This window comes from Pseudomonas parafulva NBRC 16636 = DSM 17004 (assembly GCF_000730645.1).
GTDB classification, from domain to species: Bacteria; Pseudomonadota; Gammaproteobacteria; order Pseudomonadales; family Pseudomonadaceae; genus Aquipseudomonas; species Aquipseudomonas parafulva.
The window spans coordinates 1-42271 of sequence record NZ_BBIU01000044.1 but is presented as its reverse complement, the minus strand read 5'-3'; the positions used below and the strand labels follow the sequence as shown (position 1 = coordinate 42271).

Annotated in this window: 38 protein-coding genes and 1 pseudogene; 7 read left to right on the top strand and 32 right to left on the bottom strand. The window is 61.1% G+C overall.

Annotated elements, in window-relative coordinates; all coding sequences use genetic code 11:
- Positions 1-96 precede the first annotated feature (96 nt).
- From PPA02S_RS21785 to PPA02S_RS22910, 12 genes are all read right to left on the bottom strand, one after another.
- Positions 97-879, bottom strand: a complete 783-nt coding sequence (locus tag PPA02S_RS21785; protein ID WP_028633635.1) for a TatD family hydrolase — start codon at positions 877-879, stop codon at positions 97-99.
- Between the two features lie 28 nt (positions 880-907).
- Positions 908-1894 carry a DNA polymerase III subunit delta' gene (locus PPA02S_RS21780; protein WP_028633634.1) on the bottom strand — a complete coding sequence of 329 codons (987 nt, stop codon included), beginning with the start codon at positions 1892-1894 and terminating at the stop codon, positions 908-910.
- Entirely contained in the window at positions 1887-2519 is a 633-nt protein-coding gene (tmk, locus tag PPA02S_RS21775) for a dTMP kinase (protein WP_028633633.1), read from the bottom strand. The genes PPA02S_RS21780 and tmk overlap by 8 nt, the downstream gene beginning before the upstream one ends.
- A 9-nt stretch (positions 2520-2528) precedes the next feature.
- On the bottom strand, positions 2529-3716 hold the full coding sequence (gene mltG, locus PPA02S_RS21770) for an endolytic transglycosylase MltG (RefSeq protein ID WP_028633632.1): 1188 nt from the start codon (positions 3714-3716) through the stop codon (positions 2529-2531).
- 4 nt (positions 3717-3720) lie between these two features.
- Entirely contained in the window at positions 3721-4536 is an 816-nt protein-coding gene (pabC, locus tag PPA02S_RS21765; protein WP_028633631.1) for an aminodeoxychorismate lyase, read from the bottom strand.
- Positions 4536-5780, bottom strand: coding sequence for a beta-ketoacyl-ACP synthase II (gene fabF / locus PPA02S_RS21760; protein WP_028633630.1), 1245 nt, complete (start codon positions 5778-5780; stop codon positions 4536-4538). The genes pabC and fabF overlap by 1 nt, the downstream gene beginning before the upstream one ends.
- A 190-nt stretch (positions 5781-5970) precedes the next feature.
- Positions 5971-6207, bottom strand: coding sequence for an acyl carrier protein (acpP, locus tag PPA02S_RS21755; protein WP_028633629.1), 237 nt, complete (start codon positions 6205-6207; stop codon positions 5971-5973).
- Between the two features lie 202 nt (positions 6208-6409).
- Positions 6410-7150: a 3-oxoacyl-ACP reductase FabG gene (gene fabG / locus PPA02S_RS21750; protein WP_028633628.1), complete on the bottom strand. Its 741-nt coding sequence runs from the start codon at positions 7148-7150 to the stop codon at positions 6410-6412.
- A gap of 15 nt (positions 7151-7165) precedes the next feature.
- Complete coding sequence (fabD, locus tag PPA02S_RS21745; protein WP_028633627.1) at positions 7166-8104, bottom strand: ACP S-malonyltransferase; 939 nt, start codon at positions 8102-8104, stop codon at positions 7166-7168.
- 150 nt (positions 8105-8254) lie between these two features.
- The gene (plsX, locus tag PPA02S_RS21740; protein WP_080667850.1) at positions 8255-9265 is read right to left on the bottom strand and encodes a phosphate acyltransferase PlsX; all 1011 of its coding nucleotides are present in this window, start codon (positions 9263-9265) and stop codon (positions 8255-8257) included.
- 3 nt (positions 9266-9268) lie between these two features.
- The gene (gene rpmF / locus PPA02S_RS21735) at positions 9269-9451 is read right to left on the bottom strand and encodes a 50S ribosomal protein L32 (protein WP_028633625.1); all 183 of its coding nucleotides are present in this window, start codon (positions 9449-9451) and stop codon (positions 9269-9271) included.
- Positions 9452-9464: 13 nt separating this feature from the next.
- Positions 9465-9992: a YceD family protein gene (locus PPA02S_RS22910; RefSeq protein ID WP_080667849.1), complete on the bottom strand. Its 528-nt coding sequence runs from the start codon at positions 9990-9992 to the stop codon at positions 9465-9467.
- A 95-nt stretch (positions 9993-10087) separates the two neighbouring features.
- Between PPA02S_RS22910 and PPA02S_RS21725 the strand changes: the two genes are divergently transcribed.
- On the top strand, positions 10088-10666 hold the full coding sequence (locus PPA02S_RS21725) for a Maf family protein (RefSeq protein WP_028633624.1): 579 nt from the start codon (positions 10088-10090) through the stop codon (positions 10664-10666).
- Positions 10667-10757: 91 nt separating this feature from the next.
- Here the strand turns inward: PPA02S_RS21725 and PPA02S_RS21720 are convergent, their stop codons facing one another.
- Genes PPA02S_RS21720 through rluC form a run of 3 tightly spaced genes read right to left on the bottom strand, consistent with a single transcriptional unit; the run spans position 10758 to position 13374 of the window.
- Positions 10758-11747, bottom strand: coding sequence for a S49 family peptidase (locus tag PPA02S_RS21720; RefSeq protein ID WP_028633623.1), 990 nt, complete (start codon positions 11745-11747; stop codon positions 10758-10760).
- Positions 11748-11753: 6 nt separating this feature from the next.
- Complete coding sequence (locus PPA02S_RS21715; RefSeq protein ID WP_028633622.1) at positions 11754-12428, bottom strand: HAD family hydrolase; 675 nt, start codon at positions 12426-12428, stop codon at positions 11754-11756.
- Positions 12418-13374, bottom strand: a complete 957-nt coding sequence (gene rluC, locus PPA02S_RS21710) for a 23S rRNA pseudouridine(955/2504/2580) synthase RluC (protein WP_028633621.1) — start codon at positions 13372-13374, stop codon at positions 12418-12420. The genes PPA02S_RS21715 and rluC overlap by 11 nt, the downstream gene beginning before the upstream one ends.
- Before the next feature lie 797 nt (positions 13375-14171).
- Between rluC and rne the strand changes: the two genes are divergently transcribed.
- Complete coding sequence (rne, locus tag PPA02S_RS21705; protein ID WP_028633620.1) at positions 14172-17402, top strand: ribonuclease E; 3231 nt, start codon at positions 14172-14174, stop codon at positions 17400-17402.
- 120 nt (positions 17403-17522) lie between these two features.
- On the opposite strand, the gene murB is transcribed toward rne, so the two are convergent.
- The 8 genes from murB to PPA02S_RS21665 form a co-directional block, all read right to left on the bottom strand.
- Positions 17523-18542, bottom strand: a complete 1020-nt coding sequence (gene murB, locus PPA02S_RS21700) for a UDP-N-acetylmuramate dehydrogenase (protein WP_028633619.1) — start codon at positions 18540-18542, stop codon at positions 17523-17525.
- On the bottom strand, positions 18539-19003 hold the full coding sequence (locus tag PPA02S_RS21695) for a low molecular weight protein-tyrosine-phosphatase (RefSeq protein ID WP_028633618.1): 465 nt from the start codon (positions 19001-19003) through the stop codon (positions 18539-18541). Before PPA02S_RS21695 ends, murB begins: the two co-directional genes overlap by 4 nt.
- Entirely contained in the window at positions 19003-19767 is a 765-nt protein-coding gene (gene kdsB / locus PPA02S_RS21690; RefSeq protein ID WP_028633617.1) for a 3-deoxy-manno-octulosonate cytidylyltransferase, read from the bottom strand. Before kdsB ends, PPA02S_RS21695 begins: the two co-directional genes overlap by 1 nt.
- Positions 19764-19949 carry a Trm112 family protein gene (locus PPA02S_RS21685; protein ID WP_028633616.1) on the bottom strand — a complete coding sequence of 62 codons (186 nt, stop codon included), beginning with the start codon at positions 19947-19949 and terminating at the stop codon, positions 19764-19766. Before PPA02S_RS21685 ends, kdsB begins: the two co-directional genes overlap by 4 nt.
- A 44-nt stretch (positions 19950-19993) precedes the next feature.
- Entirely contained in the window at positions 19994-20995 is a 1002-nt protein-coding gene (gene lpxK / locus PPA02S_RS21680) for a tetraacyldisaccharide 4'-kinase (protein WP_028633615.1), read from the bottom strand.
- Positions 20995-21429 (bottom strand): flagellar polar localization protein PocB, encoded by a 435-nt coding sequence (pocB, locus tag PPA02S_RS21675; RefSeq protein ID WP_028633614.1) that lies wholly within the window; start codon positions 21427-21429, stop codon positions 20995-20997. Before pocB ends, lpxK begins: the two co-directional genes overlap by 1 nt.
- On the bottom strand, positions 21426-22061 hold the full coding sequence (gene pocA / locus PPA02S_RS21670; protein ID WP_028633613.1) for a flagellar polar localization protein PocA: 636 nt from the start codon (positions 22059-22061) through the stop codon (positions 21426-21428). Before pocA ends, pocB begins: the two co-directional genes overlap by 4 nt.
- Positions 22062-22224: 163 nt before the next feature.
- Complete coding sequence (locus PPA02S_RS21665; RefSeq protein WP_028633612.1) at positions 22225-24441, bottom strand: DNA internalization-related competence protein ComEC/Rec2; 2217 nt, start codon at positions 24439-24441, stop codon at positions 22225-22227.
- Between the two features lie 141 nt (positions 24442-24582).
- Between PPA02S_RS21665 and PPA02S_RS22900 the strand changes: the two genes are divergently transcribed.
- Positions 24583-25209: a DUF2062 domain-containing protein gene (locus PPA02S_RS22900; RefSeq protein WP_154660069.1), complete on the top strand. Its 627-nt coding sequence runs from the start codon at positions 24583-24585 to the stop codon at positions 25207-25209.
- On the opposite strand, the gene PPA02S_RS21660 is transcribed toward PPA02S_RS22900, so the two are convergent.
- The 3 genes from PPA02S_RS21660 to PPA02S_RS21650 all read right to left on the bottom strand — a co-directional run bounded on the left by PPA02S_RS21660 (position 25093) and on the right by PPA02S_RS21650 (position 27566).
- Positions 25093-25872, bottom strand: coding sequence for an ABC transporter permease (locus tag PPA02S_RS21660; RefSeq protein WP_028633611.1), 780 nt, complete (start codon positions 25870-25872; stop codon positions 25093-25095). The two genes, PPA02S_RS22900 and PPA02S_RS21660, sit on opposite strands and share 117 nt — an antisense overlap.
- On the bottom strand, positions 25869-26801 hold the full coding sequence (locus PPA02S_RS21655; protein ID WP_028633610.1) for an ABC transporter ATP-binding protein: 933 nt from the start codon (positions 26799-26801) through the stop codon (positions 25869-25871). Before PPA02S_RS21655 ends, PPA02S_RS21660 begins: the two co-directional genes overlap by 4 nt.
- Positions 26802-26942: 141 nt before the next feature.
- The gene (locus PPA02S_RS21650; RefSeq protein WP_028633609.1) at positions 26943-27566 is read right to left on the bottom strand and encodes a glutathione S-transferase; all 624 of its coding nucleotides are present in this window, start codon (positions 27564-27566) and stop codon (positions 26943-26945) included.
- A gap of 170 nt (positions 27567-27736) precedes the next feature.
- Here PPA02S_RS21650 and PPA02S_RS21645 point away from each other — a divergent pair, with 170 nt between their 5' ends.
- The gene (locus PPA02S_RS21645; RefSeq protein ID WP_028633608.1) at positions 27737-30181 is read left to right on the top strand and encodes an acyl-CoA dehydrogenase; all 2445 of its coding nucleotides are present in this window, start codon (positions 27737-27739) and stop codon (positions 30179-30181) included.
- A 61-nt stretch (positions 30182-30242) separates the two neighbouring features.
- Here PPA02S_RS21645 and PPA02S_RS21640 read toward each other — a convergent pair whose 3' ends face one another.
- Positions 30243-31811, bottom strand: a complete 1569-nt coding sequence (locus tag PPA02S_RS21640; RefSeq protein WP_028633607.1) for a hypothetical protein — start codon at positions 31809-31811, stop codon at positions 30243-30245.
- Between the two features lie 163 nt (positions 31812-31974).
- Here PPA02S_RS21640 and PPA02S_RS21635 point away from each other — a divergent pair, with 163 nt between their 5' ends.
- The 3 genes from PPA02S_RS21635 to PPA02S_RS21625 all read left to right on the top strand — a co-directional run bounded on the left by PPA02S_RS21635 (position 31975) and on the right by PPA02S_RS21625 (position 33914).
- Positions 31975-32391 (top strand): PA2817 family protein, encoded by a 417-nt coding sequence (locus tag PPA02S_RS21635; RefSeq protein WP_028633606.1) that lies wholly within the window; start codon positions 31975-31977, stop codon positions 32389-32391.
- 71 nt (positions 32392-32462) lie between these two features.
- Positions 32463-33110 carry a fimbrial protein gene (locus PPA02S_RS21630; RefSeq protein ID WP_050577096.1) on the top strand — a complete coding sequence of 216 codons (648 nt, stop codon included), beginning with the start codon at positions 32463-32465 and terminating at the stop codon, positions 33108-33110.
- A gap of 57 nt (positions 33111-33167) precedes the next feature.
- Complete coding sequence (locus PPA02S_RS21625) at positions 33168-33914, top strand: fimbrial biogenesis chaperone (protein WP_080667848.1); 747 nt, start codon at positions 33168-33170, stop codon at positions 33912-33914.
- Between the two features lie 12 nt (positions 33915-33926).
- Here the strand turns inward: PPA02S_RS21625 and PPA02S_RS21620 are convergent, their stop codons facing one another.
- The 5 genes and pseudogenes from PPA02S_RS21620 to PPA02S_RS23120 all read right to left on the bottom strand — a co-directional run.
- Positions 33927-35372, bottom strand: a complete 1446-nt coding sequence (locus PPA02S_RS21620; protein WP_050577095.1) for a hypothetical protein — start codon at positions 35370-35372, stop codon at positions 33927-33929.
- Between the two features lie 62 nt (positions 35373-35434).
- Positions 35435-37624, bottom strand: a complete 2190-nt coding sequence (locus PPA02S_RS21615) for an autotransporter outer membrane beta-barrel domain-containing protein (RefSeq protein WP_028633604.1) — start codon at positions 37622-37624, stop codon at positions 35435-35437.
- 123 nt (positions 37625-37747) lie between these two features.
- Entirely contained in the window at positions 37748-39694 is a 1947-nt protein-coding gene (locus tag PPA02S_RS21610) for a hypothetical protein (protein WP_028633603.1), read from the bottom strand.
- A gap of 130 nt (positions 39695-39824) precedes the next feature.
- On the bottom strand, positions 39825-41588 hold the full coding sequence (locus PPA02S_RS21605) for an RHS repeat domain-containing protein (RefSeq protein ID WP_161629587.1): 1764 nt from the start codon (positions 41586-41588) through the stop codon (positions 39825-39827).
- Positions 41521-42271, bottom strand: a pseudogene (locus PPA02S_RS23120) (hypothetical protein); the annotation flags it as partial. The pseudogene PPA02S_RS23120 and the gene PPA02S_RS21605, both read right to left, overlap by 68 nt.

Below are 42271 nucleotides of genomic sequence, written 5' to 3'. Positions count from 1 at the left end.
GGACTATCGCGCACTTAGAAGCAACAGCACAGCAACAGCAACAGCAACAGCAACAGCAACAGCAACAGCAACAGCAACGAAAGTTAATCGACTGCTTCAGGCGACCCTTGCCAGTGGGAACAGGCGTTTGAAGTTGGTGGTTGTCTGTTCGGCCAACTGCTCGTAACTGGCACCCCGCAGCGAAGCTACATACTCTGCAACTTCACGCACATATTGCGGGAGGTTCGGTTTGCCACGATGGGGAATTGGCGCAAGGTACGGCGCATCGGTTTCCACCAGAAGGCGATCAGCAGGCACCTGCCTGGCCACTTCCCGCAACGCGTCGGCATTGCGGAAGGTGACGATGCCCGACAACGAGATGTAATAGCCAAGGTCCAGCGCTGCCTTGGCCATTTCCCAATCTTCAGTAAAGCAGTGCAGCACGCCCGCCTGAGGCAAGCCTGCTTCGCGTAAAAGCGCCAGCGTATCAGCCCGTGCCGCCCGGGTATGCACAATCACCGGCTTGCCCGTCTGCCGCGAGGCTTCCAAGTGCAAGCGGAAAGACGCCTGCTGAAGCTCGGCAGCTTCAGGCTCGTAGTGGTAATCCAGCCCGGTTTCACCGATTGCCACCACATGAGGATGCGACAACTCATGCATCAACCACTCCAGCGCAGGCGTTTCGCCCGGCGCCAGGTCCAATGGATGGACGCCTACCGAGCAGTCCACATCAGCGTACCGCTCAGTGAGCGCTTTCACCGCGCCGGCATTTTCGGCGCTCACGCCGATGCACAGAAAATGGCCTACGCCCCGACCACGTGCCGCCTCCAACGCCGCATCGAGCGAGCCCTGGTGAGCAGTGAGGTCCAGACGGTCCAGATGGCAATGGGAATCTACTAGCATGGGCTACGCACACAAAAATGAATGAAAATCAGCGGGCACTTGGCAACTGCAACCAGTGGGCCAGCAGCGATTCGAGCAACAGAGCACGGTTCAGGTTGGCCTTGCCAAGCACCTTCTGGCGCTGCTCCAAAGTCCATGTCTGAACCTCAAGCACCTTGGCCGGCCTACTTTTCTGGGCAAGGTATTGCACCACCTTGCGCATGTCGGGCAACCCTAGCCCATCCTCATCCTGGGTCAATTGGTAGCGCAAGATCAGGTGCGCCCAATCGCAGAACCAGTCGAACAACAGCAGCAGCGGCACGCCGGTCCACGCCTCCGCCAGTTGGCTGGGGGAAGCCTGCTGTTTAAGCAACTTCTTCACCCCATCGGCAACCAGCGCGCGCTGTTCTCGAACGCCCTGCGCCTGCAGGCTGACTGCAAGCAGTGGCGAACCTGCGGCCAGTGCCAACAGCTCCGCGCGCTCACTTTCACCGCTGCCTGGCAAGGCTCCGGCCAGCCAAGCCTGGCTCTGGGCCTGGCTGGGCTGCGGGCACGCTACCTGCTGGCACCGGCTTTTGATGGTAGGCAGAAGGCGGCTCGGTTGGTGCGTCACCAGCAGCAGGACGGTATCGCCCGAGGGCTCCTCCAGGCTTTTGAGCAAGGCGTTCGAGGCGTTGACGTTCATGGCCTCGACCGGCTCAATCAGGACTACCTTGCGACCACCCAGTTGCGCCGTCTGCACCACGAAGGCGACCAACTCGCGCACCTGGTCAACCTTGATCGGTTTGTCGAGCTCTTCGGGCTCCAGGATGAAATTATCCGGGTGGCTACCGGCCTTGAGCAAATGGCACGACTTGCAGGTGCCGCACGCCTCCGTACCCTGAGGCTGCTGACACAGCAACCGTGCCATCAGGCGCTCGGCCAACGCCCGTTTGCCGGTGCCTTGCGGGCCGTGCAGCAAGTAAGCATGGGCGTGCTGGGCGCGACCGGCAAGTTGCTCCCACAGCGCCTGTTGCCAAGGGTAGCCATCAGCCACGGCAGCGTTCCACGATACCAGGCACCAGCCCGTCGATGGCCCGCTGGACCGCGTCAAGCGACTGCGCGGCATCCAGACGGCTATAACGGTGGGGCTCTCGCTCGGCCCGTTGCAGATAAGCATGGCGCACTGCTTCGAAGAAGGCTTGCCCTTCCTGCTCGAAACGGTCCAAGCGGCCGCGGGCCGCGGCTCGGGCCAAGCCAACTTCGACCGGCAAGTCGAAGATCAGGGTCAAATCAGGACGTAAGTCCCCTTGCACGAACTGCTCGAGGGTGGCAATACGCGCAACCGACAAGCCGCGACCACCGCCTTGGTAAGCGTAGGTGGCATCTGTAAAGCGGTCACACAGTACAACCGCACCCCGCGCCAGCGCTGGCCGTATCACCTGCGCCAGGTGCTGGGCACGGGCGGCGAATACCAGCAGGAGCTCGGTGTCGGCAGCCATCGCCTCGTCACTGGGGGCCAGCAGCAGCTCCCTTACCTTTTCGGCCAATGGCGTGCCGCCGGGCTCACGGGTCAACACCACATCCAGCCCCTGCTCGCGCAGGCGCGCAGCGAGGTAGTCACGGTTAGTGCTCTTGCCTGCGCCTTCGGGGCCTTCCAGAGTAATAAACAAGCCAGTCACGGGCAGTCCTTAATGTTTTACTTCAGGCGTCGTCGGCGCGGTGGCCGGCGCGTCGCTGGCGCTGCCATTGCCGGCCGGCTCAGCGGGTGGCGACGGCTCAGCGGGCTGGCCGGTGCTGTCTGCCTGAGGCTGGGCGGCGGCTTCGCCACCCGGCTGGGTTGTCTGAGGTGCGGGGCTGGAGCGGTAGTCCGCCCGCCGCTTTATCTGGAACTCGCGCACGGCGGAGTTATGGTCGTCCAGATCATCGGAAAACACATGGCTGCCATCACCGCGCGCAACGAAATACAGGCTGGTGCCATCTGCCGGGTTAAGCGCGGCATGGATGGCTTCACGGCCCACCATGGCGATAGGCGTGGGTGGCAGCCCGGTGATGGTATAGGTGTTGTAGGGCGTGGGCTCACGCAGGTCGGCGCGGGTGATTCTGCCGTTGTAGCGTTCGCCCATGCCGTAGATCACCGTGGGGTCGGTCTGCAACATCATGCCCAGGCGCAGACGCCGTACGAACACGCCGGCAATCTGCCCACGCTCCTGGGGAATACCGGTTTCCTTTTCCACCAGCGATGCCATGATCAGCGCCTGGTAGGGATCACGGTATGGCAGGTCACGCGTACGCTCGGCCCACTCTTTAGCCAAGACTTCTTCCAGGCGCATGTAGGCCTGCTGCAGCAGCTCGACATCGGTCATGCCGCGCACGAACCGGTAGGTATCGGGGAAGAAGCGCCCCTCAGGGAACACCCCGGTGTGACCCAGCTTGTCCATGACCTCGGCATCCGAGAGCCCGTCCAGGGTCTGCTTGATCTTCTCGTGCCTGGCGACAGCCGTGCGCACCTGCCGGAATGTCCAACCCTCCACCAAGGTGAGGTTGTACTGCACCACATCACCGCGCCGCCAGGCATCAAACAGCTGCTCAACCGTCATGCCTGGGGTAAGCCGGTACTCCCCGGTATGCAATGGCACGCCGGCCATGTTGAACCGCCAGTACAGGCGCAGCCATAGAGCATCATCCAGCAGGCCCTCCTGCTGCATGCGGTAGAACATGCGGTTGGGGGTGGCACCGTTGGGCACGTCCAGCAGGCGCTCCTGCTCCACGTGCAGGGGCTGGTCCAGCACAGCGTGAACCTTCCAGGCCGACCAGCCAAGCGCAAGGCCGGCAATGATCAAGCCCATTTCCAGCAGCAGCAGGAATTTACGTCTCACGAATTCAGGTTTCCAGTAACGTACGGGCGACAGCCTGCAATTTACGCGTGAGCGGGCCAGGCGACCAGTTTAGCTCGCCTGCACTGCGCACGGGCCATATGCCGTACACGCTGTTGCAAACAAATACTTCGTCGGCTTGCTCAAGCTCAGGGTACGGCAGGTCACGCACGTGTGAGGGGATGCCGAGCAATGGGGCCTGCTGCAACAACGCGGCGCGCATTACCCCTGCCACGCCGCAGCGCTGCAGGTCAGCAGTGAGCAGCGTACCGTCGCGCACCAGAAACAGGTTGCTGTACACCCCTTCGATGATCCGGTCATGCCCATCACACATCAGGCCTTCTGCATGTTCACTGCCCTGCCACTCGGCACGGGCCAGTACCTGCTCCAGGCGGTTGAGGTGTTTGAGGCCTGCCAGCAAGGGTTGTTCCCCAAGCCGCGTCTTGCAGAGAAAAAGGCGCACGCCCTGATCGCCGTAGGACTGGGGATAGGCCGGCAATGGGCTGGCTTGCAGGATACGCCGGGCTGGCGCATCCGCCACGGGCGCGTAGCCACGCTGGCTGTCGCCACGGGTGAGGATCAGTTTGGCGACGCCTTCCCCTAGCTGGCTGGCAAAGCGTTGAAGCTCATCGGCGACCAGTGCCACATCCACCGGGATGAACAGGCGTTGACACCCCAAGGCCAAACGCGCCATGTGCTCGCCCAGCAGGCTGGGCCGGCCGTGACGCACGGCGATGGTTTCAAACACACCATCGCCGTAGGCCAGGCCCCGGTTCTGCAGGTTAACCGCAGCCTGGGATTGGCCATCTACCCAGCTGTGCATCAGCCGGCAAACCGGCGGAACACCAGGGAGCCATTGGTGCCACCAAAACCGAAGGAGTTGGACAGCACCACGTCGATCGGCATGCTGCGCGCCTGGTGCGGCACGAAGTCCAGGTCACACCCTTCGTCCGGCTCGTCGAGGTTGATGGTTGGCGGAGCCATCTGGCTGTTGATGGCCAGCACACTGAAGATCGCTTCAACCGCGCCTGCTGCACCCAACAGATGGCCCGTCATCGACTTGGTCGAGCTCACGGCCAGCTTGTAGGCATGCTCGCCAAATACACGTTTGATCGCCGACACTTCGGCTAGGTCGCCTGCCGGGGTCGAGGTGCCGTGAGCATTGATGTAGCTGACCTCGTGCGGTTCAACACCGGCATCGCGCAGGGCGTTGGCCATGCACCGAGCAGCGCCTTCGCCGGTTTCAGGCGGCGAGGTCATGTGGTAGGCGTCGCCACTCATGCCAAAACCCACCAGCTCTGCGTAGATGGTGGCACCACGGGCCTGGGCGTGCTCGAGTTCCTCAAGCACCAATGCGCCAGCGCCATCGGACAGTACGAAGCCATCACGGCCCTTGTCCCAGGGGCGGCTCGCGCGGCTCGGCTCGTCGTTGCGCGTAGAAAGCGCACGCGAAGCGCCGAAGCCGCCCATGCCGAGGCCGCAGGCGGCCATTTCAGCACCGCCGGCGATCATCACATCCGCTTCACCGTAAGCAATGTTGCGCGCCGCCATGCCGATGCAATGAGTACCGGTGGTGCAAGCGGTGGCGATGGCGTAGTTCGGCCCCTGTAAACCCAGGTGAATCGACAGGAAGCCCGAGATCATGTTGATGATCGAGCCCGGCACGAAGAACGGCGAAATGCGCCGTGGGCCGGAATCGTGCAGCGTGCGGCTGGTTTCTTCGATGTTGGTCAGCCCGCCAATACCAGACCCCATGGCAACGCCAATGCGCTCACGGTTGGCGTCGGTCACTTCAAGGCCGGCATTGCGCACGGCCTGGAAGCCTGCGGCCAGGCCGTACTGGATGAACAGGTCAAGCTTGCGGGCCTCTTTGGCCGACAGGTATTGCTCGACCTCGAAGCCTTTGACCGAGCCGCCAAAACGGGTGGAGTAGGCAGAAAGGTCCGTGTGTTCGATTGGACCGATGCCACTACGGCCAGCCAGAATGCCTTGCCATGTGCTCGGTACATCGGTACCCAGTGGCGACAGCATGCCCATACCGGTGACCACGACGCGTCTACGCGACACAGTACTCTCCTTTTCTAATGTCAGAGTTTCTTGCCATTGCATTCAACGCAATGGAAATGAAATGGCAACAAGCTCTCGATGCCCGGGGCCGGACACCCCATCGTTTGAAACGGGACGCTTGCAAAGAAAAAACCGCACGCCGGCGAAGGCAGTGCGGTTTTTCCCGACAAGAAGCGTCGACTGCAGCGTCTTAGGCCTGGTGGGCGTTGACGTAGTCGATAGCAGCTTGAACGGTAGTGATCTTCTCGGCTTCTTCGTCAGGGATTTCGGTCTCGAATTCCTCTTCCAGAGCCATCACCAGCTCAACGGTGTCAAGCGAATCGGCACCCAGGTCATCGACGAAGGACTTCTCGTTAGTCACTTCTTCTTGCTTGACGCCCAGTTGCTCGGCGACGATTTTCTTGACGCGTTCTTCGATGTTGCTCATACCTAGGTTTACTCCTAATGGATATATGTCAGGCAGCTGGCCGGTGGCTAATTTTATAGAAGAACGCCTGCTTTTCAAGCTAAACGCGCCTCTCCCTTCAGCACCGCACCCGCCGCCCGGAATCTGATTGCAGCTTTATAACGGATTTTAGGCTCGCAGTATGACTCTTTTTTTACTGAATCCGTCACATTGAGTTGCGATATTACATGTACATGCCGCCGTTGACCGGCACGGTAGCACCGGTCACATAGGCTGCACCTTCCGACGCCAGGAACGAAACCACCTTGGCGATTTCGTCTGCCTGACCCAGGCGGCCCAGCGGAATCTGGGTCTGCAAGGCCTGACGTTGGGCCTCAGGAAGCTCGCGCGTCATGTCTGTATCGATGAAGCCCGGGGTTACCGAATTGACGGTAATGCCCCGCGAACCCACTTCACGCGCCAGGGCGCGGCTGAAACCTTCCAGGCCAGCCTTGGCAGCAGCGTAGTTGGCCTGCCCGGCGTTACCCATGGCGCCGACTACCGAGCCGATGCTGATGATACGGCCCCAACGGGCCTTGGTCATACCACGCAACACGCCCTTGGACAGGCGGTACAGGCTGTTGAGGTTGGTGTCGATCACATCGAACCACTCGTCGTCCTTCATGCGCAGCATGAGGTTGTCCCGGGTGATGCCAGCATTGTTGACCAGGATTGCCGGCGCCCCGAACTGCTCACCAATGGCGGCCAGCACGGTCTCGACGGACTCTGCGCTGGTCACGTTCAGCTCCATGCCGGTACCGGCCACGCCGTGCTCTTTCAGGGTGGCGGCAATACGCTCGGCACCGGAGGCCGATGTAGCGGTGCCAATCACGATGGCACCCTGGCGGCCGAGTTCCAGGGCGATCGCCTGGCCGATGCCACGGCTGGCACCAGTGACCAGTGCAACTTTACCTTGCAGGCTCATGCAAGTTTCTCCAGTTCAGGCCAGCGCCGCGCGGGTGGCGGCGACAGCGTCGGGGGTATTGAGGTTGTAAGTGCTCACGCCATCGGCGCAACGCTTGTTAAGCCCAGCCAACACCTTGCCAGGGCCGCACTCGACCAGGTTGACCGCGCCATTGGCAGCCAACGCCTGTACGCACTCGACCCAGCGCACGGGCTGATACAACTGTGCCAGCAGGTCCTGCTTCAGGGCATCGAGGCCTGGCGCAACGGCGGCAGTGACGTTCTGCACCACGGGGATCTGCGGCGCTTGCCAATCGATGGCGTTGACCGCCTCGGCAAAGCGCTCGGCAGCAGGCTTCATCAAAGCACAATGGGAGGGCACACTGACGGCCAGCGGCAAGGCACGCTTGGCACCTTTGGCCTTGCACAACTCCATGGCACGATCCACGGCAGCCTTGTTGCCAGCAATGACAACCTGGCCGGGGGAGTTGAAGTTGACAGCACTGACCACTTCATCCTCGGCCGCCTCGGCACAAAGCTGCACCACAACGGCATCATCCAGCCCCAGAATGGCTGCCATGGCACCGTGCCCGGCAGGCACGGCTTCCTGCATCAGCTGGCCGCGGCGCTCGACCAGGCGGACGGCGTCTTTCAACGTGATACTGCCAGCCGCTACCAGAGCGCTGTACTCACCCAGGCTATGGCCAGAGACGAACGCCGGCTTGGCACCCCCCTCTTCCAGCCACAGGCGCCACAGCGCGATAGAGGCGGCGAGGATGGCCGGCTGAGTCTTGTCGGTCTGGTTAAGTTGCTCTTCCGGGCCTTCCTGAACCAGCTTCCACAAGTCATAGCCCAGTGCTTCGGACGCTTCCTTGAAGGTTTCGATGATCACCGGCTTCTCGGCGCCGAGCTCGGCGAGCATGCCCAGCGACTGGGAACCTTGACCGGGAAAGACGAATGCGAGAGATGCAGACATTGAACAAGCCCTTATGATCTTGTCGTCGGATAGGGTGCGACAGGCCTTAGGCCCGGCGCAGAATCTGAAAACTTGGATGGAAATACAGACCAAGCGGTCACATTTAAGCATTTCATCGCCGATATGCCTAAGGCCTTCGCTGGGTCGACGCTACAGCAGCAAATCCTCCAGGCGCCCATGCAGCCGCTGCGGCAGGTCTTGCCGGATCTCGATCAACGCCCGCTCGATGGCGCTCTGCAACCCCTGTACACCTGCCGAGCCATGGCTCTTGATGACGATGCCCTGCAAGCCCAGGAAACTGGCACCGTTGTGGCGCGCAGGCGCCAGGTCTGCCTGCAGGCGCTTGAGCAGTGGCCTGGCCACCAAACCGGCCAGGCGCGACAACATGCCGCGCCGGAACACCTGCTCGACGCGTTCGCCAATCATGCTCGCCAGCCCTTCGCTGGACTTGAGCAGGATGTTGCCAACAAAGCCGTCACACACCACTACATCAGCGACACCCTGGTACAACCCGTCGCCTTCGACGAAGCCCACGTAGTTAAGCCCGCGGGCGTTCTGCAACAGGCTGGCAGCCAGCTTTACCTGCTGGTTGCCCTTGATGTCTTCGGTACCCACGTTCAACAAGCCTACCCGCGGGCGCTGCACGCCCTGCACTTGGGCGGCAACCGACCCCATGACGGCGAACTGATAGAGATGCTCGGCGGTGCAGTCAACGTTGGCGCCCAGGTCGAGCAACTGACAGAACCCGGTACGCGTAGGCAGCGCCGCCACCATCGCCGGGCGATCAATACCTGGCAGCGTCTTGAGCACGAATCGGGACAGCGCCATCAACGCCCCGGTATTGCCGGCACTGACGCACGCTTGCGCCTTGCCATCGCGGACCAGTTCGAGCGCCACGCGCATCGATGAGTCTGGCTTGCCACGCAACACCTGGGATGGACGCTCATCCATGCCGACCACCTCGCTGGCAGGCACAATTTGAAGGCGCAAGCGATCGGTAGCCGAGATGCCACTGATGAGTTCTTCCAGGAGAGAGGGTTGACCGACAAGGGTCAGGTGCAGCGAGGGGGTTGCAGAAAGGCAGGCAATGCTAGCCTGGACAATGCTGCGGGGACCGAAGTCCCCGCCCATTGCGTCGATCGCGATGATCTGAGCGGACAAGGATTACTCGTCAGCGCCCTTGTCGACCACTTTGCGACCACGGTATACGCCTTCTGGCGAAACGTGGTGGCGCAGGTGGACTTCACCGGTGGACTTCTCTACCGACAGTGCGTTTTCCGACAGGGCATCGTGCGAACGACGCATGTCACGGGCAGAGCGGGATTTTTTGTTCTGCTGAACAGCCATAATTGATTAACTCCTAAACGTTTGGGTCACGCTTTAACTGCGCCAAAACACTGAACGGGTTGGACCGCGATACCTCGTCCTTGCTCGAATCGGGCTCGTCTGCGCCCGCCGGCTGCTGGCATTCTTCCGGATGATGAGCAGGCACGATGGGCAAGGCGAGCAAAAGCTCTTCCTCGACCAACGCCTGCAGATCCAAAGGATCTTCGCCCAGTTCCAGCACGTCATAGCCTTTCGGCAACGACTGGGTATTCGCACCCTCCTTCACCACAGCGTACGTACATTCGCTGTGGATCGGCAGGGTGACCAGCTCAAGACAACGCTGGCAAACCATCTTGACTTCGACGTCCAGCGCACTGTGGATAACCACCACGTGCTGTTCATCTCGTTCAAAATCGAACTTCGCCTGCACCGTACCGACATTGTCGGAAAGCGGGTCGCAGAGTCTTTCCAAATCAGCGAGTTGCAGTGAACCGGTAAGGGTTACACCACGATCGGCTAATTTGCGCGGGTCAACGTGAGGTGGAATCGGGTCATTCAACATAGGCGCAGCATTCTAGGGATGCCCCCCGCCCCTGTCAAAGGAAATTGGCGGCATCGTGCGTGATAGAATTTGTTCAACCGATTCAGGAGTCTACCATGCTTCCTTTGTTACTGGCGTCCAGCTCTGCCTATCGCCGCGAATTACTGGCACGCCTGCGCCTGCCGTTCACCTGGGCAAGCCCCGATATAGACGAGCAACAACGGGGTGACGAACCCGCCGTGGAACTGGTGCGCCGGCTGGCCAGGCAAAAGGCCGAAGCCTTGGCGGGCAGCCACCCCGCGCACCTGATCATTGGCTCAGACCAGGTTGCAGTACTGGGCGAGCAGGTGCTGGGCAAGCCACATACCTTCGAACGGGCTTGCGAGCAGCTGCTGGCGTGCAGCGGGCAGCAGGTGAGCTTTCTCACCGGGCTGGCAGTACTCAATAGCGTGACCGGGCACTGCCAGGTGGACTGCGTGCCGTTTACGGTAACGCTGCGCGAATTGAGCAGGGAGCGAGTGGAGCGCTATGTCGCAGCAGAACAGCCACTCGATTGCGCCGGGAGCTTCAAGGCGGAGGGGCTAGGGGTGAGCTTGTTCCAGAGCACTCACGGGTGCGATGCGACCAGCCTGATCGGGCTGCCGCTGATTCGGCTGGTGGATATGCTGACCGAGGAAGGGGTGGTAGTGCCCTAAGGCCTCCTTGAGTTTTTGTCGCGCCTGTGAGGTTGAACGCCGCGCGAGCAGCGCTCAACCTCACGAACACCGCAAAACGCGCGACAGACCCTCAGCGCAACTGCGGCCCCTGGAAGCCCATCCACATCGCCAGATGCTCAGCCACACTGGCACCCATGCGCTTGGAGAAGCGGTCGAACGGCGACTCCTGGACGGTGAAATCGACCAGCTCCCTCTCGCCCACGATTTCGCGCGCCACGTAACTGGCGCTGCCAAGCCCGTCCACCAGGCCCAAGGCCTTGGCCTGCTCACCCGACCACACCAGGCCGCTGAACAGCTCAGGGTGCTCCTTATCCTTCAGGCGCTCGCCGCGCCCTTGCTTGACCATGGCGATGAACTGCTGGTGGGTGGTATCCAGCACGCCTTGCCAGAAGCGGGTTTCTTCAGGTTTCTGCGGCGAGAACGGGTCGAGAAACGCCTTGTGCTCACCCGAGGTGTAGGCTCGCCGCTCAACACCCAGCTTCTCCATGGTGCCTACAAACCCGTAGCCCGCGGCAGTGACACCGATGGAGCCCACCAGGCTGGCCTTGTCGGCATAGATTTCATCCGCGGCGCTGGCGATGTAATAGGCACCGGAGGCGCCCAGGTCGGCGATCACCGCATACAGCTTGATAGCCGGGTATTCAGCGCGCAGACGACGAATTTCGTCATACACGTAGCCTGCCTGTACCGGGCTGCCACCAGGGCTGTTGATGCGCATCACCACCGCTTTGGTCTTGCTGTCCTTGAACGCCTCGCGCAGGCTCTTGACGATGTTGTCGGCACTGGCCGCCTCTTGGTCCGCAATGACCCCGCGCACCTCGACCAACGCCGTATGGCTGGTGCTGCGCGAGGCAGCCTTGTCAATATCCATCAGGGGCGAGAACAGCACCAGAATGCCGAACAGGTAGACGAAGGTCAGCAGCTTGAAGAAAATCCCCCAGCGCCGCGACCTGCGCTGCTCCTGGACGCTGGCCAGCAGGGTTTTCTCCAGCAGCTTCCAGCTCTTGCGCTCTTCGCGCTCCTCAGGCTCCGCCTCGGGCGCCCTCCATTCGTCTGCCATGCTTACCTACCTTGGAAGTGAAGTTGGATTACCGGCCAGCCACTGGCGCAACTGGGAAAAGTGATCGATGCACAGCTGCGGGCCAAACTCGGCCAAGGCCTGCAGCGACATGGCACCATAGCCCACCGCGACCGAATGCATGCCCGCATTGCTGGCCATCTGCAAATCGAACGCCGAGTCACCCACCATCAGCGCGCGCTCTGGCGGCACGCCACAGTGACTCAAGATTTGTTCAAGCATCAGCGGATGGGGCTTGCCACGGGTTTCGTCCGCCGCACGGGTGATATCGAAGAACTGCCCCCAGCCGTTGGCCTTCAAAACCCGATCCAGCCCTCGGCGCGCCTTCCCCGTGGCCACCGCCAGGCGATAACCCTGGGCCCGGAAAGCCTCCAGCGATTCCCGCACGCCTTCGAACAGCGGCGAAGGGTGCTGATCGAGCGCCGTATAGATATCAGCATAGTGCCGGCGGAAAACCTCGACCTGGCTCGGCGGCAGGTGCGGGTACAGGGTTTCGATGGCCTCCGCCAGTGACAGGCCAATGATGCCCTTGACCGATTGCTCGGGGCTGGGCGCCTCACCCGCACGCGCAGCAGCTGCATTCATGGACTCGACAATACGCCCGATGGAGTCGGCCAGGGTGCCGTCCCAATCGAAAATCAACAGCTGGTAGTCACGGCGCACTCAAACGCTCCACGGTCTTGGCCCACACTTCGTCCACAGGCGCCTCCAGCTTGAGCTCGCCACCATCGGGCAGCGGCACGGTCAGGGCGTAGGCATGCAGGAACAGCCGCTTGCCGCCCAGTTCGCGAATTTCGCGGCTGAAGTCTTCGTCGCCATATTTGCTGTCACCGGCAATCATGTGGCCGGCGTGCAGTGCGTGCACGCGAATCTGGTGCGTCCGGCCAGTGATGGGCCTGGCCTCGACAATGGTCGCGAACTCACCGAAACGGCGCAGCACCCGGAACAGGGTCAAGGCCTCCTTGCCTTCATCGTTGACTTCGACCATGCGCTCACCGGAGCGCAGGTTGCTCTTGAGCAGCGGCGCATTGACCTGCTTCTTCGACGTGGGCCAATGGCCGCGCACCAGGGCCATGTAACGCTTGTCGACACCATCGCCGCGCAGCGCTGCGTGCAGGTGGCGCAGCATGCTGCGCTTCTTGGCGATCATCAGCAGGCCGGAGGTATCGCGGTCCAGGCGATGCACCAGCTCCAGCTCCTTGGCATCGGGGCGCAACTGGCGCAACGCCTCGATCACCCCGAAGCTCAGGCCGCTGCCGCCGTGCACGGCAATGCCAGCCGGCTTGTTCATCACGATCAGCGCCTTGTCCTCATGGACAATTGCCGCCTCCAGGCGCTGCAACAGGCCCTGGGCCACCGGCGCCGGCTCGTCACGCTCGGGCAGGCGAACCGGCGGGACCCGCACGATGTCACCGGCCTGGATCTTGTACTCGGGCTTCACACGGCCTTTGTTGACCCGCACTTCACCCTTGCGCAGGATGCGGTAAACCAGCGTCTTGGGCACACCCTTGAGCGCTGTGATAAGGAAATTGTCGATGCGTTGGCCGGCAAGCTCCGGCGCGACTTCGATCAGCTGAACGCCGGAAGTCGGAGGGGTATTGGTCGTCATGGCGGGATCATAACAATTTTTTATGGAATTGAAGCACTTAATCATTGCTGCTATAGTCGCGAACGCCGCCATAAGCGGCAGGCCAGCGGCACCAGGCTCTTTTGCCGGTCCCTGACCTTCGCAATTCTCCAGGACGCGAGGCCGTCCTACGGGGTTTTCGCCAGTTTACCGAATTGCCTGGAATCGCCACCAGCGCTGCGTAGAGAAGACCGAAAAAAACGACAAGTGCGGTGTTTCACCTGCTTACCCGCTTCTTTCGCTGCACCTCTACCCGCCCGTCGCTTTCACGCAACGCACGGCGAATGCTTCGGAAATACCTGCCTTGGACATGAATGGCGCCAGCGCAGAACCTGCGCTGGCGAAAAATGCAACCCGTTGCGGATTCAGCGCGCGGCAGCACCCGAATTATCAGGGATACGTGCAGGGTGGAGATGCACAGCCCTCGGACCGTGTAGCACCGCGTCCGGCCCCTCGCCTCAATCAATGGCGGGTGAGCGGATAAGGTCCTGAACAGACGCCTGCGGGCGTCCACGGCTGACGGTTGATTCCTCCTCCTGACTGAGTGCACCAGGCCCGCTTGGTTGATTCGGATAACAATTCGAAGCCACCGGGGCCGGGTAGGCACCGCAGCAAACAGGACGCGTCGTCGCGACAACGGCAGGCTGGGCAACCGGCTGGTGCCGAACGCCGCTCGACACGGGGATGGCCCGGCCATCCTTTGCGCACCTTGGCACCGACCATGAGACGTCGTGTGTGCCGAACGCCGTTTCCGGCAGCCCGGAAACCGACGGTACAACATGAAAAGAATGCTGATTAACGCAACTCAACCCGAAGAGTTGCGTGTAGCCCTGGTGGACGGTCAACGTCTGTACGACCTGGACATCGAGTCCGGCGCGCGTGAACAGAAAAAGGCCAACATCTACAAAGGCAAGATCACCCGCATCGAACCCAGCCTCGAAGCCGCTTTCGTCGACTTCGGCTCCGAACGTCACGGCTTCCTGCCGCTGAAAGAAATCTCCCGCGAGTACTTCAAGAAGGCCCCTGAAGGCCGGGTCAACATCAAGGAAGTGCTCAGCGAAGGCCAGGAAGTCATCGTCCAGGTCGAAAAAGAAGAGCGTGGCAACAAGGGCGCAGCCCTCACCACCTTCATCAGCCTGGCCGGCCGCTATCTGGTCCTGATGCCCAACAACCCGCGTGCGGGCGGCATTTCCCGCCGCATCGAAGGCGAAGAGCGCAACGAACTGCGTGAAGCCCTCAACGGCTTGACCGTACCCGGTGACATGGGCCTGATCGTGCGCACCGCGGGCCTGGGCCGCAGCAGCGAAGAAATGCAGTGGGACCTCGACTACCTGCTGCAGCTGTGGACCGCCATCAAGGAAGCGTCCCTGGACCGCGCAGCACCGTTCCTGATCTACCAGGAAAGCAACGTCATCATCCGCGCCATCCGCGACTACCTGCGCCAGGATATCGGCGAGGTGCTGATCGACAGCATCGATGCCCAGGAAGAAGCCCTCACCTTCATCCGCCAGGTCATGCCGCAGTACGCCAGCAAGGTAAAGCTGTACGAAGACAGCGTGCCACTGTTCAACCGCTTCCAGATCGAAAGCCAGATCGAAACCGCCTTCCAGCGCGTGGTCGAACTGCCGTCCGGTGGTTCGATCGTGATCGACCCTACCGAGGCCCTGGTGTCCATCGACATCAACTCGGCGCGCGCCACCAAGGGCAGCGACATCGAAGAAACCGCCTTGCAGACCAACCTGGAAGCGGCCGAGGAGATCGCCCGCCAGCTGCGCCTGCGTGACATCGGCGGCCTGATCGTCATCGACTTCATCGACATGACGCCCGCCAAGAACCAGCGCGCTGTCGAAGAACGTGTGCGTGAATGCCTGGAAGCCGACCGTGCCCGCGTGCAGGTTGGCCGTATTTCGCGCTTTGGCTTGCTGGAGATGTCTCGCCAGCGCCTGCGCCCATCGCTGGGCGAAAGCAGCGGTATCGTGTGCCCACGCTGCTCCGGCACCGGCATCATCCGCGACGTCGAATCGCTGTCGCTGGCCATCCTGCGCCTGATCGAAGAAGAGGCCCTGAAGGATCGCACCGCCGAAGTGCGGGCTCAGGTACCGATCCCGGTTGCCGCGTTCCTGCTCAACGAGAAACGCAACTCGATCACCAAGATCGAGCTGCGCACCCGTGCACGCATCATCATCCTGCCTAACGATCACCTGGAAACGCCGCACTTCGAAGTCCAGCGCCTGCGCGACGACAACCCGGAAGTGCTGAACAACCAGTCCAGCTACGAGATCGCTGCCTCCGAAACCGAGGAAGCGCCGCAGCCGACCGCCACCCGCACGCTGGTACGCCAGGAAGCTGCGGTGAAAACTGCACCCGCCCGCGCCAACGCACCGGTTCCGGCCGCCGCCGAAGAAGCCCCTGCTGCCACCCCGGTGGCGCCAGCACCGAGCGCGCCAGAACCCAGCCTGTTCAAGGGTTTGGTAAAGTCGCTGGTCAGCCTGTTCGCCGGCAAGGAAGAGCCGGCTGCCGCGCCGGTCGTTACCCCTGCCGAGAAGCCGGCTGCCGAGCGTAGCTCGCGCAATGAAGAGCGCCGTAACGGTCGCCAACAATCGCGCAACCGCAACGGCCGCCGTGACGAGGAGCGCAAACCGCGCGAGGAACGTGCCGAGCGCGCGCCGCGTGAAGAACGCGCGACACGAGAGGAGCGTGCCCCGCGTGAAGAACGAGCGCCTCGCGAAGAACGTGCTCCGCGTGAAGAACGTGCACCGCGCCAGCCCCGTGAAGACCGCCGCGGCAACCGAAACGAAGAGCGTGTGCGTGAATTGCGTGAACCGCTGGACGCCACCCCACCTGCCGAACGAGAAGAGCGCCAGCCACGCGAAGAACGTGTAGCCCGGGAAGAGCGAGCTCCGCGCGAAGAGCGCGCACCACGTGAAGAACGCGCACCTCGCGAGGAACGTGCTCCGCGTGAAGAACGCGCACCCCGCGAGGAACGCGCTCCGCGTGAAGAGCGTGCACCCCGCGAAGAGCGTACTCCGCGTGAAGAACGTGCCCCACGCGAAGAGCGCGCACCTCGCCCACCGCGTGAAGAGCGCCAGCCTCGCGTTGCCGCAGAAGCCACTGAACAGGCCGCCGAACTGGCCGAAGAGCAACTGCCGAACGAAGAGCATCTGCAGGATGACCAGGAAGGCAGCGATGACGAGCGCCCACGCCGCCGGTCCCGTGGCCAGCGTCGCCGCAGCAATCGTCGCGAGCGTCAGCGCAACGCCAATGGCGAGCTGATCGATGGCAGCGAAGAAGAAGGCAACGAAGAGCAGCCTCAACAGCACGGTGCAACCGAACTGGGTGCGGAGCTCGCCGCAGGCGTTGCTGTCACCGCAGCCGTGGCCACCAGCAACATCAGCGCCAATGCAGAAGCCCAGGCCCATCAGCAGGCCGAGCGCGCCACCGCTGAAGTGGCTCCGGTCGTCGAGCATGAAAGCGCCGAAGCTGCACAGCCTGCCGAACAGCCCGAAGCCGTAACCACCGAGCAGGCCATTGCCATCGCACCGGTGGTCGAGCAGCCGGTGAGCGAGCCTGTTGCAGTGGTGGAGCCGGCTGTAGAGCCCGTGGTGGAAGTTGCACCGCAGCCTGCTGTTGAAGCAGCCCCAGCTGTTGAGCCGGCGCCGGTCATCCACCTGCCAGCCGAGGCGCCAGTGGCTGATGCCGAACCGGCCCAGGTCGTTGTCGAGCCGGCACAGGCTGCTGCGCAAGCCACCCCTGCGGTTGAAGAAGCTGCACCTGTTGCAGAGGTTCAACCAGAAGCAGTGGCCGAGCCCGAGCCTGTAAAAGAGCAAGCCGCCGCCGCTGAAACCCCGGCAGCAGTAGAGCCTGCAACGGTCATGCTGTCCAACGGCCGCGCGCCGAACGACCCGCGTGAAGTGCGCCGCCGCAAGCGCGAAGCCGAGGCTGCCGCCAAGGCCGCGCAGCAGCAGCCAGCCCTGGAAGCCGCCGATGAGCACAAGCCTCATCACGGTTGATAACCACGGCTGAATAAAAAGCCCCGCCAGCGCAAACTGGCGGGGCTTTTTATTTCCCTAATAGAAGCAACAAAAGGTCGCGATAGGCTGCGCAGCAGCCCTCCTAAACCCCGCTCGCCCCTACCACAGGTTAGGCTCCATCTCTAACGCGACACCGAACCGCTGCAGGATATCTGCCTGAATCTGCTGCGCCAGCGCATGCATCTGCGCCCCGCTCGCTTGGCCATAATTGACCAGCACCAGTGATTGCAGGCGATGCACGCCAGCATCACCCTCGCGATACCCCTTCCAGCCCGCCTGCTCGATCAACCAGCCTGCCGCCAGCTTGACCTGGCCATCAGCCAGTGGGTACGCCACCACGCCAGGGTGCTGGGCACGGATACGCTCAACACATTCAGCCGAAACTATCGGATTCTTGAAAAAGCTCCCGGCATTGCCCAGTTCTGCCGGGTCCGGCAGCTTCTCCCGCCGGATACTGCAGATGGCGTCACTGATCGCCTGGGCAGTCGGTTCGGCGTTCCCCTGCTCAGCCAGGCGCTGGCGCACGGGTCCGTAGTCCAGATGCGGCTGCAGGGTATGGCTCAGGGCAAAGCGCACGCGCAAAATCAACCAGCGGCCCGGGTTGCGCTTGAATACGCTGTCTCGGTAACCGAAGGAACAGGCCGCAAGGTCGAACTCGCGCAACTCGCCCGTTTCACGGTCCAACGCGGTGAGGCCCGCAAAGACATCCTTGATCTCGACACCGTAGGCACCCACGTTCTGCATTGGTGCAGCGCCCACGGTACCGGGGATCAGGCTGAGGTTTTCCAGGCCGCAATAACCTTGCCCAAGCGTCCACTGCACAAAGGGGTGCCAGGGCTCACCGGCCTGCGCCTCCACGATGACAGCGTGGCCGTCGTCGCTGATCACTTGCACGCCTCGGCTGGCCACGTGCAACACCAGCGCGTCCACATCCTGGGTCAGCAGCAGGTTGCTCCCACCGCCGATCACCTGCACTGGCAGGCCCTGGGCGTGGGCACGATTGAGCGCCTCGCGGATTTGCTCATCATCATGGGGCTGGCAAAAATAGCGCGCCTTCACGTCGATGCCGAAGGTATTGAAAGGCTTGAGCGATACCTGCTCCTGCCACTGCACTGTCATACCCGCCCCTTGATTTCCAGCACCAGCGCCTTGCAGGCATCCTCGATCAGATCCAGCACCTGTTCAAAACCGTCAGCACCGCCGTAGTAGGGGTCTGGGACTTCATCCAGTGCAGCCCCATAACGGCGCAGGAACAGGTCCAGTTCGCCAGTGGACGCCTCGGGGCGCATTGCACGCAGTTGGCCAAGGTTGCTCTCATCCATGGCCAGGATCAGGTCGTATTCGGCAAAATGCCCGGCTTTGACCTGCTGAGCCCGCTGCCCGGAAAGATCGTAGCCCCGGCCCAAGGCCGCCTTGCAGGTGCGGCTGTCTGGCGGGCTGCCAACGTGCCAGTCGCCAGTACCCGCAGACGCCACCTGTACATGGTCGGCCAGCCCGGCAGCCTGCAACTGATGGCGTAAAACGCCTTCGGCTGTAGGCGACCGGCAGATGTTGCCCAGGCAAACGAACAGGACGCGCATCAGGCCTCCAGCAAGCGCCGGACGCGCTCGAGGTCTTCAGGTGTGTCAACGCCCACGGCAGGTGCTTCGATTGCATCCTCGACGTGAATACCCACGCCGTGCCACAGGGCGCGCAGTTGCTCCAGGGCTTCGACCTGCTCAAGCCAGCAGGGGCCCCAGTTGACGAAGTCCTGCAAAAAGCCGACACGGTAGGCGTACATACCGATATGCCGGCGATAAGGCACGCCTTCCGGCAGCTGCTGACGGCCATTGGCGAACGTGTCCCGGGCCCAGGGCAAAGGTGCGCGGCTGAACGTCAGGGCCAAGCCGCGCTTGTTGCTGACAACCTTCACGGCATTGGGGTTGAACACGGTTGCCGGGTCAGGAATGGGCTCAGCCAAGGTGGCGATGCCCGCCTCCGGGTGGGCGGCCAGGTTGGCGGCCACCTGGTCAATGATCACAGGTGGGATCAACGGTTCGTCGCCTTGTACGTTCACCACAATGGCATCGGCCGGCAACCCGAGTTGGGCGGCCACCTCAGCCAGGCGATCGGTACCGGACTCATGGTCGGCCCGGGTAAGCAGCACTTCTGCGCCAAACGCCTGGCAGGCATCGACGATGCTGGCATCGTCAGTGGCAATGACCACGCGGGTGGCGCCGCTCTTGCGCGCTTGCTCCCATACGTGCTGCACCATAGGTTTGCCAGCGATCGGCAACAGCGGCTTGCCCGGCAGGCGCGTGGAACGCAGACGGGCCGGAATCACCACAATGAAGTTCAGGCTCATTTGTCCAGGCGCTCGTCATCGGTCAGCGTGCGCGCTTCGCTTTCCAGCATGACCGGGATGCCATCGCGCACCGGATAAGCCAGGCCTGCGCCCTTGCTGATCAACTCGGTCTTGTCGGCACTGAGCTTGAGCGGGCCTTTGGTGATCGGGCAGGCCAGGATGTCGAGCAGTTTGGTGTCCATTGAAAGCGTCCTTTGGGCCGCGTGGCCGAAAATGGAATAAAGGCTCAGGGGGTGCTGAGCAAGCGTTGCAGCTGGCTGTCGAACCAGGCAGTAAAAGCGGGTGTGGGCTGTGCATCCACCGCCAGATACCACCAATCGTCAGCCGCGAAAGCCCGGCATTTCACCGCGTCCTTCTCGGTCATGACCAACGGCAGCGGCGGGCTGAAGGCAAGGCTTTGGGCATTGAACTGCGCGTGGTCGGCGAACGGGTGCGGGACTAGCTGCCAGTTTAGCGCCAGCAGGGTATTGAAGAAACGTTGCGGGTTGCCGATGCCGGCCACCGCATGCAGCCGCTGCCCAGGCACAAAGTGATCGAGCGGGCGCCGCTCACCGCTGCGCAGGTTGACCAACGCAGCCGGTTGCAGGCAGAAGCCGAAGCCCTCGGCAGGGTCTTCAGCAGCGCCATTGAACAGCACCGCATCAACAGCGTGCAGGCGTTCGGCAGGCTCGCGAAGGGGGCCGGCCGGTAGGCAGCGGCCATTACCCAGGCCACGGGCGGCATCGATCAGCACCAGCTCCAGGTCCCGGGCCAGCCGATAGTGCTGCATGCCGTCATCGCACAGGATCAGATCGAGCGGCTCACTGGCCAGCAGCGCCCGCACCGCAGCAGCACGGTCCGGGTCGATCATCAACGGCACGCCGGTGCGCTGCACAATCAACAGCGGCTCATCGCCAGCCTGGTCGGCAGACTGGTCGGCGTGCACGCGCCAGGGCAATTGTGGCGGCTTCGCACCGTACCCACGGCTGACCACACCCACCCTCAATCCTTGCTCACGGCAATGCTGGATAAGCCAGAGGATCATAGGTGTTTTGCCGGTTCCGCCCACCGTGATGTTGCCCACCACGATGACAGGCACTGGCGCGCGGTAGCTGGGTGTTTCACCGCTCAAAAAGCGCGCGCGTTTGCGGTTCACTACCCGCCGGTACAAGGCCTCCAGCGGGCGCAGCAGTGCCAGGGCCGGGTGGCCGGCATACCAGGCTGCCAACAGGCGATCGCCAACAGCCATCAAGGCGTACCTTGTGCCGCCTCGACGGTGGTCATGCGCAACTGGCTGAAACCGAGCTTGCCGGCAGCGTCCATTGCGGTGACCACCGCCTGGTGGGGTGTCTTGCCGTCGGCGCTGATGGCCAGCGGTAGCTTGTTATCGCCACCGGATTCGCGCTCTATGGCCTCACTCAGGGTGGCCAGGTCGCTTTTGGGCAGCAGGTGGTTGTTCACCGAATAGACGCCTTCGGCACTGATGGTGATTTCCACCAGCTTGCCTTCGTCCGCAGGGGGCTGTTCAGCGCTGGACGCCTCAGGCAGCTCGACACGCAGCTGGTTCTCGCGGGTGAAGGTGGTGGTGACCACGAAGAACAACAGCAACACGAACACCACATCAATCAACGAGGCGAGGTTGATGTCAACGTTCTCGCGCTGGCGGTTGCGCCGGAACTTCACGCGTTGCCTCCCGCCACTTCCACTTCACGGTCGCCCTGGATCACTTCCACCAGCTTGATGGCTTCTTGCTCCATACCAACCACCAGCTCGTCGATGCGTCGCAGCAGGAAACGGTGGAAGAACACCGCCGGGATACCCACCATGAGGCCTGCGGCAGTGGTGACCAGTGCTTTGGAAATACCGCCGGCCAGCACCGCCGCATTGGTGGTCATTTGTGAGCCCATGAAGGCACTGAAGATGTCGATCATGCCCAGCACGGTGCCCAGTAGGCCCAACAATGGCGCCATGGCGGCGATGGTACCGAGGGTGCTGATGTAGCGTTCGAGTTCATGAATGACGCGGGAAGCCGCCTCTTCGATGCACTCCTTCATGATCTCGCGGCCGTGGCGTGAATTGGCAAGGCCTGCAGCGAGGATCTCACCCAGCGGTGAATCGGCCCGCAGCGCCTTGAGTTTGTCACTGGTGAGCTGCTTGTCCTTGATCCACAGCCAGACCTGCCCCAGCAGGTGTGGCGGCGTCACCCGGCTGGCCCGCAACGTCCACAGGCGCTCGACGACGATTGCCATGGCAGCGACGGAACTCAGAATGATCGGCAGCATCATCCAACCACCGGACTTGACCAATTCCCACACAGTTAACGCCCCCGTCGAAAAAGGCGAACACTCTACCATAGGCGGGTCGGCCCCTCATCTGCCAGAAGTCAGCCATTTGGCCGGTTAATCCACCGTTCCCCCTGTAGGAGCGACCGCAGGTCGCGATGCCCTGCGCAGCAGGGCCCGCCCCCAATCTTTCCTATCAGCCCTCCCCAGCTTCCCGCCAGAACCGCCGCTGCCGTCGCCACCCTTCAACCTCCCCATGGCGCCCCAACACCAGCCGCAGCGCGCCCTCTACGGCGGTGTCATGCACCTCCAGCCCGTGCCGCCGATAACGCTCCACCACCTGCGCATGGGGGTGGCCAAAGCTGTTGTTGCGGCCCCGCGATATCAGCACACCTCGCGGCGCCGTGGCGCGAATAAAGGGCTCAGTGGATGAGCTGCGGCTACCATGATGGGGTGCTTGCAGCCAGTCTATTCCCGTGGCGGGCATGGCCGCCAGCCACGCCCGCTCGGCACCTGCCTCCATATCACCGGCCAGCAGCAACCGCTCACCACGGGCCTCCACCAGCAGCACACACGACCTGTCATTGCTGCTGCGCCCAAAGCCCCATTGCCACAGCGAAAACTGCACCTCATCCCACACCCACCGCTCACCACTGGCGCAAGGTTGCAACTGGAGCCCATCCACTTCCTCGCCGCCCATTGCCCAGGCCACCGGCAGCCCACGCTGAACGGCCCCAGCGCCACCGGAATGATCAGCATGGGCGTGGCTTATGAGCATCAGGTCCAGGCTGCGCACACCCAGCTTGCGCAGGGTCGGCAATACCACCCGCTCACCCAGGTCGCTGTCACCCATGGCCGGGCCGGCGTCGTACAGCACGGTGTGGCTGCGGGTTCGCAACAAAACCGCCAGCCCCTGGCCGACGTCCAGCTGCCACACCTCCACCTGCCCAAGTGGGATGGCCTCCCTCGGCACCCACAAGGCCAGCAGCATCACCCCGCCCAAGCCGCGAAGCGGCACACCGTTGGGTAGCAGTACCAAGAACGCACCCAAGGCCACTAACAGCCAGGCCCACAATGGCAGCGCAGCAGGCACCCAGGCCGGATGTTGCTGCGCAACCACAGCCAACATGCCAAACAGCAGGTCCAGCAGGCCGCCGGCAAGCCATAACAACGCCTCACCCACCCCGGGCAAGGGCAGCAGCAACGTGCCCAGCAATGCCAACGGCAGCACCGCCAGGCTGATCCAGGGCACCGCCAGCAGGTTGGTCAACGGCGCACTCAGGCTGATGGGCAGGCCAGTTGCCAGCAAAACCGGCAGCAGCCCGATGGCAATGACCCATTGCGCGCGAGTCCACGCCTGCCAGGGCCGCCAGCCACCCAGCCGGGCACTGAAGCAGTAGATCAACGTGGCCACTGCCGCAAACGACAACCAGAAGCCCGGCAACAAAGCCCCCAGCGGCTCAACCAGCAGCACCGCAACCAGTGCCATCAGCAGCGGCAACATGGCGCCCAGGTGGCGAAAACGCAGCCGCCAGCACAGCACCACAGCCAGCATCAGGCAGGCCCGCTGCACCGGCACCCCCGCACCGGCGAGCCAGCCATAGGCCAGCGCTGCCAACATGGCCAGGGCGCAGGCACAAGGCAGCCAGGGCAGCCGTGCCGGCCACAGCCCCCACCGCACCAAACCCGCCACCAGCCCATAAAGCAAGCCGGCCACCAACCCAATGTGCTGGCCCGAAATCACCAGCAGGTGCACCGTACCGGTGGCCTGCAACGTTTGCCACACCTCCCGCGACAGCCCTGCACCGTCACCCAGCACCAGCGCCACCAACGCTGCCTGTTGCCCATGGGCTTCGACTGCCAGCAGGCGCTGGCGCAGGGTGTCGCGCCACCCACCATCGGCTGGCGCCACCCGATGCCCCGCCTTGACCCTGCCCGTTGCCCCGACACGGCGCGCCAGCAACTGCGCTTCCCGATCCGGGCCATGCGGGTTGAGCAGGCCGGCCGGTCGCTGCACGGTCACCGCCAGCCGCCACTGCTCCCCCGCGCGGACCTCCGGCCCCTTGAACCAGCTCACCTGCACCCGCCTGGGCAGTTCACCCCGGCGGCTCAGCGGCGCCTCCAGGTCAAAACGTACGCTCTGCCCGGTGCGCGTGGGCAGGCCCGTTACCCGGCCCTCCAACCATACCGTGCGGCCATCCAGCGCTTTAGCCAGGCGATCATTCAGCGCCAGCTGCGCAGACCCGCACGCCCAGCTCAACCCTAGCAAGAACACACCGAGCGGCCACAGCCGGCCGAACAGGCAGGCGCCGCCAACGATCAACAGAGCAACAAGCCAGCCGACCGACGGCAAGGCGGGGAGAAAGCTCAGGCACAACAGCCCGAGCGCAAGCGCCAACATCCCTGTGCGCATATGGTAGAGCTCCGCAACCGATCCAAGCCCTCAGGCATAGCCCAGATGGCAGCAGGCGCCGCTCAACAATTGTCACAAACTCTAAACGAGGCTGAATGGGAATAAGGGCATACTCCCCGCTCAAACCTACGGGGAGCCCAGATGCCGCGCCGACTCTTCAAACGCTACATGCCAGACCCGACGAGCATTCGCGAACACAAGTCCTTACGCTTTTTCGGCAAGCTGCTGCATGACCCGAACCTCTGGCATCTCAACCGCCATTCCGTCGCAAGGGCGATGGGGGTGGGCCTGTTCGCGGCGCTGATACCCCTCCCCCTGCAAATGCTGCTGGCCGCTGCGCTGGCCATTCCAGTCAGGGCCAACTTGCCGATTGCCGTCAGCCTGGTGTGGCTGACCAACCCCCTGACCATGCCCCCGGTGTTCTTCGTCACCTACATGACGGGCGCATGGCTGTTGCAGGTGCCGCCGCGCACGCTACCGGAGGAGCTGACCTTCGAATGGATCACCGATCAACTGGCCACCGTGTGGCAGCCGTTCCTGCTGGGCTCGGTGGTGTGTGGAGTGGTATTGGGCGTTGCCGCGTATTTCACCACGCTGCTTTACTGGCGCTGGTGGATTGGCCGGCAGTGGCGCCGGCGCAGGGGGCGGTACTCAGGCACGCATGCCGCGGCCACTGACCAGCAGGCGCACGCACAGCAGGTACAGCACCGCAGTGGCCACCAGCATGAACGTGATGGCGGTGCCGATACTGATGTCCGAGACACCTAGGATGCCGTAGCGGAACGAGTTGACCATGTGCAGCACAGGGTTGGCCAACGACACGGTCTGCCAGAACGGGGGCAACAGGTTGATCGAATAGAACACCCCACCGAGGTACGTCAGGGGCGTCAGCACGAAGGTGGGCACGATCGAGATATCATCGAAATTGCGAGCGAATACCGCGTTCACGAAACCCAGCAGCGAAAAAATAGTAGCGGTCAGCAGTACCACAATGACCGTCACACCCAGGTGATGCACCTGCAGGTCGGTGAAGAACATCGACAGGATGGTAACGATGACTCCAACGGCCAGACCCCGCAACACGCCGCCCAGCACATAACCCACCAGAATGGTGTGAGGTGACACCGGCGACACCATCAGCTCTTCGATAGAGCGCTGGAACTTGCTGCCGAAAAAGCTCGACACGACGTTGCCATACGAGTTGGTGATCACCGACATCATGATCAGCCCCGGCACGATGTACTGCATGTAGGTGAAGCCACCCATGTCGCCGATCTGCCGGCCAATCAGGTTACCGAAGATGACGAAGTACAGCACCATGGTGATTGCAGGCGGCAGCAGGGTCTGCGGCCAGATGCGCAGGAAGCGCCGCACTTCGCGATAGACGATGGTGTTGAGGGCCACCCAGTTGGTGCGCAGCTCCACGCTCATACGGCCACCTTCGACAGGTTTTTTTCCACCAGGGACACGAATAGCTCCTCCAGCCGGTTGGTCTTGTTACGCAGGCTCTGCACCTCGATGTTCTGCACTGCCAATTGGCTGAACAGCGCAGTGATGCCAATGTCCTTGTCTACCTGCACTTCCAGGGTATGCGGCGTCAGCAAGCGGCATGGGTAACCCTGCAATGCAGGGGCCGTGGCCAAGTCCTGCTTGATGTCGAGAACGAAGGTTTCGACATGCAGCTTGCCCAACAACTGGCGCATGCTGGTGTTTTCGACAATGGTGCCGTGGTCGATGATGCCGATGTTACGGCACAACTGCTCAGCCTCTTCCAGATAATGGGTGGTGAGGATGATGGTGATGCCCTTCTGGTTCAGCTCGGTCAAAAAGCTCCACATCGAACGGCGCAACTCGATGTCCACACCCGCCGTGGGTTCGTCGAGAATCAACAGGCGGGGCTCATGAATCAGTGCACGGGCAATCATCAAGCGGCGTTTCATGCCGCCAGACAGCGACCGCGAGGGCACGTCGCGCTTGTCCCACAGGCCTAACTGCGTCAGGTACTGCTCGGCCCGCTGCTTGGCGATTTTCGGGGGAATACCGTAGTAACCGGCTTGGGTCACGACAATGTCGAAGCACTTCTCGAACTGGTTGAAGTTGAATTCCTGGGGCACAACGCCCAGGCAGCGTTTAAGGGCAGCCGGCTCGCGGTCCAGGTCGTGGCCGAAAACATTGACGCTGCCGCTGGTCTTGTTGACCAACGTCGACAGAATCCCGATGGTCGTGGATTTGCCAGCGCCATTGGGGCCGAGCAGAGCAAAGAAATCGCCTTCGGCAACATCCAGGTCGATGCCGTTAAGGGCCTGGAAGCCGTTACCGTAGGTTTTGGTCAGCTGTCGTATGGACAGGGCAGAACTCATAGCGGATCACTTACCGGAAGAGGGTCGAGGCACGCCGGGGCAGATCACCGGCGCAGTGGGTGCAGTTATGGTGCTTGGCCGGGCAGCCTAAGTACAGTTATGTGCATTGATAGTGACTATCAAGGAACACCAGGTGTTCGATCAAGTCAGTGCGCTCATGACGCCGGCCTGATAGGCGGGGCGGGCTTTCAGGCGCTCGTACCAGCCTTGCAGGTGGCGCATGGGTGGGTGCTCCATGGGCATCTCGAACCACGCGTAGGCAAAACTACCCAACGGGATGTCACCCATGCCAATCTGCTGACCGGACAGGTAAGGCTGCTCGGCCAATGCTTGATCGGCGATGGCCAGCAGTTGGGCGCACTGTTTATGCGCTGCATTGATTGCCACCCAGTCGCGCTGGTCTTCAGGCGTGCGCAGCAAGCCCCAGAACAGTGGGCGGAACGGCGTAGCCAAGGACGATGTCGTCCAGTCCATCCACTTGTCGGCCAGGGCACGCTCACGCGGATCCTCCAGATACCAGCCCTGCTTTGCACCATATGCTGCGCACAGGTAGCGCACGATGGCGTTGGACTCCCACAGTGCCAGGTCGCCATCTTCGAGCATTGGCACCAGGCCATTGGGGTTGAGGGCACGGTACTGCGGTTCGTTGACCACACCGAAAGCGCCGCCCGCGTCGATGCACTCGAAGTCCAGGCCCAGCTCATGGGCTATCCAAAGCGCCTTGCGTACATTGCTCGAGTTCTTGCGGCCCCAGATCTTCAGCATGGCAATGTCCTTAATGAATGCGTAGGTGATCCAGTCTACTGCAAGACAGCCAAGTAGCAGACTGAAACTCCCACCGCCACACCCTGTCACTGTTCTGACCCTGTCGTTCACAGCGTAGCGTCTAAGCTGTCTGGGACGGCTCAAGCCCCTGGTTCCAAGGAGGACCGATTATGTTGCTGTTGTGGTTGGTAGTGCTGGTGATAGGTACCGCGTACCTGTTGCACAGGCGCATGGCACCCTTGCAGATCCTGGCCATCACGGCGGGGTACGTGCTGCTGATGGGCATTTTCAGCAATGCCCCTGGCTGGCTTTTGGTGGTGCTGTGGCTCGTGCTGGCATTGATGTCGGCCGTGGTAGCGCTGCCGCAATGGCGCCGCAAGGTGCTTACCGCCCCGGTGTTCGACTGGTTCAAGCGCACGTTGCCGCCCATGTCGCAAACCGAGCGCGAAGCGATTGAGGCCGGCACCGTCTGGTGGGATGGTGAGTTGTTCAGTGGCCGCCCCGACTGGCGCACTTTGCTCGCCTATCCCGCGCCAACGTTGACTGAGGAAGAGCAGGCATTTATCGACGGCCCTACCGAAGCGCTATGCGCCATGGTTAGTGACTGGCAGATCGGCCAGGACCTCGACCTGCCACCCGAGGCCTGGGCCCATATCAAACAGAACGGGTTCTTTGCCCTGATCATCCCCAAGGAGTACGGCGGCAAAGGCTTCTCTGCTTATGCACACTCCCAAGTGGCGATGAAACTGGCCACCCGCAGCGGGGATCTGGCCTCAACGGTGATGGTGCCCAACTCCCTGGGCCCGGCCGAATTGCTGTTGCATTACGGCACGGACGAACAACGCAATCACTATTTGCCCCGGCTGGCCCGTGGTGAAGAAATACCCTGCTTTGCACTCACCGGCCCACTGGCAGGCTCTGACGCCGGGGCCATGCCCGACAGCGGCGTCATCTGCAAGGGCCAATGGAACGGGGAAGAAGTCATCGGCTTGCGCCTGAACTGGGAAAAACGCTACATCACCCTGGGCCCCGTCGCCACGCTGCTTGGGCTGGCATTCAAGGCGTACGACCCTGACCACCTGCTGGGTGAGGATGAGGAACTGGGCATCAGCTTGGCATTGATCCCCACTGACACCCCGGGTGTGGAAATCGGCAAGCGCCACTTGCCGTTGGGCGCCGCCTTCATGAACGGGCCCAATAGCGGCAAGGATGTCTTCGTGCCGCTGGATTTCCTCATCGGCGGTCAGCAGATGCTCGGCAAGGGCTGGATGATGCTGATGAACTGCCTGTCGGTGGGCCGCTCTATCTCCCTGCCCGCCGTCGGGACGGGCGCGGCCAAATACACCAGCCTGGTGACCGGTCAGTACGCCAACATCCGCGAACAGTTCAACGTGCCGCTGGCCGCCTTCGAAGGCATCCAGGAATCGCTGGCACGCATCGGTGGCAACGCCTGGCTGATGGACAGCGCACGGCTGCTCACCGCCAAGGCGGTCGACCTGGGCGAAAAACCTTCGGTGCTGTCGGCGATCCTCAAGTACCACCTCACCGAACGCGGCCGCGAATGCATCCAGCACGCCATGGACGTGCACGGCGGCAAGGGCATCATCATGGGCCCGAACAACTACCTGGCGCGCAACTGGCAAGGGGCGCCGATCTTCATCACCGTCGAAGGCGCCAACATCCTTTCACGCAACCTGATGATCTTCGGCCAGGGCGCGATCCGCTGCCACCCCTTCGTGCTCAAGGAAATGTCCGTGGCCGGCATCCAGGATCGCGAGCAGGCCCTCAAGGCGTTCGACGATCTGCTGCTGAAGCATGTCCGCTTCGCCGTCAACAACGCCGCCAGCACCCTGGTGCTCGGCCTCGGCCTGGGACGGTTCGAGCGCAAGCCGGGGGATGCCCTGAGCCAGGGCTACTTCCGCGCTCTGGATCGCCAGGCGGCGGCGTTCGCCCTGCTGGCGGACCTGTCGATGATGCTGCTCGGCGGCGCACTCAAACGCCGTGAACGTCTCAGTGCGCGCCTGGGCGATGTGCTGAGCTACCTCTACCTGGGCTCGGCCGCGCTAAAGCGCTACCACGATCTAGGTTCGCCCGAATACATGCAGCCGTTGCTGCGCTGGGCGATGGAAGAAAGCCTGGGCAAGGCAGAGCATGCACTCGATCGCTTGCTCGACAACTTCCCGAACCGCGTCGTTGGCTGCGCTCTACGGGTGCTGGTCTTCCCGTTCGGGCGGCGGCACACCGGACCGAACGATGAACTGGACGCCGAGGTAGCCGCCTTGATTGGCCGCAGCAAAGGCGACCCGGCCCTGGAAGAGCTGCTCGCCGGTTGCTTCAGGCCGCAGGCAGAGGGTGATTCAGTGGCAGCGCTGCAGCGGGCCAGTGACGCACTAGACGACATCGCGCCACTTCGCAAGGCACTGAATCAGGCTGTCAGGGACGGAAAGTTGCGTGGCTCGATCGGCCAGCCTTTGATCCAGTCCGCCCTGGAGTCCGGGATTCTCACAGCAGACGAAGCGCACACCCTACAACTGGCAGAACAGGCACGCCGCGTAGTCATCGACGTCGATGCATTCGACAAGGCCGCATTACTGCCAACGGGCAGCGTTCGCTGAAAAAAACCCCACGCCCGCCGCCATCGCTCATGGCGACGGGTGCGGGGTTATATAGATCGTTTCACTGCAACGCCAACAGCTCATCGACGCTCAGCGGTGGAATGATGATGGCTGACCAGTACCACCGTACATCATCGTATTCAACAGCCTGGATCGCCGTGCAACCGCTGTACCCTTGGCTTGGCGTAAGAATCCCTTCTTGGGAGATCGCGCCATCACCCGCCAACACTTTCCACTCGATGTCCGCAGGGTCGACTGCCAACTCGTTGCCCCTTTTATCCACATAATGCAGGGTCAAACGCAAAGCGTCCCCCGCTTTACTCATGCGGAAAAAATGAGTGGTCGGCGTGTTATAGACCAAAAAGGCTGCACTTGCGGGGATGAAAGGACTGCGAGCATGGTACACGTCAAGGATGTCAACACTAACAAGGCCAAGCTGGTTAGTCTTGAGCGCAGCACTGGCTGTTGTTTTACTGCCTTCGTCGCTGGCAAGAACAAGAGCCAAGGCAGTGGGCGGCTCATAGAATAATTCACCCTCCAACATCCGAACCACGCCATGCTGAGGTGTGCGCTGGCTGTACCTGAATGAATTAGGCTTATAAGGTATATCTACCGTCAGCGGTATCGCTTGACCACCACGCTGGCTGATGACCATGGCCGGAATAAGCGCTAGGTTTCGCCTCATCGTCGGTGTGGGTGGGCTGGACGCCTGCGCCATTCTCAAATCAGGCGTAAATTCCACCTCTACGACATTATCAAGGTTTTTTACGGATCCGAGTTGCTGAGTGCGATGCGGATAGATAATGTCAGGTAGATATAACAAATCATTCGGTAAACTTAGCCTATCACTCGACACCGCACCCAGGTTTCCAGCCTTGGTATCAACGCGACACAACACCCCCCCTGAGCCAGGCGACGAAAGCTTGTGCTCCACGCCGGATGACATTGCCGTCTGAATGCCTGATGGCAGTTGGCCTGGGCTACGGCCTGAAACGGCGAAATAGAGCAATAATTTATGCGCAAAACCGGACGAATCCAACCCCAATCTGAACGTCGCGCCAGCAAGTAATTGTGAATAGTGCTGTTGCTGACTCAGCCAACCCAGCGGACGCTCCGTTTCACGCATACCATCGTTGAATCTCGCAGCCAACGCTGGGTCGTCATGGCCGTCTCGAATAAAATACAAACGGGGCGGCGTTAGCCAATTCAATACAACATTCCCATCTACTCGATAACTGCCTTGCACATTCCCAAGGTCTGACTCCACGCCGACAGTCGCCTGAGATAAATAGACCTCTACGCGACTGACCTCTCTCACCTTGGCGCCCGGCTCTTTACTCAACCGAAGATGTACAGCATTCGAAACACCATGGCTCAGTTTCAAATAACCTCTACCGGGGCCATGAACATCGAATTCGAGCAGCGGCGACGTTAGCTGACCACTGAAAGCGAACCACTGCCTGCCGGGCGTAATGACCATTTCAAAAGTCGTTCGCTGGCTAGCCGAGCGCTGACTGTATTCCTCTAATGTGGTATTCAAGTGCCCCAGATAGCAACGTACGTACCCGCTCCACCCAAAGAGGTCGTCGGAAAAAACACCCTCTTTTTCGCCCTCTCCAGCAGCGTTCATAAATACTCCTTGGCAGATGACATTGCCGCCATTTGAAGCGTGCACGGGTTATCTGACAACTGGCAAAAATGCCAGGCAAGGCCGCTTGTGCGGTAAGAAATTTACCCAAGCAGCCATCAAGCGTATGATCCTCCCCCGTTCTGCTGACACCGAGGATCCCGGCATGGCCGATAATCACCTGGACTACCACCTGCGGTTGCTCCACCACCTTCGCACCATTCTGGCAGCAGTCGGTGAAGCCGATCAGGTCCCGGAAGAAAGTCACGTCCTGTTTCTCGAGCGTTTCGACGAACTGCTGACCGTGCTGCCGCAGGCCCCCTTGGAAAGCCAGTACCTGGGACAAGACTTGATCTGCCAGGTGATGCAGCGCTATCCACAAATCGCCCACTTGGTGCCGCGCGACCTGTTGTGGTTCTTTGCGGGCGACTGCCTGCATTTCATGCCCGACGAAGAACTCGACCGCTACCAACAACTGGATGAGCAGCGCCACGCCGCGCACGAAAACGGTGAAGACTTCGACTGGCGCCTGCAAAAACACCGTCTCGGTCTTTTAGCCACAGCGGCGCAAACGCCGCAATGATAGACGCCACGTAGAAAAAACCCAGGCCGGGTCGAGCATTGAACCTACATAAACGGCCAGCCCGTTTGCCTATGATCGTTGTCGCTCAGGCGTTTGTTCCTTACCAGGACCAATTGCCCGAACGCTGCGTGTACGACGCAGTCAACTTTCTCGGCAATATGGATAGTTCGATGAAAAGCAAATTTCTTGCAGTAGCGCTCACCTGTGTCACGGGTACGGCATTCGCCGCGCCAGAGATCGGCGTGGTGAATTTCAACGGCAGCGTGTACGCGGGCGGGCCCTGCCCGATCGAAGTGGTGAATCCGGGCGGCGGCATTGGTACACCCGTGCAGTTGGGGCACTTTCCAAGCACCTACTTCGACGCCGTAGGCGCGACGTCCAAAAAGATGGAGTTCACCCTCAAAGTCACCCCTACACCGGGCGTTTGCGTCATCGGTCCAGGTACCGAAGTTACCGTAGCCTTCGATTCCAGAGGGGGTGCCACAGGGCCCAAGAGCGACTTGTACAAGTTGTCATCGGGCGGAACCCCGGATCTGGGAATCGCCATCTTCGATGCCGACGATAAAAAGTTAGCGCCCCTGGACGATTCGCGAAAATATCCGCTTTTTGAAAACATCCCTACCCACATGGCCTTCTATGCGCAATACGAGGCCATCAATGTACCTGTGACTGAAGGCGCTGCCCAGGCAGATGTAGGCTTCACTGTCGCACTGCCTTGATCTCAGTTCCGGGTGCTCCAACACCCGGATCCTGCACTTTTGAAACGTGGACTTTCCATGCCCTCCATCTATCGAAAACGCTGGCTATGGGGAAGCGCCCTGCTCGCCCTTGTCGGCATACCTTGCACTGCACAGGCAGCACTGATCACCAATCAGACCCGGATCATTCATGGGAGCGATAAGGCAAGCAGCTCAATCAATGTCGCGAACCCCAGTACCCGCACGTACGCAGCACAAGCCTGGGTCAACACAGAAGCTGACGACATCACCACGCCGACACCGTTGCTGGCATCGCCCTCCCTTTTTCGCCTGGCGCCGAACGAAGAACAGATCGTAAAAATAAATCGGCTGCCCAACGACCTGCCGCAAGACCGCGAGTCTCTTTTTTTCCTCAACGTCCAGGAAATACCCCAGGTCGAAGAGGACATGCAGGACAACGCGCTTACCATCGCCCTGCGCACACGCTTGAAAGTTTTCTACCGCCCCAGCCAGCTCAAGGGCCAACCGCAAGATCACCTCAAGCAGCTCGATTGGTCCCTGCAAAAAGAGGGTGGGCAGTCTTATCTGGTGGTAAACAACCCGTCGCCTTACCACTTCACATTCGGCCGGGTGGAGATCGATGTGAACGGCAAAAAAAATCGAGTGGAAACCAAAGCCATGGCGATGCCTATGAATCAGCAGCGTTACAAGCTGGAGTTCCCCGTGCCGCCCGCGACGTCAACACTGACCTTCACAACGATCAACGACTATGGCGGCAGCACCACCGCGATAACAGTGCCACTGCACGATCACGTCGAACCTTGACCTGGTAGAGGATTATCTCATCACCAGTTCCAGGCGTTCGAAATTGTGTTCAGACGGCCATGTTTGTCCGGCATCGAAGCTGACCGTGACCTCAATGAAAAACAGTTGCCCGACGGGAAGCTCATTCAGAAAAGTCAGGGGGACTGTAACGTCTCCTGCCTTGCCGATACCATCCTTGACCTCAGCGGAAGTTACCGCATGATTGTCAAGGAGTTGGTGTCGCTTCCCTCCTGCACCGATGACTACGATATTGACTCGCTGATCAACCCCGATCAGCTTCCACTTATCCAGTGTCAAAGGGGGGTCAAACGTGTAGCGGGCCCTGTCGAAGGTGCCACCGCTCAGCCCGGCAAGCCTGGGGATGGGCAAGCTGGTCATGGGTATCGGGATGACCTTGAGCCTGCGTGTTTCCGAACACTGAAGCTGACCGCGCACCTCGACATCATAATAGACGGACACGACCTTGCCGCTCATCGCAGCCACATTGCGCGCTGGGATGGTGAATGTGCGCAAGCCCGCCTGGCCATTGAATCGGTTACTGCGAAAAAGCTCCGGATCTCCCCATTGCAAGCCGAATGCCTCGTCTGGCCGAATGTCGGCCGCCTGGGGAATCTTCACCGTGATGGACGCCCCAACCTCCACGAGATCTAAAGAGACATCCCGTCCAGAGCCCGTGGCCGCGGGAATTTCAGGCAGGGGCAAAGCGCGTGGCGCCGGTTGCGCCGCGATGGTCAATGTCTGAGGTAAAGCGTCGCTGCTGAAATTACCCGCCCTGTCGCGGATGGCATAGAACACGTAACGCGGCCCGTCCCCCCGCTCACGAATGAGGCTGCCAGGGATCTCGATGATCAACGGCTTGCCAAGATCTTCCTGGCTCAGCGTTCGCTCCCCCGCCAGCAATGGCGAAAAGGGCTCGATGTTCCAGTAATAGACAATGGTGTCACCGGGTGCCGGCACATCGTAATCAGGCACCTGCGCATGTAGCACATCGCCGTGATCCTCCAGGTAGTCGGCGTTCACCTCCCTTCCGACAAGCTCCGGAAACACCAGTTGGCCTCTGTTCGCCCCCAACACCGGTGGCTGCCTGTCGAGAGTAAGCATCAGCCTTTCAGAATCGGCGATCGAGCCGTTGTAAAGCTCCACCGTGTAGTTCACGATCGCTGACCCGTGATTGAGGAACGCCACCGGCACCTCGATGTACAGGTCATCTGCTGGCACGCGTGCAGCCCAGCGTTTCCATCCCGCCTCCACGCCGTTCCAGTACAGCCTCAGCGTTTCAGGTCGCTCAGGGCTGGGCCTTGAAGAAAGCCACATCGGTACCTCAATGCGCAGTGGAGCGGACAAAACGCTCACCGGCAGCAAGTTCGGGTCCGCGCCAGGAATGTCTTCAAGTGCATCTGGGGCGCTGGCGGGCGGCAATGGCCTCGCCTGTTGCTCCGGCAGTTCATTGCTGACCATTCTGTGCTCCGTTTGACGTAGCGGCAAAAAGAAAAAGGGGCGGGGAGTACCCCGCCCCTCTGCTACCAACTGAAACGCAATCCCACGTTGGCGCCCCAAGGTTGCTCGACGCGCCCACCGCTGGCGTAGTCGAAATCGGCATGCAGTTGCAGGCGGTCGTTAAATGAGACTGCGACACCCGTACCGATCTCACCCCGAGAACCCGACACATCGTTGTTGAAACGGTTGGCGTTGACCTTCACTTCGTTGTCGTCCACGAATTCATGCGCATACGCCAGCCGTACATAAGGCTGCACATGACGCCCCTCGCTCAACGTAAAGGTCTTGCCCAGGGTGACCCCGGCCTTGCCCAACAGCGAACGGGTATCGTCGCCATTGGCCCGCATGCCGTTATCCAAACGATAATCCTTGCCCTGTATGGTCGCAGCCGACCACTGCGTGTAAGGTTCGATGAAATAACCCTGAGCCAATGCGAGGTGGCGACCGAACTCGATCGAAACGCCTGCGCCAAGGTTGTCATAGCGGCCCTTGGTACGCGCTCCGTCACTGAGCGTGACTTTCGAGTCGTTGGCAAAGCGGTTGGCTTTCACCACACCGTCGAAGTAGTAGCCGCTTTGAGCATCAAGCCACGTGGTGTAGAGCCCGAGGTAGTAACTTTTGACCTGAGCGGAGGCACCACGGGACATGTTCAGGTCCGATGCGCTGTGGCCCGCCATGACGCCGATCAGCCATTGGCCATCGCCCGCCGACAGCGGCGCATCGGCACCCAGCGAGAAGCCCTGCTGGGTCTGCGTGTAAGCGCTGCCGGCGGCACCATCGACGTTGTACTTGTTGCCATAGGCGCGCCCCCACGCCCCCGCTTTGCTCTCGTTCAAACGCAACTCACCCATCCGGCTGCGCAAGCTGGTGAGTTCGCCATACCAGACGGTCGGCGCGGTATTGAACAGTGCCAGTACCGATTCCGTGCCTGGGCTGATGACTTTGCTCGCCCCATCCAGAAACCAGTCGTTGCCACGCTGCACCAGTTCGTAGGAGAAGGTCCCGACATCGACCGGCCCATTGAGCAATGCAAAGGAGGCATCACCCGCTGCCGTATGGATCAGGTGCACATCGTTCTCGGTGACAGGGTCCGCGCCGCTACTGCCCACCAACAGGGTGTGGTTGCCCGTCGCGGTACCCACGTCCAGGAAATCGGTCTGCCCCGTGCTGAAATCGGCGTCCATGATGAAGGTGCCATTACCGGACAGCGAGCCTAGTGACAAACGCTGATACTGGTCGGCCTCACCGAAGCGAACAGCACCACCGCTCAGGGTCAGCGCCCCGACCTGACTGTCCTCGACCATGGTCCAACGGGCCTGGTTGGCCAGCGTCAGACCCGCGACGTTTTCCAGGCGACCGGTAAGGCTGGCCTGGTTGTCCAGGGCAAGGTTCGCCGTGGAGCCGGTCTGCACGCGTACATCGCCAACCAACTGAGCGCCGTCGACTTGCAAGGTGGCGTCAGAGTTGGCAACCACGTCGAGCAACACCCCATTGCTGCCCTCCAGCGTTGTACCGGGGCCAACAAAGATGCTCGCCTTGGCGGGGTCGAGCAGCTCTTCCCCGACCACGATCGCCGAACCATTCAAGCCCTGAACGCGAGTATTGACCAGCCGCACCTGGGCCGCCTCGTCGAAATCGGTATCGCCCTGGATGCTCAAGCCGGCGTTGGCGCCCGTCAGCGTACTGTCTTGGGCGTTCAATACACCATTACCGAACAACTCCACTGCGGCAAACTCACCGGTGCTCACCACTGTGCTATTGACCAAGTTCAGCGTCGATGCCCCTGAAACCAGAGCACCGCCCTGCCCGCCCTCGATACGGCTGTCGCTGACGGTGGCGGTCGAGCCTGCAGTGCCAACGCGCTGCAAACGCAACCCCAGGCGATCGCTGATGATACGCGTGTCATTGCCAATGTCCGCCTGCGCGCCAGCCCTGAGCATGATGGCATCGGCGCCCGAAGCGTTGACAGTGCTGCCTTGCATGTTCAATCGCGCGTTATCGCGTGCGTCGACGCGCTCGACGCTGGCGCCCGTCGCGTTCAACGTTGCGCCGGAATTGAGCACGTAGCGGTCCAGCGCAGTGGTTTCGTCGATGCTGAGGGACCCATCCACCACGGTCACAGCACCCGCCGGACCGGCCACCAGCAAAAGTGCCGAGGTTCGGAGGATGGCGCGAGCCAGCGGTGCAGGGGTGAAAGTGCGTAAGATCGCCATTGAGCTAATTACCTCAGGTTGTAGAAAGGGATCGGCCAGCCGGGCCTTTGCCCACAAGCGTACGATCCACTCTCTTAAATTCCTGTAGGAAAATTCAGATCTATTGATACAACCCGATACATGTCAGGGCGAAGGCAGCGCACAGCTCCCACCCGCATCGTGCATGGAGACATAGACCTCTTCTTCTTTCGACGACCCTGGTTTGCCGTTCAGCGTGAATTCAAACCGCACATAACCATAGCCATCCCGGTCATCCTCATCAGCCTCATAAATCGGCAGAACATAATCCACATAAGGGATACGCCAGATGAACCCCTTCAGCGTCTCCGCATCCAGCGTCACCTCTTCCTCATGCCCAGCCTCCGGAATCGGCGTTTTATCTATTTCGGTGGTCGCTCGCCAGATCATCTTAATCGTGTCACCCGCAGCCAGCCCCCATTGCGAAAGCTCTGCGACAACCACGCGGATGGCGGGATCCTCCGGATCCGGCGGGTTGCTCCAGATCGCTTCACACCGCAACATGCCGTTACCCGCTTTGCCGTCGAATTGCGGAGCATCAGGCACGACGACGACAGCGTCCACCACGACGGGCGTTTCTTCAGGTCGCGCAGCATTGGGGTTCGATCCACGCGTGATTTCATAATGCATGGGCACGGTTCTGTTACCGGTTGAGAGAATGTACGCCCAAGGAATACTCAGCGAGATTTCCGTACCGACTTCAGCAGCGGTGAGCGGATGGTCGGCCTCGGTAACATGCTCGCCGTCCCAATACAGCGAGACCACATCCTTGTCAGCGAACGCCGCATCGATCTCGATCAGCACGTCAGCAGGTTGGCCTGCATCGGCGTCGATCAGCTCGTTCTCTTTCTTGGAATTTCGACCGAACACCTTGGCGGGAAGCATGACTGGATTGATCGGCTCTGGCCAGTCGGGGTTGCCAGGGCCAAATCGCTCCAGATTGACCTTCACATCAATCGTAGGGTTGGGCTTGGTCAGCAGGACGGTACCGCGGCGTACTTCGTATGCCACTTTGGCGACCTTTTCACCCTGAGCGGAGGCTCCACCGTATTCCGTCAGGATATCAAGCGCGCTGATACTGAATTGCAACGGGAAGGTGTCCGTTCCAATGGCACGCCACTCGCTGCCTGCACTGCCCCACAGTACACGCACCTCGTCAGAGGGCTTGTGGTTGTCGAACCGCGGAACGTCCACGACAACGCCCAAGGCGACGTCGGCCTGATCGATCAATCCATCTGCCGCCAAGTCCACCACCGGCAAGGCAAATGTGGTTGGGAAAGCGCCCAGTGCAACACCGACCTGAACGGGCTGGGACAGGTGGGAGAAGTTGCCGGCCTTGTCGATGAGCACGTAGAAAACCGATATGCCCCCATCCCCCGTTGCTTCGACATGGGCCTGCGGTATGTCGAGGGTCTGGGCTGCTGCCGAAGTGAGGACCGCCGTGGCCGCGGGAAGCGTTTCCAAAGGGTCTTCCGGAACCTTGGCCAGCCAAAAGACACGAACCGTGTCCTTTTCCGCCCAGTTGGGGTTGGCCGGAATGGTCACCTTGACCTTGTCTTTGTTGGCCTCGAGCACATCGGTAATGGCAGGAGGCGCAGGAGGCACATCTCCGTAATAAGGATCCATGCGGTCGAAGATCAATGCCAGCGGCTCGGAAACCTTGACCGTTCCATTGAAGGCTATTACTTCGTAGACAAAAGCATGCTTGCCCTCCGCCATGGCGTCCAGCAGCGGTTTTTCTATGGTTGCCGGAATGGGAAAGTCAGCCTCATCCGCCCGAGAGTACTCACCGCTGAACAGTTCTTCCTCCGACCCCTCGACATGAAGAACGACGGTGTCCTTGCGTCCGCTCAATGCCCATTTCGGAATGGACAATACAAAATCATCACCGCCTTCTTTCAACACAGCGCGCCACACGGTGTTATCTGCCGGGTCTGCCAACAGCGCTGGGTTGATGGAGGGCGCAACAAGGTTATCATCCAACGACACTTTTGCCCGTGATTTACGCGCCATGGCGCGCGCCTGTTGCGGACTCAATAATGGCTTGAGCATATCTACACCTTCCCAAAAATAGAATGTGAAATTAACTAAGTTAGCCACCCACCAGTCATGCCCATTTCGTCACCCTTGCGGCACAAGCACAACTGGCATTTCTATCAGGTTGACGTTGCGACAAACCGTGCTATTTGAACGCTTCTCCGGATTCACTGCCTTGACTGACCAATCGACCCAACGGATCGTACCCGTACGCGGACAGCTGCCCCTGCGCTGGATCCGCCACATTGCACAATTGCCCTAGCGCGTTATATTCCAGTACACGCCCGGCCTCATCCTGGGTCATATTGCCGTCGGCGTCGTAGGACAACGTAATGTGTTGAGGATAATCCGGGTGCGTATTCTCGATACTGCTCAATTGTGCCGGATCGGTGTTATCGAACCGGTACGTGGCCATGTTGTTGCCTCCAGGGAAGACCGTTTGTACATGGGTAATATTATCGAGCGCGTCGAGGCGGAACAGCTGCCGCTGAATAACTTTTCCGTAGGGATCTACAGGTGCATAGGCAACGTCTGGTGCAGTGCAGGTATAACGGGTCAGCCGCCCGCGACCGTCGTAGTCATAGACTTCATGGCGCAGCAGGGTGTCTTCTGCTTTCAGGTACTTGTCCGACAGCGCGTCGGTGACATGGTAATCCTGAGTGAGCGTCTGCGGTGCTCCATTGATATCGAAATGGCGACGGCACTCTCTACCGAATTCATCGTAGTCCAGTGTGGTGGTGAGGTATTGATCGCCCTCCGACGTGTGGGTACGGCTTAAACGGCCGAGGGCATCGTAGTCAAATTCCGCCGTGAGCGTTCCTAACCCGGTCTTTTCGAGACGACCGGCCTTGTCATAGTGATAGGCCTGGACATCGCCGTTGACGTCCGTGTAGGACAGCGCCCGGCCCATCAGACTGGTGGCGTGATACATGGTGTAGGCCTGGCCGTCTTGCACCCGCGTCTCCACCTTCATTTCGCCAGTGCTGAAATACCCACGCTCGAGCTGCAGCCCTTGCTCCTCACACCTGAGCAAGCGGGCATTGTCGCTGTCGAAGATATAAGTGGCCTGCGCTTGCGAGCCGCGTATGTGGCGTACTCTCGGCTCGTCGGTCAATTGAAGCGAGTATTCGTAATCGATGTATTGCCCGGACGGCGTCAGCGTTGACATGGGCTGACGCTGGCCCGGCGCGTAGAAGTGCAAACGTCGGCGACCACCGGTGATGGATTCGACCAGCCTGTCGAGGCCATCGTACAGTTGTTCTCCCAGGACAATGCCAGCGGCGCTGATCAAGCTAGGCAAGTCTTCCGTGCTGTGCGCGGCATAGTCGCGGTGCACCACCACGTTGTCCGCCAACGTCTCGTCCACCAGCCGGTCGAAGGCGTCATACGCGTAGCGTTTGGTCTCCTGCCTGGCATCGACCTCACGGACCTTGCGTTTGAGGCCGTCATAGAACGTCTGCTCGACACTGTACGAGCTACCTTCACGTGTGAAACGCTCGACTCTCACCGGCAGTTCGAAGCGGTTCAGCCAGGTCTTAATCACGGCGCTCTTGTGACTGCCATCGGTGGACTGGCTCCAGGCCGTCTGTATCGGCCCTGACGATTCAGCCGTGCCGATCGGGTCAGTCTGCTCGTAATGGCTGACGCCATCCGGGCCTGTTTCGCAACAGGCCTTTCCCCAGTTGTCGAATTTATAGCGAGTGACCAGTTCAAGCACGCGGCGTCGCTCGGGCTCATCGTAATCGAGCCAGTCGTATTCGGTCTGCGCGATCTGATTGCCCAGGCAGTCATAGGCCGCGCTCAGCACCGGACGGTAGTTCTGAGCCGCTGCCGTCGAGGCATTATCGGCGTCCTGACGTTCTCGGCTGACCTCGCGATTCAGGCCATCGACCCAGCTGCGTGTAGCCACATTCTTGACATCGATCAGGGTCTGCCCTGCCACCCGCCTGTGAGACAAGGGTATAAGCGTAACGACGTGACGAGGTGAATTCAGGATCGTTCGGGGCAACCGTTTCCTTGATCACTCGCCGTAGGGCGTCGTACTCATAAGCGATCTCGACGTCATTGTCATCCCGGTCAAGCAACGGCTGGCCGATCAGTACCGATTCACGACGGGTCAAGGTTTTGCAAGCATCCCGCACGCTGCCGTCAGGCAGGGTCGTACCGTGGTCGAATCCAGTGATGGTCTGGATCGTCTGCAGCACATGGTGTCCGACCTTAGGATCTTTTTCGTACTGATGGCACACCGTGGTTTCCAGCCCGCCGACACTGTGAACCCGGGTTTCGAGGCGTCCATGCAGCAGCGCGACATCAGGTTTGTCCAGATACCGATAGTGGGTGACCTGCAATGTGGCGCGTTGCTGGCCGGTGATCTGCGCTTGCTCCTCCTTAACCATCAGCAACCCTGGCGGTGAGCTGCTGCTGGCGACCACGCCCAGTGCCTGATAACGATAATGCGTACTCAACGTCTGCGCACCCGGCTGCGCCTCAGCTAGAGGATGCGCGGTGTCGGTACGCAAATGCCGCGAGAACCCATAAGGGTCGGGCGGGCAGTTCCACGGCGTGGGCGCATCCGGTTCGTCGCTCGGCTCA

Coding starts and splice junctions, on each gene's coding strand:
- PPA02S_RS21785 (WP_028633635.1), bottom strand. CDS start 879: ATGCTAGTAGATTCCCATTGCCATCTGGACCGTCTGGACCTCACTGCT.
- pabC (WP_028633631.1), bottom strand. CDS start 4,536: ATGCACAGCTGGGTAGATGGCCAATCCCAGGCTGCGGTTAACCTGCAG.
- acpP (WP_028633629.1), bottom strand. CDS start 6,207: ATGAGCAACATCGAAGAACGCGTCAAGAAAATCGTCGCCGAGCAACTG.
- fabG (WP_028633628.1), bottom strand. CDS start 7,150: ATGAGCCTGCAAGGTAAAGTTGCACTGGTCACTGGTGCCAGCCGTGGC.
- fabD (WP_028633627.1), bottom strand. CDS start 8,104: ATGTCTGCATCTCTCGCATTCGTCTTTCCCGGTCAAGGTTCCCAGTCG.
- rpmF (WP_028633625.1), bottom strand. CDS start 9,451: ATGGCTGTTCAGCAGAACAAAAAATCCCGCTCTGCCCGTGACATGCGT.
- PPA02S_RS22910 (WP_080667849.1), bottom strand. CDS start 9,992: ATGTTGAATGACCCGATTCCACCTCACGTTGACCCGCGCAAATTAGCC.
- PPA02S_RS21725 (WP_028633624.1), top strand. CDS start 10,088: ATGCTTCCTTTGTTACTGGCGTCCAGCTCTGCCTATCGCCGCGAATTA.
- PPA02S_RS21720 (WP_028633623.1), bottom strand. CDS start 11,747: ATGGCAGACGAATGGAGGGCGCCCGAGGCGGAGCCTGAGGAGCGCGAA.
- rluC (WP_028633621.1), bottom strand. CDS start 13,374: ATGACGACCAATACCCCTCCGACTTCCGGCGTTCAGCTGATCGAAGTC.
- rne (WP_028633620.1), top strand. CDS start 14,172: ATGAAAAGAATGCTGATTAACGCAACTCAACCCGAAGAGTTGCGTGTA.
- murB (WP_028633619.1), bottom strand. CDS start 18,542: ATGACAGTGCAGTGGCAGGAGCAGGTATCGCTCAAGCCTTTCAATACC.
- PPA02S_RS21695 (WP_028633618.1), bottom strand. CDS start 19,003: ATGCGCGTCCTGTTCGTTTGCCTGGGCAACATCTGCCGGTCGCCTACA.
- kdsB (WP_028633617.1), bottom strand. CDS start 19,767: ATGAGCCTGAACTTCATTGTGGTGATTCCGGCCCGTCTGCGTTCCACG.
- PPA02S_RS21685 (WP_028633616.1), bottom strand. CDS start 19,949: ATGGACACCAAACTGCTCGACATCCTGGCCTGCCCGATCACCAAAGGC.
- lpxK (WP_028633615.1), bottom strand. CDS start 20,995: ATGGCTGTTGGCGATCGCCTGTTGGCAGCCTGGTATGCCGGCCACCCG.
- PPA02S_RS21665 (WP_028633612.1), bottom strand. CDS start 24,441: ATGCGCACAGGGATGTTGGCGCTTGCGCTCGGGCTGTTGTGCCTGAGC.
- PPA02S_RS22900 (WP_154660069.1), top strand. CDS start 24,583: ATGCCGCGCCGACTCTTCAAACGCTACATGCCAGACCCGACGAGCATT.
- PPA02S_RS21660 (WP_028633611.1), bottom strand. CDS start 25,872: ATGAGCGTGGAGCTGCGCACCAACTGGGTGGCCCTCAACACCATCGTC.
- PPA02S_RS21655 (WP_028633610.1), bottom strand. CDS start 26,801: ATGAGTTCTGCCCTGTCCATACGACAGCTGACCAAAACCTACGGTAAC.
- PPA02S_RS21650 (WP_028633609.1), bottom strand. CDS start 27,566: ATGCTGAAGATCTGGGGCCGCAAGAACTCGAGCAATGTACGCAAGGCG.
- PPA02S_RS21645 (WP_028633608.1), top strand. CDS start 27,737: ATGTTGCTGTTGTGGTTGGTAGTGCTGGTGATAGGTACCGCGTACCTG.
- PPA02S_RS21640 (WP_028633607.1), bottom strand. CDS start 31,811: ATGAACGCTGCTGGAGAGGGCGAAAAAGAGGGTGTTTTTTCCGACGAC.
- PPA02S_RS21635 (WP_028633606.1), top strand. CDS start 31,975: ATGGCCGATAATCACCTGGACTACCACCTGCGGTTGCTCCACCACCTT.
- PPA02S_RS21630 (WP_050577096.1), top strand. CDS start 32,463: ATGATCGTTGTCGCTCAGGCGTTTGTTCCTTACCAGGACCAATTGCCC.
- PPA02S_RS21625 (WP_080667848.1), top strand. CDS start 33,168: ATGCCCTCCATCTATCGAAAACGCTGGCTATGGGGAAGCGCCCTGCTC.
- PPA02S_RS21620 (WP_050577095.1), bottom strand. CDS start 35,372: ATGGTCAGCAATGAACTGCCGGAGCAACAGGCGAGGCCATTGCCGCCC.
- PPA02S_RS21615 (WP_028633604.1), bottom strand. CDS start 37,624: ATGGCGATCTTACGCACTTTCACCCCTGCACCGCTGGCTCGCGCCATC.
- PPA02S_RS21610 (WP_028633603.1), bottom strand. CDS start 39,694: ATGCTCAAGCCATTATTGAGTCCGCAACAGGCGCGCGCCATGGCGCGT.